The sequence below is a fragment of the Actinocatenispora sera genome, assembly GCF_018324685.1.
GTDB lineage: Bacteria > Actinomycetota > Actinomycetes > Mycobacteriales > Micromonosporaceae > Actinocatenispora > Actinocatenispora sera.
The window spans coordinates 5461846-5519068 of the sequence record NZ_AP023354.1; the positions used below are offsets into that span (position 1 = coordinate 5461846).

At 73.2% G+C, this 57223-nt stretch carries 54 protein-coding genes (2 of these 54 running past the window's edge); 16 read left to right on the forward strand and 38 right to left on the reverse strand.

The genetic code is table 11. From position 1 onward, the window contains the following. From tsf to Asera_RS25755, 4 genes are all read right to left on the reverse strand, one after another. Positions 1–757 carry the 5' portion of a translation elongation factor Ts gene (tsf, locus tag Asera_RS25740; protein WP_030446455.1) on the reverse strand. It extends 62 nt beyond the left edge of the window, so 757 of the gene's 819 nt are visible here — the first part of the coding sequence; the start codon lies at positions 755–757; its stop codon lies beyond the left edge, outside the window. A 162-nt stretch (positions 758–919) separates the two neighbouring features. After that, entirely contained in the window at positions 920–1825 is a 906-nt protein-coding gene (gene rpsB / locus Asera_RS25745) for a 30S ribosomal protein S2 (RefSeq protein ID WP_030446456.1), read from the reverse strand. Between the two features lie 372 nt (positions 1826–2197). Then, positions 2198–3235 carry a hypothetical protein gene (locus Asera_RS25750; RefSeq protein WP_030446457.1) on the reverse strand — a complete coding sequence of 346 codons (1038 nt, stop codon included), beginning with the start codon at positions 3233–3235 and terminating at the stop codon, positions 2198–2200. A gap of 88 nt (positions 3236–3323) precedes the next feature. Then, on the reverse strand, positions 3324–5036 hold the full coding sequence (locus tag Asera_RS25755; protein ID WP_051802267.1) for an MFS transporter: 1713 nt from the start codon (positions 5034–5036) through the stop codon (positions 3324–3326). 24 nt (positions 5037–5060) lie between these two features. On the opposite strand from Asera_RS25755, the gene Asera_RS25760 reads away from it, so the two are divergent. The 3 genes from Asera_RS25760 (at position 5061) to Asera_RS25770 (ending at position 8647) form a co-directional block, all read left to right on the forward strand. Beyond that, positions 5061–5603, forward strand: a complete 543-nt coding sequence (locus tag Asera_RS25760) for a CGNR zinc finger domain-containing protein (protein WP_051802268.1) — start codon at positions 5061–5063, stop codon at positions 5601–5603. A 74-nt stretch (positions 5604–5677) separates the two neighbouring features. Further along, complete coding sequence (locus Asera_RS25765) at positions 5678–6862, forward strand: pyridoxal phosphate-dependent aminotransferase (protein ID WP_030446459.1); 1185 nt, start codon at positions 5678–5680, stop codon at positions 6860–6862. Positions 6863–7957: 1095 nt separating this feature from the next. Continuing rightward, positions 7958–8647 (forward strand): M23 family metallopeptidase, encoded by a 690-nt coding sequence (locus tag Asera_RS25770; RefSeq protein WP_244844021.1) that lies wholly within the window; start codon positions 7958–7960, stop codon positions 8645–8647. A 221-nt stretch (positions 8648–8868) separates the two neighbouring features. Here the strand turns inward: Asera_RS25770 and Asera_RS25775 are convergent, their stop codons facing one another. From Asera_RS25775 to Asera_RS25860, 18 genes are all read right to left on the reverse strand, one after another. After that, positions 8869–10038, reverse strand: a complete 1170-nt coding sequence (locus Asera_RS25775) for an aminotransferase class V-fold PLP-dependent enzyme (RefSeq protein WP_030446461.1) — start codon at positions 10036–10038, stop codon at positions 8869–8871. 19 nt (positions 10039–10057) lie between these two features. Then, complete coding sequence (locus Asera_RS25780) at positions 10058–11098, reverse strand: tyrosine recombinase XerC (RefSeq protein ID WP_030446462.1); 1041 nt, start codon at positions 11096–11098, stop codon at positions 10058–10060. A gap of 386 nt (positions 11099–11484) precedes the next feature. Then, positions 11485–12717, reverse strand: a complete 1233-nt coding sequence (gene dprA / locus Asera_RS25785; RefSeq protein WP_051802269.1) for a DNA-processing protein DprA — start codon at positions 12715–12717, stop codon at positions 11485–11487. A 590-nt stretch (positions 12718–13307) separates the two neighbouring features. Then, the gene (locus tag Asera_RS25790; protein WP_030446465.1) at positions 13308–14825 is read right to left on the reverse strand and encodes a YifB family Mg chelatase-like AAA ATPase; all 1518 of its coding nucleotides are present in this window, start codon (positions 14823–14825) and stop codon (positions 13308–13310) included. Positions 14826–14835: 10 nt separating this feature from the next. Further along, complete coding sequence (locus Asera_RS25795) at positions 14836–15243, reverse strand: YraN family protein (RefSeq protein WP_051802270.1); 408 nt, start codon at positions 15241–15243, stop codon at positions 14836–14838. 233 nt (positions 15244–15476) lie between these two features. Then, positions 15477–15767 (reverse strand): hypothetical protein, encoded by a 291-nt coding sequence (locus tag Asera_RS25800; RefSeq protein WP_030446467.1) that lies wholly within the window; start codon positions 15765–15767, stop codon positions 15477–15479. A 141-nt stretch (positions 15768–15908) separates the two neighbouring features. Further along, entirely contained in the window at positions 15909–16232 is a 324-nt protein-coding gene (locus tag Asera_RS25805; protein ID WP_030446468.1) for a DUF2469 domain-containing protein, read from the reverse strand. Between the two features lie 81 nt (positions 16233–16313). Next, entirely contained in the window at positions 16314–17039 is a 726-nt protein-coding gene (locus tag Asera_RS25810) for a ribonuclease HII (RefSeq protein ID WP_030446469.1), read from the reverse strand. A gap of 128 nt (positions 17040–17167) precedes the next feature. After that, entirely contained in the window at positions 17168–17833 is a 666-nt protein-coding gene (gene lepB, locus Asera_RS25815; RefSeq protein ID WP_030446470.1) for a signal peptidase I, read from the reverse strand. Positions 17834–17945: 112 nt separating this feature from the next. Beyond that, a complete protein-coding gene (gene rplS, locus Asera_RS25820; protein ID WP_030446471.1) occupies positions 17946–18302 on the reverse strand; it encodes a 50S ribosomal protein L19 in 357 nt (118 codons plus the stop codon). A 111-nt stretch (positions 18303–18413) separates the two neighbouring features. Continuing rightward, entirely contained in the window at positions 18414–19187 is a 774-nt protein-coding gene (gene trmD / locus Asera_RS25825) for a tRNA (guanosine(37)-N1)-methyltransferase TrmD (protein ID WP_030446472.1), read from the reverse strand. Between the two features lie 28 nt (positions 19188–19215). Beyond that, positions 19216–19740, reverse strand: coding sequence for a ribosome maturation factor RimM (gene rimM, locus Asera_RS25830; protein ID WP_030446473.1), 525 nt, complete (start codon positions 19738–19740; stop codon positions 19216–19218). Position 19741: 1 nt separating this feature from the next. Then, complete coding sequence (locus tag Asera_RS25835) at positions 19742–19993, reverse strand: RNA-binding protein (protein WP_030446474.1); 252 nt, start codon at positions 19991–19993, stop codon at positions 19742–19744. Then, on the reverse strand, positions 19974–20471 hold the full coding sequence (rpsP, locus tag Asera_RS25840; RefSeq protein WP_030446475.1) for a 30S ribosomal protein S16: 498 nt from the start codon (positions 20469–20471) through the stop codon (positions 19974–19976). Before rpsP ends, Asera_RS25835 begins: the two co-directional genes overlap by 20 nt. 185 nt (positions 20472–20656) lie before the next feature. Continuing rightward, complete coding sequence (locus tag Asera_RS25845) at positions 20657–21385, reverse strand: ribonuclease FAU-1 family protein (protein WP_244844022.1); 729 nt, start codon at positions 21383–21385, stop codon at positions 20657–20659. A 295-nt stretch (positions 21386–21680) separates the two neighbouring features. Further along, on the reverse strand, positions 21681–22361 hold the full coding sequence (locus tag Asera_RS25850; RefSeq protein WP_030448088.1) for a ribonuclease FAU-1 family protein: 681 nt from the start codon (positions 22359–22361) through the stop codon (positions 21681–21683). A 44-nt stretch (positions 22362–22405) separates the two neighbouring features. Further along, positions 22406–23488, reverse strand: coding sequence for an ABC transporter ATP-binding protein (locus Asera_RS25855; protein WP_084132281.1), 1083 nt, complete (start codon positions 23486–23488; stop codon positions 22406–22408). Then, entirely contained in the window at positions 23475–24500 is a 1026-nt protein-coding gene (locus Asera_RS25860) for an ABC transporter ATP-binding protein (RefSeq protein ID WP_425305957.1), read from the reverse strand. Before Asera_RS25860 ends, Asera_RS25855 begins: the two co-directional genes overlap by 14 nt. A 154-nt stretch (positions 24501–24654) precedes the next feature. Between Asera_RS25860 and Asera_RS25865 the strand changes: the two genes are divergently transcribed. The 7 genes from Asera_RS25865 to Asera_RS25895 all read left to right on the forward strand — a co-directional run bounded on the left by Asera_RS25865 (position 24655) and on the right by Asera_RS25895 (position 32462). Beyond that, complete coding sequence (locus Asera_RS25865) at positions 24655–25863, forward strand: dipeptidase (protein WP_030448091.1); 1209 nt, start codon at positions 24655–24657, stop codon at positions 25861–25863. Further along, positions 25863–27467 (forward strand): ABC transporter substrate-binding protein, encoded by a 1605-nt coding sequence (locus tag Asera_RS25870; protein ID WP_030448092.1) that lies wholly within the window; start codon positions 25863–25865, stop codon positions 27465–27467. The genes Asera_RS25865 and Asera_RS25870 overlap by 1 nt, the downstream gene beginning before the upstream one ends. A gap of 13 nt (positions 27468–27480) precedes the next feature. Continuing rightward, positions 27481–28446, forward strand: coding sequence for an ABC transporter permease (locus tag Asera_RS25875; RefSeq protein WP_030448093.1), 966 nt, complete (start codon positions 27481–27483; stop codon positions 28444–28446). Beyond that, positions 28443–29339: an ABC transporter permease gene (locus Asera_RS25880; RefSeq protein WP_030448094.1), complete on the forward strand. Its 897-nt coding sequence runs from the start codon at positions 28443–28445 to the stop codon at positions 29337–29339. Before Asera_RS25875 ends, Asera_RS25880 begins: the two co-directional genes overlap by 4 nt. 24 nt (positions 29340–29363) lie before the next feature. After that, positions 29364–30536 (forward strand): M24 family metallopeptidase, encoded by a 1173-nt coding sequence (locus Asera_RS25885; RefSeq protein ID WP_030448095.1) that lies wholly within the window; start codon positions 29364–29366, stop codon positions 30534–30536. Between the two features lie 21 nt (positions 30537–30557). Next, on the forward strand, positions 30558–31403 hold the full coding sequence (locus Asera_RS25890) for an alpha/beta fold hydrolase (RefSeq protein ID WP_030448096.1): 846 nt from the start codon (positions 30558–30560) through the stop codon (positions 31401–31403). Between the two features lie 78 nt (positions 31404–31481). Continuing rightward, the gene (locus tag Asera_RS25895; protein ID WP_030448097.1) at positions 31482–32462 is read left to right on the forward strand and encodes an Lrp/AsnC family transcriptional regulator; all 981 of its coding nucleotides are present in this window, start codon (positions 31482–31484) and stop codon (positions 32460–32462) included. Between the two features lie 133 nt (positions 32463–32595). Here Asera_RS25895 and proS read toward each other — a convergent pair whose 3' ends face one another. Next, positions 32596–34002: a proline--tRNA ligase gene (gene proS / locus Asera_RS25900; protein ID WP_030448098.1), complete on the reverse strand. Its 1407-nt coding sequence runs from the start codon at positions 34000–34002 to the stop codon at positions 32596–32598. Positions 34003–34161: 159 nt separating this feature from the next. Here proS and Asera_RS25905 point away from each other — a divergent pair, with 159 nt between their 5' ends. Further along, positions 34162–34503 carry a YciI family protein gene (locus tag Asera_RS25905; protein ID WP_030448099.1) on the forward strand — a complete coding sequence of 114 codons (342 nt, stop codon included), beginning with the start codon at positions 34162–34164 and terminating at the stop codon, positions 34501–34503. Between the two features lie 39 nt (positions 34504–34542). Here the strand turns inward: Asera_RS25905 and Asera_RS25910 are convergent, their stop codons facing one another. The 3 genes from Asera_RS25910 to Asera_RS25920 are packed head-to-tail and all read right to left on the reverse strand — an operon-like array spanning position 34543 to position 35860. Further along, positions 34543–34731, reverse strand: coding sequence for a DUF397 domain-containing protein (locus Asera_RS25910; RefSeq protein WP_030448100.1), 189 nt, complete (start codon positions 34729–34731; stop codon positions 34543–34545). Continuing rightward, positions 34728–34922, reverse strand: coding sequence for a DUF397 domain-containing protein (locus tag Asera_RS25915; RefSeq protein WP_030448101.1), 195 nt, complete (start codon positions 34920–34922; stop codon positions 34728–34730). The genes Asera_RS25910 and Asera_RS25915 overlap by 4 nt, the downstream gene beginning before the upstream one ends. Beyond that, the gene (locus tag Asera_RS25920) at positions 34919–35860 is read right to left on the reverse strand and encodes a helix-turn-helix domain-containing protein (RefSeq protein WP_211255688.1); all 942 of its coding nucleotides are present in this window, start codon (positions 35858–35860) and stop codon (positions 34919–34921) included. The genes Asera_RS25915 and Asera_RS25920 overlap by 4 nt, the downstream gene beginning before the upstream one ends. 54 nt (positions 35861–35914) lie before the next feature. On the opposite strand from Asera_RS25920, the gene Asera_RS25925 reads away from it, so the two are divergent. Then, positions 35915–36280, forward strand: a complete 366-nt coding sequence (locus Asera_RS25925; RefSeq protein WP_030448103.1) for a hypothetical protein — start codon at positions 35915–35917, stop codon at positions 36278–36280. 166 nt (positions 36281–36446) lie between these two features. Beyond that, positions 36447–36887: a MarR family winged helix-turn-helix transcriptional regulator gene (locus Asera_RS25930; protein WP_030448104.1), complete on the forward strand. Its 441-nt coding sequence runs from the start codon at positions 36447–36449 to the stop codon at positions 36885–36887. 50 nt (positions 36888–36937) lie between these two features. Here the strand turns inward: Asera_RS25930 and Asera_RS25935 are convergent, their stop codons facing one another. Both Asera_RS25935 and Asera_RS25940 read right to left on the reverse strand, forming a co-directional pair. Beyond that, a complete protein-coding gene (locus Asera_RS25935; protein ID WP_030448105.1) occupies positions 36938–38539 on the reverse strand; it encodes an arylsulfatase in 1602 nt (533 codons plus the stop codon). Between the two features lie 71 nt (positions 38540–38610). Then, positions 38611–39954 (reverse strand): MFS transporter, encoded by a 1344-nt coding sequence (locus Asera_RS25940; RefSeq protein ID WP_030448106.1) that lies wholly within the window; start codon positions 39952–39954, stop codon positions 38611–38613. 199 nt (positions 39955–40153) lie between these two features. Here Asera_RS25940 and Asera_RS25945 point away from each other — a divergent pair, with 199 nt between their 5' ends. Further along, the gene (locus Asera_RS25945) at positions 40154–40906 is read left to right on the forward strand and encodes an IclR family transcriptional regulator (RefSeq protein WP_169745882.1); all 753 of its coding nucleotides are present in this window, start codon (positions 40154–40156) and stop codon (positions 40904–40906) included. Between the two features lie 25 nt (positions 40907–40931). Here the strand turns inward: Asera_RS25945 and Asera_RS25950 are convergent, their stop codons facing one another. Then, the gene (locus Asera_RS25950; protein WP_051802678.1) at positions 40932–41468 is read right to left on the reverse strand and encodes a P-loop nucleotide/nucleoside kinase family protein; all 537 of its coding nucleotides are present in this window, start codon (positions 41466–41468) and stop codon (positions 40932–40934) included. A 114-nt stretch (positions 41469–41582) separates the two neighbouring features. Here Asera_RS25950 and Asera_RS25955 point away from each other — a divergent pair, with 114 nt between their 5' ends. Then, on the forward strand, positions 41583–42656 hold the full coding sequence (locus Asera_RS25955) for a hypothetical protein (protein ID WP_211255689.1): 1074 nt from the start codon (positions 41583–41585) through the stop codon (positions 42654–42656). A gap of 6 nt (positions 42657–42662) precedes the next feature. Here the strand turns inward: Asera_RS25955 and Asera_RS25960 are convergent, their stop codons facing one another. The 9 genes from Asera_RS25960 to ftsY form a co-directional block, all read right to left on the reverse strand. Next, positions 42663–44930, reverse strand: a complete 2268-nt coding sequence (locus Asera_RS25960) for an FdhF/YdeP family oxidoreductase (RefSeq protein ID WP_030448110.1) — start codon at positions 44928–44930, stop codon at positions 42663–42665. An 84-nt stretch (positions 44931–45014) separates the two neighbouring features. Continuing rightward, positions 45015–46094, reverse strand: coding sequence for an amidohydrolase family protein (locus Asera_RS25965; RefSeq protein ID WP_030448111.1), 1080 nt, complete (start codon positions 46092–46094; stop codon positions 45015–45017). Positions 46095–46214: 120 nt separating this feature from the next. After that, a complete protein-coding gene (gene ffh / locus Asera_RS25970; RefSeq protein ID WP_030448112.1) occupies positions 46215–47750 on the reverse strand; it encodes a signal recognition particle protein in 1536 nt (511 codons plus the stop codon). A 162-nt stretch (positions 47751–47912) separates the two neighbouring features. Then, the gene (locus Asera_RS25975) at positions 47913–50399 is read right to left on the reverse strand and encodes a [protein-PII] uridylyltransferase (RefSeq protein WP_084132314.1); all 2487 of its coding nucleotides are present in this window, start codon (positions 50397–50399) and stop codon (positions 47913–47915) included. Further along, a complete protein-coding gene (locus Asera_RS25980; protein WP_030448114.1) occupies positions 50383–50721 on the reverse strand; it encodes a P-II family nitrogen regulator in 339 nt (112 codons plus the stop codon). The genes Asera_RS25975 and Asera_RS25980 overlap by 17 nt, the downstream gene beginning before the upstream one ends. Positions 50722–50723: 2 nt before the next feature. Beyond that, positions 50724–51989, reverse strand: coding sequence for an ammonium transporter (locus tag Asera_RS25985; protein WP_244844230.1), 1266 nt, complete (start codon positions 51987–51989; stop codon positions 50724–50726). Between the two features lie 302 nt (positions 51990–52291). Further along, positions 52292–54625: an accessory Sec system translocase SecA2 gene (gene secA2 / locus Asera_RS25990; protein WP_051802679.1), complete on the reverse strand. Its 2334-nt coding sequence runs from the start codon at positions 54623–54625 to the stop codon at positions 52292–52294. A gap of 13 nt (positions 54626–54638) precedes the next feature. After that, a complete protein-coding gene (locus tag Asera_RS25995; protein WP_425305958.1) occupies positions 54639–55430 on the reverse strand; it encodes a phosphotransferase enzyme family protein in 792 nt (263 codons plus the stop codon). Between the two features lie 16 nt (positions 55431–55446). Further along, entirely contained in the window at positions 55447–56676 is a 1230-nt protein-coding gene (gene ftsY, locus Asera_RS26000; RefSeq protein ID WP_030448118.1) for a signal recognition particle-docking protein FtsY, read from the reverse strand. Positions 56677–56833: 157 nt separating this feature from the next. Between ftsY and Asera_RS26005 the strand changes: the two genes are divergently transcribed. Beyond that, positions 56834–57223: the 5' portion of an alpha-hydroxy acid oxidase gene (locus Asera_RS26005; RefSeq protein ID WP_030448119.1), read on the forward strand. Its footprint extends 654 nt past the window's final position; the window shows 390 of its 1044 coding nt (coding positions 1–390); its start codon is at positions 56834–56836; the stop codon falls past the right edge of the window.

Consider the following 57223-nt stretch of genomic DNA (forward strand, 5'->3'; position numbering starts at 1 on the left):
CCTGGCGCACCGACTTCTTGTGCTCGGTCACCGACGCCTGCTCCAGCAGCACGTAGTCCTTGAAGTACGCGTTGACGCGGCCCTCGACGATCTTCGGCAGCGCCTGCTCCGGCTTGTTCTCCTCGCGGGCGGTCTGCTCGGCGACCCGGCGCTCGTTCTCGACGACGTCGGCCGGCACCTCGTCGCGGGTCAGGTACTGCGGGCGCATCGCGGCGATCTGCATCGCGGCGCCGCGGACCGCGGTGGTGTCCTCGCCGGAGTACGAGACCATGACGCCGACAGCCGGCGGCAGGTCGGGGCTCTTGCGGTGCAGGTACACCGAGATCGGGTCGTCGAGCACGGCGAACCGCTTCACGACGAGCTTCTCGCCGATCTTCGCGGCCTCCTCGTCGACCGCCTTGGCCACGCCGCGGCCATCCGGCAGCGTCGAGGCGAGCAGCGCGTCGAGGTCGGCCGGCCGGGTCGCGTCGACGTGCTCGACCAGCGACTGGGCGAACTCGATGAACGGGCCGGACTTGGCCACGAAGTCGGTCTCGCAGTTGAGCTCGAGCATCGCGTTGCCCGACTGGGCGACCAGGCCCTCGGCCGCGGTACGGCCGGCGCGCTTGCCGACGTCCTTGGCGCCCTTGATGCGCAGCAGCTCGGTGGCCTTCTCGAAGTCGCCCTCCGCCTCGGTGAGGGCCTTCTTGGAGTCCATCATGCCGGCGCCGGTGAGGTCGCGGAGCTTCTTGACGTCCGCGGCGGTGAAGTCAGCCATTGTTCTCTCTCTGGTTCAGCGGAAGTCCGAGTAGGAAAGTGCGGATGCCCGACGCGCGCCGGCGGCACGGCAACGCGCCGGCCGGCCACAACGTACGGGCACCGACACCGCGTTCGGTGCCGGTGCCCGGGTGTCGATCGTGTGCCACGTCGGGCGAGACGATCAGGAGTCGGCGCCGGCCTTGGCCTCGTCGCCGGGCTCGGCCGGCTTCTCGGCCGCGGGCTGCCCAGCGGCGGGCTGCTCAGCGGCGGGCTGCTCGGCGGCGGCCTCCGCGGTCTGCCCGGCAGCCGGGTTCTCCAGCAGCTCGCGCTCCCACTCGGCCAGCGGCTCGGCGGAGGCGCCGGTCGCAGCCGGCTTCTCGGTGTCGCCCAGGGCGGCACCGGCACGGGCGATCTGGCCGTCGGCCGCGGCGGTGGCGATGACCTGGGTCAGCAGCGTGGCGGACCGGATCGCGTCGTCGTTGCCCGGAATCGGGTAGTCGACCTCGTCCGGGTCGCAGTTGGTGTCCAGGATCGCGATGACCGGGATGCCCAGCTTGCGAGCCTCGTCGACGGCGATGTGCTCCTTCTTGGTGTCCACCACCCAGATCGCCGACGGCACCTTCTGCATGTCGCGCAGACCGCCGAGGGTGCGCTCCAGCTTGGTCTTCTCCCGCTCGAGCGAGAGCCGCTCCTTCTTGGTCAGCCCCTGGTCGGCGCCGATCTGCTCGATCGACTCCAGCTCCTTCATCCGCTGCAGGCGCTTGTGCACCGTGTTGAAGTTGGTGAGCATGCCGCCCAGCCAGCGGTGGTTGACGTACGGCATGCCGACGCGGGTCGCCTGCTCGGCGATCGCCTCCTGCGCCTGCTTCTTCGTCCCGACGAACAGGACGTTGCCCCCGTTGGCGACGGTGTTCTTGACGAACTCGTACGCCTTCTCGATGTAGTCGAGGGTCTGCCGCAGGTCGATGATGTAGATGCCGTTGCGGTCGGTGAAGATGTACCGCTTCATCTTCGGGTTCCACCGACGGGTCTGGTGCCCGAAGTGGACACCGCTCTCCAGGAGCTGTCGCATCGTGACGACGGCCACTGAGTTCTCCTCACATCGTGTGCGGGACGGGCCCGCACTCCCTGGTTGTCGCGGCGATCGGTGATCACCGCCCTGGTGCCCGATGTCCGCTCGGTACCCGTGGGAACGGGACCAGGGAGACGGTGTCCACCGCGCATCGCTGCGACGGTGTCGGGCACGCGAGGTCGACCGAGAACCGCACTCGGGAAGATCACCCGGGCACGGCGATACGGTCGCCGAGGGTCAAGTGTACGCAGCCGGTCCGCCGCGCAGCGAGCGGCCGGACGCAGCGGCCCATCACGCAGCGAGCGGGCCGTACGCGGCGGGCCCAGCACGCAGCGAGCGGCGGACGCAGCGGCCCGCCGCGCAGCGAGCGGTCGCTCGGCTCGCCGCTCAGCCGGCCGCCATCGCGCCGGCGAGCACCAGCAGGACGCCGGCGAACAGCAGCGCGACCGGGCGGCGGGACAGCGCCGCGAGCCCCTCCCCCGGCCGTACCCCGAGGCGGCCGGTGAACAGCTGGTAGAACCCGGCGGCGAGCAGCGGCAGCCCGGGCAGCAGCAACAGGCCGGACACCACGCCGCCGACGGCCACACCGTCGCTCATCAGCGAACGCACCAGCACCACGGCGATCGGGATGTCGAACAGGATCGCGAGCGAACCGAACAGCCAGGCCAGCTGCGCGTGCGCGCGGTGCACGGTGCCCCCACCGGTACCGCCACCGGAGTAGACCGGTACCTGCTCGGTGAGCTGCGTCGGCTCGTGCAGCAGGTCCGACAGCGCCGCGCTCGCCTGCGGCTGAGCGGGCTGTTGCGCCTGGTGCTCGCCCGGCGCGGGCTGCGCGCTCTGCTGCTGGACGCCGGAATGCGGCTGTGGCCCGGGCTGCTGTTGGGCCCCGGGCTGCTGGGGGGCCCCGGGCTGCTGGGGGGCCCCGGGCTGCTGGGGGGCCCCGGGCTGCTGGGGTGGGGGCGCCGGCGCCTGCTGCTGGCCGAGTGCCTGCTGGTGCGCGGCCGGCGAGCCGGCCGGGCTGGCCCGGTGCGGCACGGACTGACGGGCAGGCTGGTGCGGCAGTTGCGGGGCCGGCTGCTGCTGACCGGCCGGCTGCTGGGCGGCGACCTGGCGCGAGGCGGCCAGCGGCGCGCCCGGCGACACCGGCTGGTAGGTGGTCGGTGACTCGACCGGTCGGGACGGCACGCCGTCCTCGTCGGTCAGGCGCAGGTCGTCCTGGCCGCCGGGACGGCGGCCGGTCGACTCCGCACCGTCCGGCTGCGGGGTGTCCGGGTAACGCGGGATCCGTTCGGCGTAGCGCCGTTCGCCGTCCCGGCCGCCCGAGTAGCCCGGCGCGGTGCTCGGATAGTCGACGTCGTGGTAGCCCTGGCCCGGGTAGCTCGAGGCGCCCGCCTCGGCGGGGCCGCTGTCTCGGTGTGTAGCCACGACCGGGCACGCTAAGCCACCGACCCCCTGGGCCGAAAGACCGGTCCACCACCGTGAGCGACCCCACAGAGCGGTTGATCCCGACATGTCAGGATATCGATGCGCGTCTATGGGCAGCCACGGCGGCGACGGCGAGCGCGGCAACCTGGGCGAGCCCCGCCAGTACCAGGGCGGGCCGGGCCGAGGAGGCGGCGAGCAACCCGGACAGGGCCGCGCCCACGGCGTAACCCGCCTGCTTGATGCTCACCCCGGCGGCGAAGACCTGGGTACGCAGGTCGGGCGGGGCGGCCCGGTGCCGGAGCTCCAGCAGCGCGGACAGCTGCGGACCGTCGCCCAGCCCGACCAGCGCCGCGCCGGCCAGTGCGACCGGCCACGACGGGGCGCACGCGAGGACCGCCAGGCCAGCGCCCATCACCCCGGTCGCCGCCGCGACCTGGGCCGGCGCACCGATCGGTACCGGCCAGCGGGCGAGCGCGGCGGTCGCCAGCAACGCACCGCCCGCGGTCACCGACAGCAGCAGGGCGCCGGCCCCCGGCCGACCGGTCAGCGTCGCGCCGAGCACCGGCAACGCGACGGTCGCCGACCCGATGCCCAGGTACGACAGGGCCGAGACGAGTGTCGCCGAACGCAACATCCGGTCGGCCAGCACGGCCCGCGCACCCCGCCGCAGCATCGTCGCGAGCGATGCACTCGACGCCGGCGGCTGGATCGGCTCGGCAGGCACGGACGCAGCGTTCGACGCATTCGCCGCGGCAACAGAGCTCGCCTCGGCCGGGGCGGAGGCGGTACCTGACCCGGCCATCGCGGACCGCCGTCGGGGACCAACCGCCGCGGCAACAGAGTTCGGCCCGGCCGGAACGGAGGCGACATCCGACGCAGCCGGCGGGTAGGTGGTACTCGGCTGGGCCGTCGCGGCGGTCGGGCAGGGTTCGGCCGCCCCGGTGTCAGAGTTCGGCTCGCCCGGCAGAAGGGGCGTGCTCGGTTCGGCGGACGGCGCGGCGATGCCCGACGGTGCCGACAGGGACGCGCCGGTCGGTTCGGGCGGCGGGTACCCGGTGGTCGGCTCGGCGGACCGGGAGGCGGCGGTCGGTTCGACGGACCGGGAGGCGGCGGTCGGTTCGACGGACCGGGAGGCGGCGGTCGGTTCGACGGACCGGGAGACGGCGGACCGGGAGACGGACCGGGAGGCGGGGGTCGGCGCAGGCGGCGGAGATGCGGCGGTTGGGTTCGCCGGGTTCGGGCGGCGCGGTGGGAGTGCGAGGGCGAACGGAGCCGCGGCGAGCAGCAGCATCGCGGCGGCCAGTACGGCGTGGGTCGGGTGCAGGGTGGCGGCCAGTACGCCGGCCAGCGCCGGACCCACGAGCGCGGACACCGCGAAGGATGCGGAGTCGGCGGCGTAGCCGCGACGGATCGCCGCCGGCGAGACGACCGTCGCCAGCCGGGAGCTCCATCCCGCGCTGAGCGCCGGGCCGAACGCGCCGGCCGCGACGGCGACGAGTACCGCCGGCCACAGCGCCGCGCGGGCGAGGACGACGGTCAGCAGGGCCAGACCGGCGGCGTACCCGAGCAGGCAGCCGGCAAGGAAGCGGGGCGGGCGGTGGGCCCGGTCGAGTACCGCGCCGAGGAGCGGGCCGCCGACCGCGGTGGCGGCGGTCAGCGCACCGAGCACCAGCCCGGCCGACCGGGTGGAGCCGGTGGCGGCGAGACCGAGCAGGACCAGGGCGGGACCGGATGCCTCGTCGCCGGTGCGGGCGGCGGTGGCTCCGGCGAGGTACCGGGCCAGCCCGTAACGGCCTCTCATGAGAATGACGTTACACTGGAGAGCATGGACGGAGTTCGCTGGACGGCCGGGTCGGCGCCGATCGAGGCCGCACAACGGGCGGCGGACCTGCTGATCGAGCTGCGGTCCGGCGAACCGGATCTCGCCGGGCGGCTCGCCGCGGTGCTCGCCGAACACGGCGAGGCGGGCGTCGAGCTCGCCCCGGTCGAGATCGACGACCTGCGGGCCGCGGCCGAGCCCGTGGACGCCGTGTTCGCCGCGACCGACACCTCCGCCGCAGCCGACGCACTGAATGCCCTCTTCGCCCGGTACGCGGGGCCGCCCCGGCTGACCGCGCACGGCGGTACGGCCTGGCACCTGCACGTCGACGCGGACGATGACGGGCGCTGGGGCGAGTGGTTCGCCACCTCCTCCGGACTGGCGCTCGCGGTACTGCTGGCCGAGCGGCAGGCGCCGCCCGGCGGGGTGTGCGCCGCACCGGGATGCGCTCGCCCGTTCGTCGCGCACGGCGCGGGATCGCCCCGGCGGTACTGCTCCAGCCGGTGCGCCACCCGGGTCCGGGTCGCCCGACACCGCTCCGGCAACTGACCCACCGCCGCCAGCGTGGCCCTGGCTGCGAATCGCACCGACGGAGCCGTCGGGACACGCTCTAGGGTGGCGCCATGACGAGCACTGGGACCGATCCGCTGGTGGCACGGATGCACGAGTTCGGTACGACCGTCTTCGCCGAGATGTCGGCGCTCGCGGTACGCACCGGCGCGATCAACCTGGGGCAGGGGTTCCCGGACACCGACGGTCCGGCGGAGATGCTCGCCGCGGCGACCGCCGCGATCCGGGACGGGCACAACCAGTACCCACCGGGGCCCGGGGTGCCCGAGTTGCGCGCCGCCATCGCCGAGCAACAACGGCGGGACTGGCAGCTCGGGTACGACCCCGATGGCGAGATCGTGGTGACCGCCGGGGCCACCGAGGCGATCGCGGCGGCGATCCTCGGCCTGTGCGAGAGCGGCGACGAGGTGGTCTGCTTCGAGCCGTACTACGACTCGTACGCGGCGTCGATCGCGCTGGCACACGCGGTGCGGCGACCGGTGACGCTGCGGCCGGGGCCGGACGGCTACACGTTCGACCCGGACGAGCTGCGTGCCGCGTTCGGGCCCCGCACGCGGTTGCTGCTGCTCAACTCCCCGCACAACCCCACCGGCAAGGTGTTCACCGCGGCCGAGCTTGCGTTGATCGCGCAGCTGTGCCAGGAGCACGACGTGTACGCAGTGACCGACGAGGTGTACGAACATCTGGTCTTCACCGACTCGGCCGCGCCGCACATCCCGCTCGCCGGGCTGCCCGGCATGCGCGAGCGCACCATCCGCATCTCGTCGGCCGGCAAGAGCTTCTCCTGCACCGGCTGGAAGGTCGGCTGGGCCAGCGGTCCGGCCCGGCTGGTCTCCGCGGTACTGCGGGTCAAGCAGTTCCTGACGTTCGTCAACGCGGGTCCGCTGCAACCCGCGGTCGCGGTCGCGCTGCGGCTGCCGGGCAGCTACCTGACCGGGGTGCGGGATCGGTTGCAGGCCGGCCGGGACCTGCTCACCGCCGGCCTTGCCGAGGCGGGGTTCGGCGTGCACCCGTCGTCCGGGACGTATTTCGTGACCGCCGACATCGGCCCGCTGGGCGGCCGGGACGGAATCGAGTTCTGCCGGGCGCTGCCGGATCGGTGCGGCGTGGTCGCGGTACCGACCCAGGTGTTCTACGACAACCAGGAGGTCGGCCGCCGGGTCGTCAGGTTCGCCTGCTCCAAGCGTCCCGAGGTACTCGCCGAAGCGGCGAACCGGTTGCGCGCGCTCGCCGGCTGAGGCGCCGTGCCCCTGCCGACACCTCCCTAGCACACCGGCGCATGTTTTCCGGTTCGCTGTCCACAGGCATCCTGGTTATCCACAGTTTGCGGTGAGGTGGTGGCGCCTGGTGCTTTTTGGGGCGACGCTGCCCGGGTGGGACGTATCAGCGGATCGACGCACCGAACCCGACACGCCAGCCTGCCCGTCGACGACCGGGAGCCCGCCGGCGATCCGGCCCCGGGGTCGAGCGCCGCTCCGATCGGCGCCGATGGTCCGCGGTCGAGCGAGTCACCCGACCCGACGCCACCAGACTGGGTGGATCTCGGCTGGGCCGCGGGCGACGACTGGATCGCCGCCCCGGACGCTCGGCCCCGCCTGCAGCTGGTCGCGACGCCACCCGACGCACCGGCGGGAAGGATCCGGGCTCGGCTGGTCGGCGTCGGGAGGATCCTGACCGTGGTTCGGGGGACCCGGCTCGGTCGCGGACGCGCGCCGCGGGCTGCGCACGACTCCACCGAGACCGGATCGAGCGCCCAGACCACCGCGCGCCGGCTGCGCCTCGTACCGTCGGCCACGACGTTCCGGCCGTCACCCGATCCGGCGCCGGCGCCGAAGCCAGCCGGTGACGTCGGCACCGCACGGACCGGCGGCGCGGTGACGGGTGCGGGCGGCGTCGTGGTTCCCTTGCTGGCCCGGCGCTCCCGCCCGAGCGCCGACCCCGCTGTCCTGACCGAGGGTCTGCGCACGGCCGGCGACCCGCGGACGAGCAATGCCGCAGACACCAACGGCGGCCTGCCGACGGCCGGCGATATGCACACGGGCGAGGTCCTGGAGACGACCGACCGCACGTGGAATGCGGATGCGGCGCAGACCGCGGGCGGCACGCCGAAGACCGACGCGGCGGAGACCACCGGCGGCCTGCCGAGGGGCGACGGCCCACCGACGACCGATGCCGAGGAGACGACCGGCGCCAGAAGGAGCGTCGGCACAACCGAGCCCGCCGCGACGGTGGTTCGGCTGCCGGAGAGGGCTGGCGCGACCGGACCGGCCGCGACGGTCACCCGACTACCAGCGAGCACTGGCCCGACCGGACCGGCCCGGACGGTGGCTCGGGTGCCGGGACGACCTCGCCAGGTCATCGACGACGGCCGGCTCGACGCCGCCGCCCGGTCCGCGCCCGTGGCGGATGGTTCGGCTCGCCGGACCGCCCGGGTCGCGATCGATCTGTTGCGCCGGCACGCTCGCCGCCCGGGCCGATCGATCCGGGGCCGATGGATCGCCGCCGTGGCGGCGGTGGCGGCGCTGGCGATCTGTGGGGTGCTGGCCGCCCAGCAACCGGCGCGCGGTGGCCCGGCCGGCCCGGCCCCGGCGCCCCGCGCCGGATACCGGTGGCCGCTGCCCGGCACCCCGGCGGTGGTGCGCGCGTTCGACCCACCCCCGAAGCGCTGGCTGCCCGGCCACCGGGGCGTGGATCTGGGCGGTGCCGCGGGCACGCCGGTGCTCGCCGCCGGACCGGGCGTCGTCGCGTACGCCGGCCACATCGCCGGGATCGGCGTGATCAGCATCGAGCACGCCGGCGGGCTCCGGACGACCTACCAACCGGTGCGGCCGCTGGTGCACGCCGGCGAGCACGTGACCGCGGGCGAGCGCATCGGCATCCTCGATGCCGGACATCCGGGGTGTCGCCGGGGCGCGTGCCTGCACTGGGGGTTGCGCCGCGGTGAGCAGTACCTGGACCCGCTGAGCCTGCTCGGCTTCGGCCGGGTCCGACTCCTGCCGCTGGCCCCCGAACGGGCAGCCTGAGCCGCCTCGGCGCAGTCAGCCGACGGCTCCTCGGCTCAACGCTCGCCGCCCCGGCCCGGCGGGCGTGCCGTCCGGCCGGCGAGCGTTCCGGTCGGCAGCCTGCCCTGCCTCCGGCCGATGTCGGACGGCAGCGGCAGCGGCAGCGGCAGCGGCAGCGGCAGCGGCAGCGGCAGCGGCAGCGGCAGCGGCAGCGGCAGCGGCAGCGGCAGCGGCAGCGGAGCCTATCGGGCTCGGAGCAGGGTGGGTAGGGCGCGCGCCAGCCCCTCGAAGTCGTCGGCGCCGTTGTAGACCTGCGCGCAGATACGCAGCAGGCCGATGCGACGCCACGCGGTCACCGCGACGTGGGTACGCAGCTGCTCGGCGATCCGGTTGCGCAGCGCGCTCGCCGCCTCGGCCGTGGTGGCGACGCCGGGTGGCAGCCGGACGACCCGCATGGCCAGCTCCGGTGCCGCGCGGACCGCCGGCGTGCCCAGCGCCTCGGTGATCAGGCGCTGGCCGTACCGGGCGAGCCGGGCGTTGTGGTCTCGCACGACGTCCAGGCCCAGCGCGGTCATCGTGTGCAGGCCGGCCGGGGCCGCAAGCCACCCCGCGAAGTCCTGGGTGCCCTGGAACTCGACGCTGGCGGGGAATCCGTTGTCGTACTCCCACGACGCGGCGAGCGGCCGGATGCTCGCGCGATGCGCCGCAGCGACGTACAGCAGTCCGGCCCCGCGCGGTGCGTACGCCCACTTGTGCAGGTTGCCGAACCAGGCGTCCACGCCCAGCGTCGACACGTCGACATCGATCATTCCGGGCACGTGTGCCGCGTCGACGGCCACGAACACGCCGCGGCGGTGCAGCTCCGCGGCGAGCCTGCGCACCGGGAACAGTTTCGCGGTGGCCGAACTGATCTGGTCGATGACAGCGACCCGGGTCCGGTCCGTGGTGGCCGCGAGGATCGCCGCGACCACTGCATCGTCGTCGTCCTCCAGCCCGACCTTGGCCTCCACGACGGTGGCGCCGGTTTCGGCGCACCGACGCGCCGCCTCGATCCCGACCGCCCCGTACGCGTGGTCGGTGAGCAGGATCTCGTCACCCGACCGCAGCGGTACCGAGCCGAGCACGACGGCGCACGCCGCCGTCACGTTCGGCACCAGCGCGGTGCCGTCGGGGTCGGCGCCGACGAACCGGGCGAGGTGCCGGCGGGTGTGCCGGAGCCGCTCCATGATCCCGGGCGGCTTCAGAAACCGCATCGGGTCCGCTTCCTGTTCCTCCCGCAGCCGGGCCGCGGCCCGCTGGGTCGGGATCGGCGCAGCGCCGAACGAGCCGTGGTTCAGATGCACGTAGCTCGGGTCCAGGGTGAACAACAGCCGGGCGCCCGGCAGCGGCTCGGGTGGCTTGTCGTTGGGCATGGCCACGGCGGTCGGCCTTTCACGCGCGAGGGTGTGCCTGACGGTACGCGCGGCGGAGCCGTTCGACCGAGACATGGGTGTAGAGCTGTGTCGTCGCCAATGATGCATGACCCAGCAGCTCCTGCACCGAGCGCAGATCCGCTCCCCCGTCGAGCAGGTGGGTGGCGGCCGAGTGTCGCAACGCGTGCGGCGCCACCGACGGCACCCGTGCTTCCGCTGCGCGGGCGGCGACGATGCGGCGCACCGTACGGGGGTCGAGGCGGCCGCCGCGCACCCCGAGCAGCAGCGCCGACCCGCCCCGGGGGGTCAGCAGCCGCGGCCGGCCCTGCTGCAGGTAGGCCCGGATCGCCTGTTCGGCGGGCACGCCGTACGGCACGGAGCGTTGCTTGTCGCCCTTGCCCGTGACACGGATCAAGCGGCGCTCATCGTCCACGTCGCGGAGGTCGAGGCCGCAGAGTTCGGCGACCCGTACGGCCGTCGCGTACAGCAGCTCCAGCACCGCCGCGTCGCGCAGTGTCACCGGATCGCTCGCGTGCGGTTCGTCGCCCGGCGGCGCCGTACCTGCGTCCGAGGCGGCGGTGACACTCGACACATCGACGGGCGAGACGTCGGTGGCGGCCGCCCGGCCCGCGCCGGGCGCCTCGACGAGCGCCGCGGCCTGGTCCACGGCGAGGACCGTCGGCAGCGTGCGATCGGCCCGGGGCACGCCGAGCTGGCGTGCCTGATCGACCCGAACCAGGCCAGCGCGCTGCGCCCACCCCGAGAACGTCCGGGCGGCCGCCGCACGGCGGGCGAGGGTGCTGCGGGCCGCGCCGGTACCGCGCTGGCGGGCAAGCCAGCTGCGCAGCACCGGCAGTGCCAGCGCGGCGTCGAGGGTCTCGGCATGCATCCGCCCGGCATGGTCGAGCAGCTGGACGACGTCGGTCAGGTATGCCCGGATCGTGTGCGCCGAGCGTGCCCGCTCACTCGACAGGTGTCGGGCGAACTGGTCGATCGCGTCCCGGAAGTTCTCCGGCAGCGCCTCGTAGCGTGCCTCGGTGGAACTCCCCTTGCCGGCCATGCCTCGTACGGTCGGCGCGGCGCGGACCATGGTCAAGCCGACTCGCCGTCGGCGCGAACCAGGCCCGACCGGCTTTGCCGCCCCCAACCGGGCCCACCGCCCTCACCGCCCTCACCGCCCTCAGCGCCCTCAGCGCCCTCAGCGCCCTCAGCGCCCTCAGCGCCCTCAGCGCCCTCAGCGCCCTCAGCGCCCTCAGCGCCCTCAGCGCCCTCAGCCGGGCCTACCGCCCCCGACCGGGTCTGTCACCCCCGACTGGCTCGCCGCGCCCAACCCGGTCTGCCGCGCCCAACCGGGCCCGCCGCCACCTGGCCCGCCGCCCCCGACCGGGTCTGCCACGCCCAGGCGGCCTGCTGCGGCCATCCGGCCTGGCGCGCCCGGGCGGATGGTCAGCCGCGGATGTTCGGCTGCTCGCCCGCCGACCCGCTCGGTTTCTGCTCGGGCCGCAGGCGGTAGCCGACGCCGGTGTCCTCGATGAAGCCGAGCATCGACAGCAGCGGCACCGTGCGCCGCACCTGCTGGGCCGAGACACCGGCGGCAACGGCGATCTCCTCCACGGTGGCGGCGCGGCGCAGCGGCACCGCGTCCAGCACCGTGGTGGACACCGCATCGAGGTCGTCGCGGGCGGTACGGACACCCTGCGGGATCGGTGCGAGGTCATCGCCGATGCGGCCGACCTCCTCGATCACCTCCGCCGCCGTCGAAACGAGTCTCGCCTCGTCCTGCCGGATCATCAGGTTGGTGCCGACGCTCATCCCGGACGTGATCGGACCGGGCACGGCCAGCACGATGCGCCCCAACTCGCGGGCGCGGCGAGCGGTGTTCCTGGTGCCGCTGCGGGCCGAGGCCTCGACCACGACGGTGCCCCTGGACAAGGCGGCAATGACCCGGTTGCGGATCAGGAACCTGTGCCGCTGGGCGCCGGCACCCGGCGGCCACTCGCTCAGCAGCAGTCCGTCCTGGCCGATGCGCTCCAGCAGGCCGGCATTGGCCATCGGGTAGCTGATGTCGAGCCCGCATGCCTGAACCGCAACGGTGGGCCCGCTCGCGGCGAGCGCGCCGCGATGGGCCGCCGCGTCCACGCCGTACGCCCCGCCGGAGATCACGGTCCAGCCACGGTCGGCGAGCCCGAACGCGAGCTCCGCGGTGACGTGCGTGCCGTAGTCGGTCGCCGCACGGGCACCGACCACGGCCACCGCACGGTGCGCGGCCTCGTCGATGCGGCGCCCGCCACGGGCCCAGAACAGGATCGGCGGATCGGTGTGCGGGTCGGCCCGTGGATCGGCGTCGCGGCCGATGCGGACCAGATCCTCGACCTGGACCGGCCACTCGTCGTCCTCGGGCACGACCACCCGGCAGCCGAGTCGTTCTCCCTCGCGGGCCAGCTGCAGGGCGCGCTGCACCGGGTCCCCGGCGGCAAGGCGCGCGGCCGCGGCCGAGCTGACCCGGCCCGGCACCGCTCCGGTGTAGAGCCGGCGGAGCACCTCGACCGGCCCGAGCTCGCGAACCATCCCACCGAGCGGCCGGTGCCCGGGCTCGACCAGCCAGCACAGGGCGACCCTGGCCAGGCGATGCTGTTGCCAGCCGATGGTCTCCGCGGCGCGGGCCAATCGGGCACCCACCGGGTCGAGCCACGGCGTACGCGTACCGGTTGCCGGGAGGTGCAGCTGGACGGAGCGCTCGACCGCGGCGGGTCGGACTGTGGCTGGGCCCGGGCCGACACCCGAGGCACCGGCAGTGCCGGCGTCCCAGCCGACGGTGGCATCACCAGCAGCACCAGAGCCAGCGGCGCCCGGGGAAACCGAGTCCGCACCACCAGAGCCTCGGGCAACAGAGCCTCGGGCAACGGAGTCCGGGCCAAGATGGCCAGGCGCCGCGGAGTCCGGGCCAAGAAGGCCAGGCGCCGCAGAATCCGGGGCAGCAGGGCCAGGGGCACGCGGATCAGGGGCAACCGGACCGCCGAGCGGATCAGGGGCAAGCGGCTCAGGACCGAGGCGATCCGGACCGAGGCGATCCGGACCGAGGCGATCCGGACCGAGGCGATCCGGACCGAGGCGATCTGAGCCAGTGGGATCACGGTCGCCGGAGACGCGGTCGAGAGCCTGGTCGGCGGGCCGGTCGGATCGTTCGGTCATGTCTCCCACCTCGGGTAGCCAGCTGGGTCTGGTCAGGTTGGACCGGCGACGCCGGCCCCGGACGATCGTGTGCCGCGTCACGGCGTGGTCCTGGTGCGCAGCTCGATCGCCTCCGCCACGTCACCGGCATCGGGCCGGGACCGGCCGGCCAGGTCGGCCACCGTCCACGCGATCCGCAGGACCCGGTCGTAGCCGCGCGCCGACAGGGCACCGCTGTCCACCAACCGTTCGGCGAGCACGCTCACCGTGCGCGGCAGTCGCCACCGGCCGGAACGCAGCATCCTTCCGGGGATGGTGGCGTTGAGCGGTCCGGCGCCGCCGGACCAGCGGACCGCAGCGCTGTCGCGTGCCTGGCGCACGCGTGCCGCCACCGTGGCGGAGTCTTCCGGCGCCTGGCCCTCGACCAGCAGGTGCGCGGAGCGGACCGGAAGCAGATCGAGCTGCAGATCGACCCGGTCCAGCAGCGGACCCGACAGCCGGCCCAGATAGCGGCGGCGCACCAGCGGGCTGCACAGGCAGTCGCCGCCGCGTTCTCCGCAGGGACAGGGGTTCGCGGCCAGCACGAGCTGGAATCGGGCCGGGAAGCAGACGCTGCCGGACGCGCGAGCCAGCCGGATCTCGCCGTTCTCCAGCGGCTCGCGCAGGGCGTTGAGCACCCCGGGCCGGTACTCCGGCGCCTCGTCCAGGAACAGCACGCCGTGATGCGCGAGGGAGATCGCACCGGGTCGGGGCAGCCCGCTGCCACCGCCGACGATGGCGGCCGGCGTCGAGGTGTGGTGCGGGGCCTGGTAGGGCGGCTGGCGCAGCAGGCCGGCGGACCCGGGCAGCGCGCCGACCACGGAGTGCACCGCGGTGACCTCCAGCGCCTGCTCGTCGGACAGCGATGGCAGGACACCCGGTAACCGTTCGGCGAGCATCGTCTTGCCGGCGCCGGGTGGCCCGAACAGCGCGACGTTGTGCCCACCGGCCGCCGCGATCTCGATCGCCCGGCGACCCCGTTCCTGGCCGACGACGTCGACCAGGTCTGCGCTCGCAGCGCTCGCGGTGGCATCGTCGTCGGCCGCCGGGCCGGGCAGCTCCGTCTCCCCGCGCAGGTGGGCGAGCAGCATCGCGAGCGTGTCGACGGTCTGCACGACGGTGTCCGGCACGAGCGCCGCCTCCCGACCGTTGCCGGCGGGAACCAGCACCCGGTGCACCCCGGACCGGCCGGCGGCGAGCACGGCCGGCAGCACGCCGCGGACCTGCCGGACCCGTCCGTCCAGGCCCAGCTCGCCGATCAGTGCGACGTCGTGGAGGCGATCGACCGGCACCGCGCCGGCGGCACACAGCACGGCCGCGGCAACACCGAGATCGAACAGCGAGCCGTGTTTGGGCACCGACGCGGGGAGCAGGTTCACGGTGATGCGCCGGTTGGGCCACGGGAGGCCGGAGTTGATGACCGCGGCGCGGATGCGCTCCCGCGACTCGTTCACCGCGGCGTCCGGCAGCCCGGAGACGATCATGCCGGGCAACCCGGCGGACAGGTCGGCCTCGATCTCGATCAGCCGGCCGGTCAACCCGAGCAGGCCGACCGACAGCACTCGCGCGTAGCCCATTGCCGGCGCCTCAGAACGCCGCGGTCAGGTGTTCGAGGTGGACCGCACCACCGGGTGGGACGAGCACGCTGATCACGTCGAAGCGCAGCGGGCCGCGGCGGGTGCCGGTGCAGGCCAGCCAGTCGAGCGCGAGGCGGCGGATGCGGCGTGCCTTCACCGGGCCCACGGCCGCGGCCGGCGGCCCGAACTGCTCCGACCGGCGCGTCTTCACCTCGCAGAACACCAACGTCCCGGTACCGGGGTCGAAGGCGACGAGGTCGAGCTCGCCGCGTGCGCAGCGCCAGTTGCGCGCGAGCACGGTCAGGCCGTGCGCGCCGAGGTGCGCGGCAGCCAGCCGTTCGCCGAACCGGCCGAGCGCCGTGCGCCGCTGGTACGTGCTGGGCTGATCGCCGCGCAGCCCCGAACCTGATGTGTTCATCGAGCACCTCCCGGATCACGGCAACGGTGCCGCGAACCGGGCGTCCGATCGGGTGCTCAGGGCAGATCTGTGGACACCGAACATCCCTGTGGACAGAGGTGACGAACACCGGAAACCGTGCTACGCGGGACAGGACGCACGGACGCACGGACGCACGGACGCACGGACGCACGGACGCACAGCCCCACCGGCGCACAGGCGTGCGCGCTGGCACCGGCGCCGGTGCGTAGGGTTCAGGCCTGGGAGTCCGGGTCGGTACCTTCGTGCGGCGGCGCCGGCTGCCGGGGTCCGGGCGCGCCGCTGGCGTCGCCGCCGCGAGAGATGCGGCCGCGGCCCGGCAGCGGACGCTCACCGGTGTCGATGTCGCGGCCGCCAGGCCCGACGTCGGGGCGGTAGATGCCCTGGACCGGCCGCTGCCCCTCCGAGGTGCCGGGCATCGCCGGCGGGTTCGGACCGGTGTCGGGCGGCATGTCCGCCTCACCCGGCGGGTCGCTGTCGTACGGCGTCTCGCGTGGTTCGTCCATGCCGTGGGCATACCCGACGGCGAGCGGATCATCCCTTCCGATCGCGCCGGGTCGCCGACGGTCCGCCGGGCGCCGGGAAAGACCGGATCGGCCGGCGGGCCGGAACCGACATGAGGCAGGTCAGCGGGTTCGGGTCGCCGATCAGGTCCCGAAGCTCGCGTCGTCCGGCAGCGAAATGTCCGGCTTGTCGAGCTCTTCGATGTTGACGTCCTTGAACGTCATCACCCGCACGTGCTTGACGAACCGCGCCGGCCGGTACATGTCCCAGACCCAGGCGTCGGTCATCTCGACCTCGAAGTAAACCTCGCCGTCGGTGTTGCGCACCGCCAGGTCGACCGCGTTGGCCAGGTAGAACCGGCGCTCGGTCTCCACGACATAGGAGAACTGGCGGACGATGTCGCGGTACTCGCGATAGAGCTGCAGCTCCATCTCCGTCTCGTACTTCTCGAGATCCTCGGCGCTCATCTCGTCGCGTCCTCCATGCCGATATTGTCGCCTACGCCGGCGAGCCGGTCGCCGCGGGGACGCGCCGACGCCCCGAGCAGATCATGCCTCGCCGGCATCTGCCAGCAAAAGCGTCGACGCCGGTAGGGCGGGTCGCAGCCGCCGGACCGCGGGGTCGGCCCGATCCGCCACGGCCGCGACGTTCACGTACGAGAAGCGGTGCTCGGGGCAGGGGCCGTGCTGTTCGAGTGCCGCCGAGTGCACCGGCGTGACGTAGCCCTTGTGCTCGGCGAAGCCGTACTGCGGCCACCGCTGCGCCAGCTCGGTCATCATCCGGTCCCTGGTCACCTTGGCCAGCACGCTCGCCGCCGCGACGCAAGCGGCGACCCGGTCGCCCTTCCAGACCGCGAGGCCCGGCACCCCGACCCCGTCGACCGGGAACCCGTCGGTGAGCACGTAGTCCGGCGCCGGCGCCAGCCGGGCGAACGCGCGACGCATCCCGGCCACGTTGCACACGTGCAGGCCGCGGACGTCGACCTCGGTCGGGCCGATCACGACGATCTCGTACGCCTCGGCCCGCGCGACGACCTCGTCGTACACCCGTTCACGGGCGGCGGCGGTGAGCAGCTTCGAGTCGGCGAGCCCCGGAATCTCGCCACGCTTGCCGGCCGGCAGCACCGCCGCGGCGACCACGAGCGGACCCGCGCAGGCGCCCCGGCCCGCCTCGTCGGCGCCGGCGATGCGGCGGAAACCACGGCGGCGCAGCGCCTGTTCCAGCCCGTACATGCCGGATCCGCGACGGATCACGGTGCGCTGTGGCGCGAGCATCTGCCGGCTACCTCCGTGGAGCGACGCGGACGAGCGCGCCACGCTACGCCACTCGTGGCCGTCGGCTCGTACCGGCCTCCCAGCCTACGGCGCGGCGCCGGAACGGCGGCAGCCGCCACCGGGCCGCCTCACGGGTCCGGCACCCTGTCGAAGGTGCGCGGTACGCCGAGGAAGCGCATCCGGCTGGGCGGCCAGTAGATCGCGAACGCGTCGCCGATCACCGAACTGGCCGGGATGGTGGCCTCGTTCGGATCACGGGTCTGCAGGTAGTGCTCCCGCGAGTCGCCGGACTCCAGCCGGTGGTCGCCCATCACCCAGATCCGGCCGTCGGGTACCCGGACGTCGAACCTGCCGTCGGACGGCGGCTCCTGCTCCCCGTCCGCGCCGCGGTACAGGTACGACGTCTCGTCAAGGGCGTGGCCGTTGACGCTGATCCGTCCGGCCCGGTCGCAGCAGGTGATGTGGTCGCCGCCGAGGGCGATGACCCGCTTGATGAAGTCCTTCTCGGCCGGGTCGGTGCGCCACGACACCGGTGAGCGGAAGACGATCACCTCGCCGCGGTGCGGCGAGCGGAAGTCCAGGCTGATCTTGTTGACGAGCACCCGGTCGTTGATGTCGAGGGTGTGCTCCATCGACCCGGACGGGATCCAGAACGTCTGCAGGACGAACACCCGGATCGTCACCGCGACCAGCACCGCGATCACGATCAGCACCGGCAGTTCGCGCCAGAGCGAGCCGTGCTGCCGGGGCCGTGGTGCGGGCGCGGTCCGGTGCCGTTCATGGGTTCCGGTCACTGCCGCAGCCTACGACGCCACGATCATCGTCGATGCCGAGACGGCTCAGGCGGCGGGTACGACGACGCCGGGCGGCGGCCTGTTGGCTGCTGCCCGGCGTCCGAACGCGGCGTCAGCTGGCGCTGGGCTCGCGCTTCTCCTTGATCTTCGCGGCCTTGCCGCGCAGGTTGCGCAGGTAGTAGAGCTTCGCGCGACGCACGGCGCCGCGGCTGACCAGCTCGATCTTGTCGATCACCGGCGTGTTCACCGGGAAGGTGCGCTCGACCCCGACGCCGAAGCTGACCTTGCGGACGGTGAAGGTCTCGCGCAGCCCGGCGCCCTGCCGGCGGATCACCACGCCCTGGAAGACCTGGACGCGGGACCGGGTGCCCTCAACGACCCGGACCGAGACCTTGACGGTGTCACCGGGGCGGAAGTCCGGAACGTCTACCCGCTGAGACTGGGCATCGAGAGTGTCCAGCGTGTTCATCGCGACTGCTTCCTCAAACTCAAGGGCGCGCGTGAGCGCCGGGTGGAAACTTCTTTGGGTTGCGGGCCGTACCAGAGTCGAAGAGGCGATCTGGCGCCTGCGGCAACCCCACTACTCTGCCACACTCTCCGACTCGGGTGGATATCCACCCTCGGCGAGCGCAAGCTGGTCCGTCGCGTCCAGCGTACCGGGTGGCAATGCGGCGAGCAGATCGGGGCGGCGCCTCGCGGTACGGACGAGGGCCTGATCACGCCGCCACCGGGCGATCCGGCCGTGATCACCGGAGCGCAACACGTCCGGCACCGGGCGATCCCGCCAGACCGGCGGTTTGGTGTACATCGGGGCTTCCAGCAGGCCGCCGGTGTGCGACTCCTCGGTGAGCGACTCGGCGTTGCCAAGCACGCCGGGCAGCAGCCGGGCGACCGCCTCGACCACGGCGAGCACCGCCACCTCGCCGCCGAACAGCACCACGTCGCCGAGCGAGACCTCGGTCACCGGCATCCGGTCCGCGGCGTCGTCGAGTACCCGCTGGTCGATCCCCTCGTACCGGCCGCAGCCGAACAGCAGCCACGACTCGGCGGCGAGCTCGGCGGCCAGCGCCTGGGTCAGCGGTACCCCGGCCGGGCTCGGGACTACCAGCCGCGGTGGCGCGGCGTCGGCCGGTACCAGCTCGTCGAACGCGAGGCCCCACGGTTCGGGCCGCATCACCATGCCCGGCCCACCGCCGTACGGGGTGTCGTCCACGGTGCGGTGCACGTCGGACGTCCAGCGCCGCAGGTCGTGCACCGACACGTCGAGCAGCCCGCGCTCGCGGGCCCGGCCGATCAGCGACAGGGACAGCGGCGCGAGGTAGTCGGGAAAGATCGTCAGGACGTCGATACGCACGATTCAGCCTCATCCGACCGGGCGGCCGTCACAGGTCGAGCAGGCCGTCGGGTGGGGTCAGCACCACCTGGCCGGCGGCCAACCGCACCTCCGGGACCAGCGCGGTGACGAACGGCACCAGCGCCTCGTGCCCGTCCGGCCGACGCACCGCGAGCAGATCGGAGGCGGGCAGATGGTCGACGCGCACCACCTCGCCGAGCGTCGCACCGTCGGCGTCCACGGCGGTCAGCCCGACCAGCTGCTGGTCGTGGAACTCGTCCGGGTCCTCCGGGTCGACCAGCTCGGCGGCGTCGACGGACAGCTCGGTACCGCGCATGTCCTCGGCCTGGTTGCGGTCGGCGATCTCGGCGAACGCCACGATCAACCGGACCCGGCCGGCCGCCACCGTGCGCCCCCGCGCGTACTCCACGGTCAGCCGTCCGACGCCGACCGGCGCGGTGGACAGCACCGCGCCGGTGGCGAAACGGATCTCCGGGTCGTCGGTCCGCACGTCGACCAGGACCTCGCCCCGGACGCCGTGCGGACGGACGATGCGTCCCACGGTCAGCTGCACGTCAGTAACTGTCGATGATCTCGACTCGAATACCGCGACCGCCCACCGACCCGACCACCTGGCGCAGCGCCTTGGCCGTACGGCCACCCCGGCCGATCACGGTGCCCAGGTCGTCCGGGTGGACCCGGACCTCGAGCCGCTTGCCGCGGCGCGAGTTGACCATGCGGACCCGCACGTCGTCGGGGTGTTCCACGATCCCGCGAACCAGATGGTCGAGGGCCGGGCGGAGCACCTCAGGATTCCGCGCCGGCATCGGCACCGGCCGCCTTCCCGTCGGTCGCCGCCGGCGCACTGTCGGCCGTCGCGTCGGCCTTCTTGGCCGGCTCCTCGGCCTTCTTGGCCGGCTTCTTCTTCTCGGTCTTGGCCTCGGGCTTGCCCGGCGTGTCGACGCCGGCGGCCGCCTTGGCCTCCGCCTCGTACCGCGCCTGCCGGTCCTGCTTCGGCGCCGGCATCTTCAGCGGCTCCGGGGCCGGCTGGCCCTTGAACTTCTGCCAGTCACCGGTGCGGGACAGGATCGCCTGCACGGGCTCGCTCGGCTGCGCACCGACGGACAGCCAGTACTGCACCCGGTCGGAGTTGACCTCGATGTACGAGGGGTCCTCCTTCGGGTGGTACTTGCCGACCTCCTCGATGACGCGGCCGTCGCGCTTGGTGCGGGCGTCGGCCACCACGATGCGGTACTGCGGGTTGCGGATCTTCCCCAGCCGCTTGAGCCGGATGCGTACTGCCACGGTTGTGTTCGCTCCTGTGTCGAAATGCCGCGCGGGCCGCGACGCGACGACCACGTGGGGCATGGTCGACGACGACGGATCCGTGCTGGCGTGTTGACTGGCGACGCACCGGGTAGAGGGCGCCGGTCGCGCGCCGGTTCAGCGGTCCATTCTGCCAGACCCGCCGTGGCCTCGACGACACGCCCTCAATCGGGCACCGGTACCCCGTCCTGCCGCTCCCCCGCGTCGTCCGCCGGCGCCCCCTCGGCGCCGACGCGCAGGGCGGGTGGTCGCCCGGCCGTCGCGGTACCCGGCCGCGGGGGCAGCGGCCAGGACGGATCGGGACGGAAGTCGCACCAGGTACCGTCGAACGGGAATTCGGCCCGCTCGGCGACCGGCCGCACCCGCTCCCCCTCGGCGCGCACGAGGGCTGCCTCCGCCGCGTCGAAGAAGCCGGGGTCGCCGATCTTGGCGGCGAACGACTCCTCGTCCTTCCAGTGCCAGGCGTGGTCCGGCGTCACCCAGCCGTCGAGTTCCTGGTCCACCACGTCGATGCCGGCCCCGGTACCGTCCGACCACAGCCGGTGCCGCTCCAGGTTGACGTACCAGCCCTCGAAGCTGTCCGGGCCGCTCGGCCCGGCATCGGCGAAGAACCACCACACCGAATGGTCGACGCCGGGCAGGTAGCGGCGGACCACGCCGGAACCGGTCCACTCCGCCGGCGTCAGCTCGCTCGGCCACTCGGCCCTCGGCACGTCGCGCAGGGCACGCCCGGACCGGCCCCGCCGGCGCAGCACCGGGGTGCCACCGGCCACCCAGACCACCAGTTCGTCGGCGTCGTGCCGCAGTACCCGAGCCGGGACCACCTGGCACAGCGCACCGCCGAAGTAGATCCGCTCGACCAGCACGTCCCCGCGGTTCAGCATCGTCGTCATCCCCGCAGCCTGCCCGCCCCGCCCCACCCCCGGGCCCGCACCCCCACCCCCGGGCCCCGGCCCCCGGCACCCGGCACCCGGCACCCGGCACCCAGATCGTTGATCAAGGGAACGGGTCACGTTTGTCCAGGAGCCGGCGTCACGATCCCTTGATCGACACCACCGGGCCTTGATCGACACCCGCGGCCCTTGATCGACACCGCCGGCTCTTGATCGACACCCGCGGCCCTTGATCGACACCGCCGGGCCTTGATCGACAGCGGCGGGACATGGTTGGCGGCGGCAGGGCCGAGGGTCAGAGTTCGGTGAGCGCGGGCGGGCGGCGCCAGCCCGCCGGTACCGGGCGGGACGGCTGCGGCCACGACGGGTCCGGGAGGAAGTCGCGGCCGGTGCCGTCGAACGGGAACGCCCCGGCGGCGGCGAGCGCGCGGGCCGACTCCCCCGCCGCCCGGATCGCCACCGCGTCGGCGGCCGACCAGTACCGCGGCTGCCCGGTCTTGGCGGCGAACGAGTCCTCGTCCTTCCAGTGCCAGCGGCGGTCCGGGTCGACCAGTCCGTCGAGTTCCTGGTCGAGGGAGTCGACGCCGGCGTGCTCGCCGTCGTCCCAGAGCGCGTGCCGCTCCAGGTTGACGTACCAGCCGGCGAACCGGTCGGGGCGGATCGGCCCGTCCGGCCGCCACAGCCACCACACCGCGTACCCGGCGTCCGGCGGAACCAGGATCAGGGTCGACTGCGGTAAGGGCAGCGGCACCGGTACCAGCGGCCAGCCGCCGGCGGGCCACTCGTCCGGCGGCACGTCGCGCGGGTGCCCGTGGCCCGGCAGCACCGCGAGCCAGCTCGGTGCGGCGTGGTCGAGCCAGAGCAGCAGGCCGGCGTCGTCGTGCCGCACCACCCGCGCCGGCGCGACGAGCTGCAGCTCACGCCCGAAGTACGAGCGGTAGTGCACGATCCGTCCCGCCGAGAACCCGTCCGCCACCCCACCATCCTGCCAGCAGCGACGCCGGGCCGGGTCGCGGCGGTTCAGCCGGCGGGAGCGGCGAGCGCCTGCTCGGCGTGGTGGCAGGCGACCCGATGGCGAGCTTCATCCGGGCCGGCGGCGTCTGTGCCGGCGGGGTCGGAGCGGGCGGGGTCGGAGCGGGCGGGCAGGTGCGAGCCGGCGGTCGACCGCGGGGGTGTCAGCTCGACCGGGACGGTACGCAGGTCGGGCCGGTCGGTGTCGCAGGGGCCGGCGGCGAGCGGACAGCGGGGGTGGAAGCGGCAGCCGGGCGGCGGCGCGATCGGGCTGGGTGGCTCGCCGGCGGGCGGCCGGGCGGTACGCCGCCGGCCGATCACCGGCGCGGCTGCGAGCAGCGCCTGGGTGTACGGGTGGGCCGGCGCGTCGTACACCGCGTCGGTGTCGCCGGACTCGGCAAGCCGGCCGAGGTACATCACCGCGACCCGGTCGCAGACATGCCGGACCACCGACAGGTCGTGCGCGATGAACACGAGCGCGACGCCGGTGCGCTGTTGCAGGTCCCGGAGCAGGTTGACCACCTGTGCCTGGACGGACATGTCGAGGGCGGACACCGGTTCGTCGCAGACCAGTACGGAGGGTTCGAGGGCGAGCGCGCGGGCGATGCCGATGCGTTGCCGCTGCCCGCCGGAGAACTGGTGCGGGTAGCGGGACACCACGTCGGCCGGCAGCCCGACCAGCTCCAGCAGTTCGACCACCCGGTCGGCCCGGCCGGCGCGGTCGACGGTACGGTGCACGGTCAGCGGCTCGGCCACGATGTCGCCGACGGTCAGCCGCGGATCCAGCGAGGTGTACGGGTCCTGGAACACCATCTGGATCTTCCGGCGCAGGTCCCGGCGGTGCCGGCCGCGCGCGGTGGCCAGGTCGCGGCCGGCCACGGTTATGCTGCCGGAGTCGGGGTGTTCCAGGCCGACGAGCATCCGGGCCAGGGTCGACTTGCCACAGCCGGACTCGCCGACGATGCCGAGCGACTCGCCGGCGGCGACGGACAGGCTGACCCCGTCGACGGCGCTGACCCGGCCGCGGCCGAGCCCGGCGCGGAAGGTACGCCGCAGCTCGGTGGCGACGAGGATCGTGTCATCCGGCGGCATGCAGCACCTCCGTCGCGCGGTGGCAGGCGACCTGCCGACCGGCATCCACAGTGGACAGTTCGGGTCGCTGCGTGGTACAGGCGTCGACGGCCCAGGCGCAGCGCGGGTGAAACGGGCAGCCGGGTGGCCGCCGGGCCGGCCCCGGCGGGGTGCCGGGGATGGCGTAGAGGCGGCCGCCCGCGGCATCCGGCCGGGGTACCGAGCGAAGCAGCGCCTCGGTGTAGGGGTGCGCGGGGTGGCCGAGCAGCTCCTTGGTCGGGCCGGTCTCGACGATCCGGCCCGCGTACATCACCGCGATGTGGTCGGCGACCTCGCTGACCACGGCGAGGTCGTGGGTGATCAGCAGTACCGCCATGTCGCGTTCGGCCCGCAGCCGGTCGAGCAGGTCGAGGATCTGCGCCTGCACGGTGACGTCGAGCGCGGTGGTCGGTTCGTCGGCGATGAGCAGGTCGGGTTCCAGCGCGATCGCCATCGCGATCAGGATCCGCTGCCGCATCCCGCCGGAGAACTGGTGCGGGTAGGCGCGTACCCGCTGCTCCGGGCCGGGGATGCCGACCGTGCGCAGCAGCTCGACCGCCTTGGCCCGGGCGGCGCGCCGGGACAGGCCGCGGTGCCGGCGAAACAGCTCGCCCAGCTGGTCGCCGATGGTCAGTACCGGGTTGAGTGCGGAGAGTGCGTCCTGGAACACCAGGCTGATCCGGCTGCCGCGCACGTCGCGGCGCTGCGCCTCGGTGAGTGCGGTGAGGTCGAGGTCGCCCAGCCGCAGTTCGCCGGCGCTGACCTGGGCGTCGGAGAGGCCGAGGATCGCCCGGGCGGTGACCGACTTGCCGGAGCCGGACTCGCCGAGCAGGGCGACGAGTTGCCCGCGGTGCACGTCCAGGTCGACGCCGCGGACGGCCGGGATCTCGCCGTCGTGGCCGAAGCTGACGGACAGGTCCCGGACCCGCAGGGTGGGTGCAGCCGCCACGGCCACCTCCGTTCGATCCGTCGGCGCGATCGCCGACATCGGCATCGTGCCCGACAATGACTTCGATCAATGATCTGTTGCCTGATTCTTGCCGCCATCTTGACTTCTGCGCCGCAGATTGGCAACCCTTGAGTCGTCCGGGTCGCCGACGACAACCGCGGCGGTACCGGCACGCACCGACCGCGAAGAAGGGAACGCCATGCTCGAACCGGCCGCCCGCTACACCGGCTACACCGCCTGGGACTACCTGGAGCCGGACGTCGACTACCGCGCGTTCCGGTACGCGAAGCAGATCGGCCGGGTACCGGAGTACGCCGGGCTGTCGCTGTCCGACGACCAGGCGAAGCGGGCCGAACGGCTGCTGCGCGACGAGATCGTCATCTCGCTGCACGACCACGTCCAGGTCTTCCCGGAGGACATGGGCGAGCTGCGCGAGCACATCCGGCAGGGCCGCGAACCCACCGGGTACGAGGGCCTCGCCCGCTCCGGCATGACCGCCGTGTTCGACAACGGCATGGACGGCACCTGCTGCATCTCCTCCGACGCCGGCTGGAAGTACTCCGACGTGCTGTTCGACCTCGGGGTGCGGATGGCCGACCTGGCGCACCAGGACTTCGTGGTGAAGGCCGAGACCGTGGCCGACATCCGCCACGCGCACGCCACCGGCCGGCTCGCGCACGTGTTCGGGCTGGAAGCCGCCACCATGATCGAGAACGAGGTGGACCGCCTCGACGTGCTCTACGGCTTCGGCGTGCGGCAGATCGGCATCGCGTACTCGGAGGCCAACACGCTGGGGTCCGGGCTCAAGGAGCGCGGCGACGGTGGCCTGACGTACTTCGGTGAGCGCGCCGTGAAGCGGATGAACAAGCTGGGCGTGGCGATCGACATCTCGCACTCCGGCGACCGCACCGCGCTGGAGGTCATCCAGACCTCGACCAAGCCGGTGTTCATCACGCACTGCGGCTCGCGCGAGGTGTGGCCGACCAACCGGATGAAGCCGGACGCGCTGATCGCCGCCTGCGCCGAGCGCGGCGGCGTGCTCGGGCTGGAGGCCGCGCCGCACACCAGCCTGTCCGAGGCGCACCCGAAGCACTCGCTGGAGTCGGTGATGGACCACTTCACCCACCTGGTGGACGTGGTCGGCATCGACCACGTGGCGTTCGGGCCGGACACGCTGTTCGGCGACCACGTCGGGCTGCACGACGCGTTCGCGAAGAACCTGTCGATCGCGCAGGCGCACGGGCACGTCGACTACCCGAAGGTCGAGTACGTGGACGGGTTGGAGAACCCGGCCGAGTGCTTCACCAACATCATCGGCTGGCTGGTCGCGCACGAGTACTCCGACGACGAGATCCGCAAGGTCGTCGGCGGCAACATCCTGCGTGTGCTCGACGAGGTCTGGGTCTGATGCGCCGCCGGTCGTTCGCGGCGCTCGCCGCCACCGCGGTCGGTGCGCCGGCGGTCGGTGGGGTACTGGCCGGCTGCGCGCCGAGCCCGCGCCCGGGCTCGCGGGCGGCCGGCGCCACCCTGACCGTCGCGACCACCACCGACGTGGTCAACTTCAACCCGCTGGTCGGCAACAGCCGCACCGACTACTGGATCACCGACCTGATGTACCCGCGGCTGCTGACCATCGACGAGGCCGGCAACAAGCAGCCGTGGCTCGCCGTCAGGTACGGCTACCACGACCCGAAGACCGGGTACTACCGGATCCGCGACGACGTGCGCTGGAGCGACGGGAAGCCGGTGACCGCCGCCGACGTCGCGTTCACCATCAACGCGATCAAGCGCGACAAGCCCGCCGGCAACACCACCTTCGGGCAGCTGACCAACGTGGCGAGGGCGAGCGCGGCGTCGGCCACCGAGGTCCTGCTGCACCTGTCCAAGCCGGACCAGACGGTCCTGCGCGAGGTCGGGTTCTGGATGAACGTGGTACCGGCGCACGTGTTCGGCAAGGTCTCCAACGTGGCGACGTTCGCCAACACCGGCGACTGGGTCGGCTGCGGGCCGTACACGCTGGTGTCGGCGGCGAAGGGCCAGGCGTACACGCTGGAGCGCACCGAGCCGTACCCCTGGGCGCCGGGCGGGAAGCCGAGCCTGGCCCGGGTGGTGTTCCGGGTGTACCCGGACATCAACACCGAGATCCTGGCGCTGCGCAGCGGTGAGGTCGACCTGATCGCGAACACGCTGCCACCGGCGCAGGTGGACGTGCTGCGGCACACCACCGGCATCACCGTGCGCAAGGTGCCGGGGCTGGGTTACGCGCACCTGGCGTACAACATGAAGCACAAGCCGCTGGACAAGCTCGCGGTACGGCAGGCGCTCGCGCACGCGGTCGACTACGCGGCGATCCGCCGGGTCGTCCTGCAGGGCCAGGCGGTGTCCACGCACTCCAGCCCGATCGCGCCGGTGTTGACCGCCTACGCCGATCCGAGCATGACCGAGTACCGGCACGACCCGGCGCACGCGCGGCGGCTGCTGCGGCAGGCCGGGTACCACGCGGACGCGCGGGGCCGGTTCGGCCTGTCGCTGCGGATGATCTACTCGCTGCAGGACGCGGTCACCGCGCAGTGGGCCAGCATGGTCGCCTCCGACGCGGCGAAGGCCGGCATCACCATCACGTTGCAGGGCATGGACCGCAACACCTACCTGGCCAAGACCGACGCCGGCGACTACGACATCTACGCCGGCAACTTCGCCATCATGGACGACCCGGTCACCAACATGGCGCTGACCTACCTGCCCGGCGGCGCGATCAACTACAGCAAGGTCGACGACCCGGCGCTGTCGAAGCTGATCACCGACGCGCAGGTCGCCACCCCCGACGAGCAGCGCGAGCTGGTCGCGAAGGCGGCGCACCTGGTCCGGGACAACGTGTACGACAACGTCGTCTACATGCAGAACTTCTACGTCGCGCACCGCACCGAGTGGACCGGGTTCGTCGCGAAGCCCAGCGAGCTGCTCACCGTGGTCGATCCGGCGTCGCTCGCCCGGGTCCGGACCCGCAGTTGATGAGGACGTGGCCATGAGCACCGCACTGAGATTCGCCGGCCGCCGCGTGGCGCGCGGCCTGCTCACCCTCTGGTTCGCCGTCACCGCAACGTTTCTGCTGCTGCGGCTACTGCCCGGCAACCCCGCGCTGGCGGTGGCGAACCCCAACATGACCAAGCACGACCAGGCGCTGCTGCTGCACCAGTACGGGCTGGACCAGCCGTTGATCGTGCAGTACGGCAAGTACCTGTGGCAGCTGCTGCACGGCAACCTCGGCATCTCGTTCACCCAGCAGGTACCGGTGTCGTCGGTGCTGCTCGCGCGGCTGCCGTGGACGCTGCTGCTGACCGGCTCGGCGCTGGCGGTGACGATCGCGGTCGGGGTACCGCTGGGCGTGCTCGCCGCGACCCGCCGCGGCACCGTGGTGGATCGCCTGGTGCAGCTGGGCGGCGTCGTCGGCCAGTCGCTGTTCGTGCCCAGCGTCGGCATCTTCCTGCTGTTCTTCTTCGGGCTGTGGTTGCGGTGGCTGCCGATCGGCGGCGCGTACTCCCCCGACGCGGCCGGCGCCGGCTGGTACGGCAACGTGCTCGCGCACCTGGTGCTGCCGTGCCTGTCGCTGATGCTGCTGCAGATCGGCTCGTACGTGCTGACGCTGCGGGCCAGCCTGATCGACGCGCTCGGCGAGGACTACTGCGAGCTGGCCCGGGCCAAGGGCCTGCCGAACCGCGCGGTGGTGTGGAAGCACGCGCTGCGCAACGCGCTGCTGCCGACGACCACGCTGGTCGGGTTGCAGCTCGGCTTCCTGGTCGGCGGCGCCGTGCTGACCGAGACGATCTTCGCCTACCCGGGCATCGGCCGCGGCATCTACGAGGCCGTCACCCAGCTGGACTACCCGGTGTTGCAGGGCGCGTTCGTGCTGCTCGCCGCGACCGTGGTGGTGGCGAGCATGCTCACCGACCTGCTGTACGGGGTGCTGGATCCGAGAGTGAGGACCCGATGACTGCACAGGCGCGTACCGACGCCCCGGCCGCGGTGCTGGAGCCGGTGGCCGTCGCGGAGAGTTCGGCCCGGCGCACCTGGCGGGCGTTTCGCCGCAACCCCTTGGGGCTGCCGGCGGTGGTCGTCGTCGCGGTCCTGATCCTCGTCGGGCTGTGCGCGCCGCTGATCACCGCCGAACCCAGCGGGTACGGGCCGGACGTGTTGCAGGCGCCGTCGGCGGCGCACTGGTTCGGCACCGACAACCTGGGCCGGGACATCTTCGCCGAGGTCGTCTGGGGCACCCGGGCCAGCATGCTGGTGGCCGTCTGCTCGTCGGCGCTGGCGATCGCGCTCGGCGTGCTGGTGGCGGTGGTCGGGGCGTACTTCCGGCGGCTGGACACCGCGGTCGGCACGCTGGTCGACCTGATGCTGTCGCTGCCGGTGTTGCCGCTGATGATCCTGATCGCGGCGCTGGCCGGGCCGAGCCTGCCGGTGACCGTGGCGGTGATCGCCGCGTTCAGCTGGCCGGAGGTGACCCGGGTGGTGCGCTCGGCGGCGCTGTCGGTGGTGGGGTTGCCGTACATGGACGCGGCGCGGGTGATCGGCGGTAGCCACCGCTGGATCATCCGCAAGCACCTGCTGCCGGCGACCGCACCGGTGATCGTCGTGTCGGTCGTACTGACGGCCTCCCGGGCGGTGCTGTCCGCCGCCGGGCTGGCGTTCCTCGGCTTGTCCGACGCGCAGTCCTGGTCCTGGGGCCGGATCCTGTACGAGGCGCAGCAGTCCGGTGCGATGTCCAGCGCCTGGTGGACGACGCTGTTCCCGTCGCTGGCGATCCTCGCCCTGGTGGTGTCGGCGACGCTGATGTCGATCGCCTACAACGACGCCCGCAACCCGCGCAACCAAGGCCGCTGAATGTCCACTGTGGAGGAATCTGGGATGGCTTCGCTGAGCCAACGGCTGCCGGCCGAGCACTACCGCACCGTGCAGTCCGCGGTACGCGACCGGCTGGCCGGCGCCGGCCTCGACGCGCTGTGCACCGACGACCCGGACGACGTCGCCTACCTGACCGGGTTCTTCCACCACCCGGGCGAGCGGCCGGTCGCGGTCCTGCTCGACGCCGACCGCACCGTACTGGTACTGCCGGAGCTGGAACGAGAGCACGCGCAGGCCCAGCGCGCGGCGGCGGAGCTCGTCGCGTTCCCCGAGTACCCGGGGCTGCGGCCGCCGCTGTCGTACCTGCCGGGCACGAACCGGCGCGCCCGCATCGGCGTACCGGGCAGCATGACGCTGGCCCGCCGGGACGCGCTGGCCGCCGCGTTCCCCGCGGCGACGCTGTCGGTCACGCCGCTGGTCGACACGATGCGGCAGATCAAGTACCCGGCCGAGATCGCGCTGCACGCCGACGCGGCCCGGATCACCGACCGGATGCTGGTCGCCGGCCGCGAGCTGATCGAGCAGGCGCTTCGCGCCGGCACCGACCTGCCCAGCGAGGCCGAACTCGCCGCGCACGTCGGCGGCGTCGGCACCGGCATCATGTACGCCGAGCACACCGACGTGGTGGTGGTCGGGCTGCTCGCCGGCGGCCTGGTGTACGCCGGCGCCAACTCGGCCCACCCGCACGCACTGCCGTCCGGGTACCGGTTGCGCGCCGGCGACACGTTCATGCTGTCGCTGGGCTGCGCCGTCGGCGGCCGGTACGTGGAGGGCGAGCGCACGTTCGTGCTCGGCGAGCCGTCGGCGCAGCAGCGCCGGTACCACGACGCGGTACGCGAGGCGCAGCAGGTCGGCGCCGACGCGATCCGCCCCGGCGCGGTGTGCAGCGAGGTCAACCGGCAGTGCCTGCAGGTGATCGTCGACGCCGGGTTCGGCGGGTACCTGCGGCACCGGCAGGGCCACGGGATCGGCCTGGGCATGCACGAGCCACCGTGGCTCGCCGACGGCGACGACACCGTACTGGCCGCGAACATGATCGTGTCCAACGAGCCGGGCCTCTACGTCCCCGAGCACGCCGGCTACCGGATCTCCGACTCGATGCTCGTCACCGAGACCGGTTCGCGCCGGCTGACGAGCTACCCGCGCGGACTCGACGACCTCGTCATCTCCCTGTAGCGCAACGGAAAGGTGCTGCCCATGCGGCTGACGATCAACGACAACGAGCTCGCCGTCGAGGTGTTCGGCGACGACGACGCCCCGGTACTGATCGCCCACCACGGCGCGCCGGGCCTCGGGTCGCGGGCCGAACCGCGGGCCACGTTCGGGCCGTTCGCCGACACGTTCCGGGTGATCGTGTTCGACGCCCGCGGATCCGGCGAGTCCGGCGGCAACGAGCCGTACACGCACGAGCAGTGGGCCGCCGACGTCGAGGGGCTGCGGCAGTGGGCCGGGGTGGAGCGGTTCGTGATGGCCGGCGGCTCCTACGGCGGGTTCATCTCGATGGAGTACGCGATCCGGCACCCCGACCGGGTGTCCGCGCTGGTGCTGCGCGACACCTCACCCGACCACTCCAACGACGACGCGGCGCGGCGCAACGCCGCCGCGTCCACCCGGGTGACCATCGACATGGCGAAGCTGGACCGGATCAACACCGGCCAGGTGCGCGACGACGACGACCTGCGCGACTGCTGGCGCGAGATCCTCCCGCTGTACGACCACGTGTACGACCCGGCCGCGGTCGAGGCGAAGGTGGCGGCGACACCGTACCGCTACGCCACCCACAACTACGCCTTCGCGCACAACCAGCCGCACTACGACATCAAGGCGCAGCTGCCGGCGATCACCTGCCCGACCCTGGTCACGGTGGGGCGCGACGACTGGATCACCCCGGTGGAGTGCAGTGAGACGATAGTGTCGCTGATTCCGGACTCCCGGCTCGTGGTGTTCGAGAAGTCCGGTCATTCACCGCAGATCGAGGAGGCCGACGAGTGGCGGCGGGTGGTGCGTGAGTTCCTGCACGAGGTCGGCGCCGATGCGCGCTGACCGGTACGAGCGCCGCCGGCGGCAGCCCCGCCCCGGCCGGCGACAGCCGCGCCCCGGCCGCGTCGAGACGGGCCGCGGATGAACGCTCCGGCGCTGGACGAGCTGAGCCGGCAGATCGTCGTCGCGTTGCAGGACGACGGCCGGGCCAGCTGGACCGACATCGCCGCGGCCTGCGGCAGCTCGCTGTCGGCGGTGTCCCGGCGCGGCCAGCAGCTGCTGCGCGACGGCATCGTCCGGGTCGCCGCCGTCCCGGACACCCAGCATGCCGGGCCGGCCGACCTGTTCGTGCTACGCATCACCTGCTCCCCCGGCCGGCAGGCGCGGGTCTGCGCGCAGCTCGCCGACCGTGCCGACGTGCGGTTCCTCGCGCTGGTCAGCGGCGCGTACGACATCATCGCCGAGATCAACGTGCCGCGCGCCGACTCGGTCGCCGCCCGGGTGGTCGAGGAGATCCAGACCATCGACGGCATCGCCCGGTGCGAGACCGACCTGCGGCTGCACACCTACAAGGTGGCGCACGACTGGTACCGCGGCGGGGATGTCGACGCCGGCCCGGAGCCGCACGAGTGCGCGCCGGAGCACTTCGACGCCACCGACCGCGCCATCATCGCCGAGCTGCGCGCGCACGCCCGGGACAGCTTCCGTACCGTCGCCGGGCGGTTGTCGATCAACGAGTCCACCGTGCGGCGGCGGTTCGAGGCGATGCGCGACCGGGGCTGCCTGACCGTTACCACCCTCGTACCGTCGGCCGCGCTCGGCTTCGAGTCCGAGGTGCTGCTCGACGTCACCGTCGCGCCGTCCCGGCTGGACGAGGTGGCCAGGGAGCTCGCCACCCACCGCGGAGTGCGCTACGTGGCGGCGATGCTGTCGGCGAACTGCCTGATGTGCGAGCTGATCCTGCCCTCGGAACGCGACCTGTTCCGGTTCACCACCGACACCCTCGGCGCGCTGTCCGGTGTGGAGGGTTGGCGGGCCAGCATGGAGCTGCTCACCATCCGCCGCGGCTTCGTGGAGACCCCGTGGTGGCGCACCCAGCTCCCCTGCCACCCGCAGACCTGACACCGCCGGCCGGCAACCCGGCGCCGCCCGCGGTCCGGGCGCGCCACGGCGTTGATCAAGGGGTGCGGTCACCTCGACCGAGGAGGATGCTCCGCGCTCCCTTGATCAACTCCGCGATGCCTTGATCGACCGGTCAGTACGAGCGGGCCACGTAGGCGGTGAGGTCGGGCTCGTCCTCGCTGTCGGGCACCGAGCCGTCGGCCCGGACCAGGCAGCGCACCGTGACCGCCTGCTTGTTCAGCTCCGCCTCGCCGGCGGTGCCCAGCGTCGACCACGGGATCCGGGCGAAGCCGGTCGCCGCGGCCTCCACCGCGTCGGCGGCGGTGGTCACGTCGACGGTGCGCGCCTCCCGGAACGCGAGCGCCTGGTCGTACAGCGCCTGCTGGTCGGCGGCGAGCGCGGCCTGGATCTCGTCCACCGCCTTGTCCACCGGTACCGGCGTCTTGCCACCGGTCGAGCGCCGGGCGAGGACCACGTTGCCGGCCGCGAGGTCCCGCGGGCCGACCTCGACCCGGATCGGGTACCCCTTCAGCTCGGCGTCGACGGCGCGCCGGCCGAACGGCGTGTCGGTACGGTCGTCGAACCCGACCCGCACCCCGGCGTCGCGTAGCGCGTCCCGCAGCTTCGCCGCGGTCTCCGGCACCGCATCCCCGGACTTGACCACCATCACGTGCGCCTGGATCGGCGCCAGCCGCGGCGGCACGCGCAGCCCGTTGTCGTCGCCGTGGCACATGATCATGCCGCCGATCATCCTCGTGGTGCTACCCCACGACGTCGTCCAGGCGTGCTCGCGGCCGCCGGTGTCCGAGGTGTACTCGATCCCGAACGCCTTGGCGAAGTTCTGGCCCAACTCGTGCGACGTGCCCATCTGCAGGGCCTTGCCGTCGCGCATCATCGCTTCCAGCGTGTACGTGTTGGTCGCGCCGGCGAACCGCTCCGCGGTCGTCTTGCGACCGACGACCAGCGGCATGGCCAGCACGTTGACCATCAAGTCCTGGTACGCCTCGTGCAGGATGCGGCGCGCGTACGCCCGGGCGTCGGCCTCGCTGGCGTGCGCGGTGTGCCCCTCCTGCCACAGGAACTCGCTGGTACGCAGGAAGATGCGCGGGCGCAGCTCCCAGCGCACCACGTTCGCCCACTGGTTGAGCAGCAGCGGCAGGTCGCGGTAGGACTGCACCCACTTGGCCATGAACTCGCCGATGATCGTCTCGGACGTCGGCCGCACGATGATCGGCTCGTCCAGGTCCTTGCCGCCGGCGTGGGTGACCACCGCGAGCTCCGGCGAGAACCCCTCGACGTGCTGCGCCTCGCGCTTGAGGTAGCTCTCCGGGATGAACAGCGGGAAGTACGCGTTCTGGGCGCCGGCCAGCTTGATCCGGTCGTCCATCTCCGACTGGATCCGCTCCCAGATCGCGTACCCGGTCGGTCGGATCACCATGGTGCCGCGCACCGGGCCGTTGTCGGCCAGCTCGGCCTTGTTGATCACGTCCTGGTACCAGCGGGGAAAGTCCTCCGCCTGCGGGGTCAGCACTCGCGCCATGGTCCGACATCCTATTCGCCCAGCAAGACCGCCTTACCAGCGGCGTGCCCCTGGCGTACCGCGGTCCGGGAACCTCTCGGCCGTCGGTGTCGGATCGGGCGTGGCTCGTTCGTGGAGTATGTGGGCGCGGGCAGTGGGCTCGCGGCGGAAGGAGTCGACGTGGCGCAGTACATCATCTACTTCAACCAGCAGTGGGTGGGCGACCACCCCGAGGAGTGGTTCGCGGCCCGGGGACCGCTCGCGAAGGCGGTGGTGGAGGAGATCAAGGCCGCCGGTGCGTACGTCTTCGCCGGCGGGCTGGAGGAGGACCACGGCAAGGCGTTCAGCGCGGACGCGACCAGCGGCACGCTGACCTTCACCGACGGCCCCTACACCGAGACCAAGGAGTTCCTCGGCGGGCTCACCGTGGTCGACGTGGCCGACGAGGCGGCCGCCCGGCTGTGGGCCGGCAAGATCGCGGAGGCGTGCGGCTGGCCGCAGGAGGTCCGCCGGGTCGGCTGAGGTCGCGAGGTCCGCCGGGCCGGTCGAGGCCCGGCGGGTTCAGAGCGTGCGACGCCGGACGGCCCCGACGAAGGACCGCCACGCGACCTGGTCGACGACGAGGCGGCCGGCGTCGGGGCTCTTGCTGTCCCGGACGTACCAGGTCTCGCCGCTCGCGGCGACCTCGACGCAGTTGCCGCCCTGGTTGCCGCTGCGGCTACTCTTCCACCAGCGCAGCTCGTCGCTCACCGGGCGTCGTCCTTGACCATCGCCACGAACGACCGCCACGAGGCGACGTCGACCGTGAGGTGACCGGCCGCGGGGTCCTTGCTGTCACGGACGTACCAGGCGTCACCGCTCGCAGCGACCTCGACGCACGCCCCGCCTTGGTTGCCGCTGCGGCTACTCTTCCACCAGAGCAGACCATCGATGTCGGTCACAGGTCTCCCAACGTTGCCGCGATCATGTCCGCCGAGTCGGCGGGCGACAGCGCCAAACCACGCAGCGCGTCGAATCTCAGGCGCAATTGTGTCACCACATCGGGTGCGATCAATAGTCGACCGGCGCCCGGCCCTTCCACGTAGACGACATGCTCACGGTTCGGCAGATCGAGCACGAAGAACGAGCCGTCCATCGCGGCGTGGACGCCGGCATTGAACGGCATGATCTGGAGGCGGATGTGTTGGCGTTGAGCCATGTCCAGCAGGTGGTCGAGCTGGGTGCGCATCACGTCGGGGGTGCCGACGGGACGGCGGAGTACGCCCTCGTCCAGCACGGCCCAGAGCAGCGGCGGGGACTCGCGGTCCAGGATCTCCTGGCGTTCCAGGCGGGCGGCGAGCTGGCGGTCGGTCTCGTCGGGGCTGTTGGGCGGCCAGCTCGCGCCGATCACGGTACGGGCGTAGTCGGCGGTCTGCAGCAGCCCCGGCACCGCCTGCACCTCGAACTCGTGGATCGCCGTCGCGGTCGCCTCCATCTCCACGAACGGCCGGAACCACGACGGGTACGCCTCGCGGGTGAGCAGCGGCCACAGCCGCATCAGCGCCCCACCGGTCCCCAACACCTCGTCACAACGCCGGGTGAAGTCCTTGTTGGGTGAGCGGCGGCCGGTCTCGATCATGCTGACCAGGCCGGACGAGCAGTACACCCGCTGCGCCAGCTCGTCCTGGGTCAGCCGCGCCTCGATCCGGTACCGGCGCAGCTCGGCGGCGAACAGCGCCGGCACCGAGGGCGCGTCCGGGCCGGTCAACAGCGCGCGCACGCCCGGCGGTACGTCCGCACCGGGATCGTTGGGCGGCCGGCCGGGTTCGGGTCGAGCCGCACCCGGCTCGTGCGGATCCGCACCTGGTTCACCGGGAACCTGCCCGTTCGTACCGTTCACACGTTGAGCCTAGATGCCTACCGTCCGTACCGAAAGACCGGCAGGCTCCTCGGCATGACCACCACACCCCGCGGCCTCGACGCCGCGCTCCGCGATCACCTGACCAGCCTCGTGCCCGGCCTGGACCTCACCGCGCTGCCGCGCCGGTTCCTGCTGGTCGACTACACCGACGACAGCGACACCGGCTCGCCCGAGATCGCCGGCTGGGGACTGCGGGTCGCCGATTCGGCGCTCGTGGTCCACCGCGACCACACGGTCAGCCAGTTCCGGCCCGCCCGGCGCGCCTTCGAGCGGCTGGTCGACTGCCACGACGAACTCCTCTGGCTGGACGAGCCGATCGACGGCGGCACGGTACCGAGCGCCAACGGCTCCTCCGCCGAACCGGAGGGGAAGGACGGCCGGGCCCCGGATCCGGGCTGAGACCGGCACGAATCACGCCGCCGTCGGCACGTCGCCGCCTCGTCTCGGCCGACCATGACCCCGATCACGACCCGCTTGCGTTAGTCGTACTAACGATATAGGTTCACTCCCGTCAGAAACGTTAGCCAGACGAACGTTAGAGGAACATACGGATTGAGAGGTCACGATGACGATCGCGAGCAACACCTTCGGTACCGCGCTGATCGGCCAGACCGAGAAGGCGCTCAACGCGATCCTGGAGCGGCAGCTTGCCGGTACCGGTGTCACCGAGCCGCAGTGGGTGACCCTGACGCTGGCCGTCGTCGGCGGCGGGGACCTCGACCGGGACGAACTCGTCGGCCGGGTCGGCGCCGCCACCCGGTTCAGCCCGGCGGCGGTACGCGAGCGGATCGGCGAGCTGAGTGCCGCGGGCCTGCTGCGCGACGGCGGCGACGGCCGCATCCAGGTCACCGACGAGGGGCGGGCGCGCTTCACGCAGGTTCGCGCCGCGATCGGCCCGATCACCGAGCGGCTCTGGGGCGACCTGCCCGTCGAGGACCTGGCCGCCGCCGGCCGCGTCCTGGCCGTCGTGTTGGACCGCGCGCACGGTGAGCTGGCCGACGCCTGAGTCTCCCGCCGGGGCCGGCTGCCGGGCCCCCACGGGCCCGGCAGCCCCGGTCACTGCGGCAGGGCGCGGCCGCGACGCTCGTACAGCGCCAGGACCTGCTCGCGCGGGAGCACACCACAGCGGTCCGCCCAGCGCTGGTAGTCCGCCGCGAGGTCGGCGACCACGTCGGGATACTCGGCGGCGCGGTCGTGCAGCTCGGTGCGGTCCGCGTCGATGTCGTACAGCTCCCACTCCCCCGGGTACTTGCGGACCAGCTTCCAGCGGCCCCGGCGCACCGCGGCGTTGCCCTCGTGCTCCCAGTACAGGGATCTCTCCGGCGGCTGCCCCCCGCGCCAGGTGGGCAGCATGCTGATGCCCTCCGGCGGCAGCACGTCCCGCCCCTCGTACCGGTCGGGGTAGCTCGCACCGGTCAGCTCCAGCACCGTGGCCAGCACGTCCGGCAACTGGTGCGGTGCGTGCACGATCCGTGGCTCGGTACCCAGGCCGGCCGGCCAGTGCGCGATCAACGGCGTCGAGATGCCACCCTCGTGCACCCAGTGCTTGTACTCGCGGAACGGCGTGTTGGACAGGTTCGCCCACTCCCGGCCGTAGGTGGCGTAGGTGTCCTCGCCGCCGGGAGTGATCGCCGGCGTGTTGCCGGGGCGTACCGGCTCACCGGCGCGGGTCGTCTCGTCGAACGCCACGAACCCGGTGATGAACTCGTGCACGGTCTCGACCGGCATCTCCTCGGCGCAGCCGCCGTTGTCGGACAGGAACACGAACAGCGTGTTCGCCAGCCGCCCGGACTCCTCCAGCGCGTCGAGCACCCGGCCGATGCCCTGGTCCATCCGGTCGATCTGGGCCGCGTACACCGCCATCCGGGCCGCCTGCCAGTCGTGGTCGGCGGTGGCCTCCCACGCCGGTACGGCCGGATCACGGTCGCTGAGCGCCCAGCCGCGGTCCAGCACGCCGGACTCGGTGAGCCGTCGCATCCGCTGGCCGCGCAGCACGTCCCAGCCCTCGTCGAACCGGCCCGCGTAGCGCGCCACGTCCTCCGCGCGGGCGTGCAGCGGCCAGTGCGGCGCGGTGTAGGCGAGGTAGAGGAACAGCGGGTCGTCGGCCCGCTCGGCGTGGTGCCCCCGGACGAACCGCACGGCGTTGTCGCTGATCGCGTCGGTGTAGTAGAAATCCGGATCGGCGGTCTCGGCCTCGATGTTGGTCTCGTTGCGGGTCAGCGTTCGGGTCGAGTAGTAGCTCCCGGCGCCCTCCAGCGTCCCGTAGAACTCGTCGAAGCCGCGCCGGGTCGGCCACGCGTCGTTGGGTGTGTGCAGGTCCGAGGACATGTGCCACTTGCCGCTGAGGTACGTGCCGTAGCCCGCCGCCCCGAGCACCTCGGCGATCGTCACGCACCGGTCGTTCAGCGTGCCCGGGTAGCCGTCGGGGGCGTCGTCGTAGTTGAGGATGCCGATCCCGGTCTGGTGCGGGTGCAGCCCCGTCATCAGCGACGCCCGGGACGGGCTGCACCGCGCCGTGTTGTAGAACTGCGACATCCGGACCCCGTACGCGGCCAGCCGGTCCAGGTTCGGCGTGGCGACCTCGCCGCCGTAGCAACCGATGTCGGAGAAGCCCATGTCATCGGCGAGCACCAGGACGACGTCGGGTTGTGCGGGCATGTGGTGCCTTTCTTCGTACTCGTTCGGCAGTGTCGCTGTGCACCCGGAACCGGTCCCGGGGTGGTGCCTGTTCAGGAGGCCGGGGTGGCGTCCGGGACCGGTGCCGCGGACGGCTCGGCGGCGTGCAGGTCGCGCCGGTGCGTCTCCGGCAGGAACACCAGCGACACGACGCTGATCACCCCGACGATCAGGACGTAGGCCGCGACCGGCCAGGACCGGTGGCTGTAGTGCGCGACCAGCGCGGTGGCCACCGCCGGCGCGATCGCACCGGACGGCAGGACGCCGATCTGGTAGACGATGGAGATGCCGCTGTAGCGCACCCGGGTCGGGTAGAGCTCGGCGAACAGCGCGCCCTCCGCGCCGAACATCGTGCACGCCGCGACGCCCCAGCCGATGACGAGCGCGAGCCAGATCAGGCCGGTACGGCCGGTGTCGATCAGGCCGAACAACGGGAACGCGGTCACCGCGGCGATCGCCGCGCCGGCGATGAACACCGGCCGCCGGCCGATCCGGTCCGACATCCGGCCGGCGACGAGGATCGCGAAGAACCCGACCACCGCGGCGATCAGCAACCCGTTCAGCGCCACCGACTTGTCCAGCCCGAGTACCACGGTGAGGTAGGTGATGATGAACGCGTTGTAGATGTTGAACGTCAGGCTCTCCGAGAAGCGGGCGCCGACCGCGAGCAGCGTCGTCTTCGGGTGCCGGCGGAACACGTCCGCCAGCGGCAGTCGCACCTGCCGTTTCGCCCGGACGATCTCGGCGAACGCGGGCGGTTCGCTGACCCGCAGCCGGATGAACATCCCGATCCCCACCAGCAGCGCGCTGAGCAGGAACCCGATCCGCCAGCCCCACGACGCGAACGCGGCCGGGCCGAACCGGCCCAGTACGTCGACGACGAGCGTCGAGGCGAGCAGCCCGATCGGTACGCCGAGCTGCGGCCAGCTGGTGTACCAGCCGCGCCGGCCCGTCGGGGCGTGCTCGGCGGTCATCAGCATCGCGCCGCCCCACTCGCCGCCCAGGCCGATGCCCTGCAGCATCCGCAGCACCAGCAACAGGATCGGGGCCGCGACGCCGATCTGCCCGTACGTGGGGAGCAGGCCCATCAGGAAGGTCGCGCCGCCCATGATCATCATCGTGATCACGAGCATCTGCTTGCGGCCCAGGCGATCTCCGAAGTGGCCGAAGATCAGCCCGCCGATCGGCCGGGTGACGAAACCGGCGGCGAACGTGGTGAACGCGATCAGCGTGCTCAGCAGCTCGTTGCCGGTCGGGAAGAACGACTTGTTGAACACCAGCGTGGCCATCGTCGCGTACAGGAAGAAGTCGTACCACTCGACGACGGTGCCGATCAGGCTGGCGACGGCGATCTGCCGGATCGAGGTCGAACCCGTGCCGGCTGCACGTCCACGCATCGTGGATCTCCCTTCGAGGGCGCGGCACCGGGCTGGCGCTACCGCGTTCGGATGCGGTACTGTCCCGTTGAGCGGGACACTGACTCTTGAAACGGGACAGTGGCTCGGCACAGAGTCGCGCGTGCGTCGACCCACGTCAACCCCCGCCGAGAGATCGGTCCGGTTCGGTCCGCGCCCCACCACCGCGAAAGGATGTCGGGTGAGCGAGTCGTTACGCCGGGGTGTGGAACTGCTGGAGGCGCTGCGCGCCGCCGACGCCGGCCTCGGCGTCCGGGAACTGGCTGCCCAGGTCGGGCTGCCGAAGAGCACGGTTGCCCGGCTGCTGAAGACCCTCGACGACTGCCGCCTCGCCAGCCAGGACCCGACCACCCGGCGGTACCGGCTGGGCCCGCGCACCCTCGCCCTCGGCGCGGCGTACCAGGCGCGGCTCGACCTGCGGCTGATCGCGGTGGGCCCGATGCGCCGGCTGCGCGACCTGACCGGTGAGACCGTCGGGCTCAGCGTCTCCCTCGGTACCGAACGGATGTTCATCGAGGAGGTGCAGAGCGTCTCCGAACTGCGCACCACCTCCGAACTGGGACACCCGTACCCGATCTGGGCCGGGGCACCCGGCCGGGTGCTGCTCGCCGGGATGGACGCCGGCGGGCGCGCGAACGCGCTCGCCGACGCCGGCGACGACGCCTGGCGGATCGCCACCCCAGCCGACCGCGACGGCTTTGACGCGCTGCTCGACCGGATCCACGCCGACGGCTACGCCACCGCGAGCAACGAGTCGGTACCGGGCGTCAGCGCGGTCGCCGCCCCGGTGCACGACTTCTCCGGTACGGTCGTCGCCGCCCTGTCGATCTCCGGCCCGAGCGGCCGCTTCACCGACGCGGCGCGGCACCACGCGCTCGCCGAGCTGTCCAGCACCGCCCGTACGATCACCGCCGCCCTCGGCGGCTCGCACTGACCCGAACGCCCCCGGCGCCGGTGCGTCATCCGTTGGTGCGGACCCAGGCGAGGACGGGAGCCAGGTCGGGCGGTCGGGCGGTGTCGACGCGCAGCACGGGGCCGAGCGCGAGCGGCCGGGCGGTACGCGCCCAGTACGCCCAGCGCTCGTCGTCGTGCGGCTCGCCGACGTGCACCGGGTGCCGCGGCGACCGGTCGAGCACCCGGCGCCGGGCCAGCTCGACCGGGACGTCACACCAGATCTCCAGCGGGCGGGTCACACCGGCGCGGGCCAGGCCGGCGGCGGCCAGGTCCCGTACGCCCAGCCAGACGCTCTCCACCACCGCGCCACCGTACGCGTCCGCGAGCAGCGCCCACATCGCCTCGGATGCAGCGGCGCCGAGCCGGCGCGCGGCCGGGCCGTCGGTGACGTACGCCGGATCGCCGAGGTGGTCGGCGAGCGTCTCCTTCAGCACGTCCTTGCCGTACAGCGGGAGGCGCAGGGCCTCGGCCAGCCGGCGGGCCAGCGTGGACTTGCCGGCCCCGGACAGCCCGTTGACCAGTACGACCGTGCGCTCGAGCATCCCGATCCTCTCGACGATCGTGCGGCCTCGCGATCACGCGGTACCCCCTGGCGGGTGAGCGGTCCCACCGGCGTGCGGGAGGACCGGACCGGCGGCCGCTGCGACGGTGATCGCATGATCGACACCAGCCACGCGAGGCATCCCGGCCGCGACACCGCGACCGCTCGCGGCACCAGCCGCGGACCCGGGCCGCAGTCCGGCCGCGGTCCGTCGACCACGATAGGGCGCCCGCGCTGGCCGCGGCGGGCGGTGCTCGGCTGGGCGGTCCTGTCCGGCGGACTGGGCGCGGTCGGGCTGGCCACCGGTACCGCGCTGTTCGCGCGGGCCGCCGATCCGCTGCCGGTCGCGCTGAACTGGTACCCGGTCGCGATCGCCACAGCGGCCGCGGTGACCGCGCTGCTCGACCGCGGCCCGGCCGCCACCCGCACGCTCCGCCGCTGCTACGCGGTGCTGTGCGGGCTGTCCGTGGTCACCGCGTTCGGGCTGCTGATGGACCTGATCACGCTCGCGGTCTCGCAGCACGTGGACCGCGTGCCCGCGATGATCCTGCACGCGGTCGGCATGGTCGGGGTGGTGTCGCTCGGCGCCGCGGCGCGCTCCGGCGCCGCCTCGGCCGCACCGGTACCGGCGGAGCCGTCGCTGCCGGTCCGCCTCGCCGCGTACGCCGGCGCGGCGGCGTTCCTGCCGTACGCGGCGATGAAGACGGTGTGGGCGCTCGGCGGTACGTTCGCCGGGGTCAGCGGGGCGCGGATGCTCGCGATCTCGGCCCGCAACGGCGCCTCCGGCCTGTGGCTCACCCTGGAGTCGTACGGGCTGGACGCCACCGCACTGCTCGCCGCGCTCGGCGTGCTGCTGCTGTTCGCGCTGGTCCGGCCGTGGGGCCGGGTGTTTCCCCGCTGGGTACCGCTGCTGCGCGGCCGGCGGGTACCCCGGCTGGTACTGCTGGTACCGGCGCTACTCGGCACGGCCACCCTCGCGCCGTACGGCGTGGTCGGGGTGGTCGACCTTGCCCTCGCCACCGCCGGCGCGGTGCCGGTCGTCCGCGGCGACCTGCCCACCGACGCGGACGCCCTGCTGGTCAGCTGGATCGGTATCGGCGCCTTCGCCGGGTACGGCGTGAGCCTCGCCGTCTCCGCCTACTCCTACTGGCGCCGCACCCGCCCGGCCCGACGGTCCGGCGGCCACTGACCGGAGTCAGGCGGTGGGTTCCAGGCGGACCACGATCGCCTTGGAGGTGGGGGTGTTCGAGCCCTTCGCGGTGGAGTCCAGCGGCACCAGCACGTTGGTCTCCGGGAAGTACGCCGCCGCGCAGCCGCGCGCGGTCGGGTACGCCACCACGCGGAACCCCGGCGCGCGCCGGCCCACCCCGTCGGTCCACTCGCTCACGATGTCCACGGTGGACGCGTCCGTGACGCCCAGCTCGGTCAGGTCGTCGGGGTGCACGAACACGACCCGGCGCCCGTCGTGGATGCCGCGGTACCGGTCGTCCCGGCCGTAGATCGTGGTGTTGTACTGGTCGTGGCTGCGCACCGTCTGCAGCAGCAACCGGCCCGCCGGTACGGTCGGGGCGCTGATCTCGTTGACCGTGAACCGGGCCTTCCCGCTCGGCGTGTTGAACGTGCGCGAGTCGCGCGGCGGGTGCGGCAGCACGAACCCGCCCGGCTGGTCCAGCCGGTCCTCGAAGTCCTCGAAGCCCGGCACGATCGCCGCGATCCGGGCCCGGATGATCCGGTAGTCGTCGGTGAAGTCACGCCACGGCAGGTCGTCGCCGAGCACCGCGCGGGCCAGCTGGCAGATGATCGCCACCTCGCTACGCAGCTGGTCGGAGGCCGGGGTGAGCCGTCCGGTCGAGGCGTGCACGCAGCTCATCGAGTCCTCCACGCTGACCCGCTGCCGGCCGCCGATCTGGATGTCCGAGTCGGTGCGCCCCAGCGTCGGCAGGATCAGCGAGATCGCGCCGGGCACCAGGTGCGAGCGGTTCAGCTTGGTCGACACGTGCACGGTCAGCGCACAGCTGCGCAGCGCCTGCTCGGTCACCTCGGTGTCCGGGGTGGCCGAGGCGAAGTTGCCGCCCAGCGCCATGAACACGCTCGCCTTGCCGTCCCGCATCGCGCGGATCGCCTCGACCGTGTCGTACCCGACCCGCTGCGGCACCTCGATGCCGAACTGGTCGGCGAGCTTCGGCGCCCAGGCCGGCAGCTTCTCCCAGATGCCCATGGTGCGGTCGCCCTGGACGTTGGAGTGGCCACGCACCGGGCACAACCCGGCGCCCGGCTTGCCGATCATGCCGCGCAGCAGCTGCACGTTCACGATCTCGCGAATGGTGGCGACCGCCTCGGTGTGCTGGGTGATGCCCATCGCCCAGCACACGATGCTGCGCTTCGCGGTGGCCAGCGACTCCGCGGCGCGCTCGATCTCGTCCCGGGACAGTCCGGTCGCCGCGGCCACCTGCGCCCAGTCGACCTCGCGCCGGGCCGCACGGTAGTCGTCGAACCCCTCGGTGTACCGGTCGACGAAGTCGCGGTCCACCACCTCGTCGCGGCCCGCGAGCAGGGTGCCGAACGCGGCGAACAGTGCCAGGTCGCCGCCCAGCTTGACCTGCAGGAACTGGTCGGCCAGCGGGGTACCCGAGCCGACGATGCCGCTGGGCCGCTGCGGGTTGCGGAAGGTGATCAGGCCCGCCTCGGGCAGCGGGTTGATCGCGATGATCCGCGCGCCGTTGTGCTTCGCGTGCTCCAGCGCGGTCAGCATCCGTGGATGGTTGGTCCCCGGGTTCTGGCCGACGATCACCAGCAGGTCGGCGTGCTCGACGTCGTCGATGCTCACCGACCCCTTGCCGACGCCGATCGTCTCGGTCAGCGCGGTACCGGACGACTCGTGGCACATGTTCGAGCAGTCCGGCATGTTGTTGGTGCCGAACGCGCGGGCGAACAGCTGGTAGCAGAACGCCGCCTCGTTGCTGGTGCGCCCGGAGGTGTAGAAGATCGCCTCGTCCGGGCTGGCCAGCCCGCGCAGCTGTTCGGCGATCAGCGCGTAGGCGGCGTCCCACTCGATCGGCTCGTAGGAGTCCGAACCCGGCCGGCGCACCATCGGATGGGTGAGCCGGCCCTGCTGGCCGAGCCAGTGGTCGGAGCGGGTGGCGAGCTGCGAGATCGGGTGCGCGGCGAAGAACTCCGGCCCGACCCGGCGCAGCGTCGCCTCCTCGGCGACCGCCTTCGCGCCGTTCTCGCAGAACTCGGCGGTGTGCTTGTGCCCCGGCTCCGGCCAGGCGCAACCCGGACAGTCGAACCCGCCGTCCTGGTTGACCGCGAGCAGCGTGCGGGTGCTGCGGGCCACGCCCATCTGGCGCAGCGCCGCGGACAGCCCGTGCGCGATGCCGCCGACGCCGGCGGCCGCCCGTTTCGGCGGCGAGACGACCAGTTGCTCGTCACCGCGATCCGACCGTGGCGCCCTGCTCGCCATCGCAACCGCCTCCCTGCCGAACGTGTCCCCGTCCGTGCCACCGACCCTAGTCCTGGGATCGGCTGCCGTCAGGTAGGCGGTGCGTCAGCGGAGGATGCGGCCGCGCAGGACGATCCGGGACGGTTCGCGGACCACGGTCAGATCGGTGCGCGGATCCCGGTCGTACACCACGACGTCGGCGAGGCCGCCCTCGACCAGGCCGGGCACGCCCAGCCACTCGCGGGCCCGCCAGGAGGCGGCGGCCAGCACGTCGGTCGGCGCCATCCCGGCCTGCTCGTGCAGCAGCAGCATCTCCTCGGCGGCGAGGCCGTGGTCGATGCCGCCGCCGGCGTCGGTACCGACGTAGACCGGCACGCCGGCGTCCACCGCGGCGCCGACCAGCCGCGGGAAGTTCTGCTTGAGCCGCCGCATGTGCTCGGCGTAGCTCGGGAACTTCGGCTCGGCCTGCGCCGCGATGTCGTCGAAGGTGGCGACGTTGACCATCGTGGGTACCAGCGCGGTGCCGCGACGAGCCATCTCGTCCAGCAACCCCTCCGACAGGCCGGTACCGTGCTCGACCGAGTCGACGCCGCAGCGCACCAGGAACTCGACCGCCTGCTCGCTGAAGGTGTGCACGGCGACCCGGGCACCGGCCGCGTGCGCCGCGTCGACCGCCGCCGCCACGCTCGCCTCGTCGAAGGTCGGGCCCAGATCGCCGGCGCCGCGGTCGATCCAGTCGCCGACCAGCTTGATCCAGCCACCGCCGAGCCGGGCCTGCTCGGCCGCCGCCGCGGGCAACTCGGCCGCGGACACCTCCTGCGCGACGCCCCGCAGGTACCGCTTCGGTGGTGCGAGGTGCCGGCCGGCCCGGACCAGCCGGGGCAGGTCGGGCTCGTCCTCCAGCTGCGGGTAGTGCAACGGTGAACCGGCGTCGCGCATCGCGAGCACCCCGGCGTCGCGGTCGATCCGAGCCAGCGCGCGGGCGGTGTCCAGGTCGGTCACCGGGACGGCGCCGCGGGCGATGCCGAGGTGGCAGTGCGCGTCCACCAGGCCCGGAATCAGGTAGCCGCCGGCCACCACCGTCTGCGCGTCTCGTACCGGCTGGAAGGTGACCCGGTCACCGACCAGCCAGACGTCGCGGACCTGGTCGTCGGGCAGCAGCACACCCCGCAGATGAAGCGCCATGACCGAACCGTAGCGGCCCGCCCGGGCGGCGCCGAACCGGACCCGGCACCGTCACCCGCACCGGCCGCGCGCCCAGCGCGACCCGCGGCTCGTACCGGCCCGGCGGCCGTCGCCGGTCGGCTACTTCTTGCCGAACTTGGACAGGTCGATCTTGGGCATCTGGAAGCCCGGCGGCAGGCCGTTGTCCTTGCCGTCGCCCGACCCGCCGGCGCCGGCACCGGGCAGGCCGCCGAGCCCGGGCGGCAGCGCCGGCATGCCACCCGACCGCGGCTGCCGGTTCTGCTGCTTGCCCTTCTTGCCCTTGCGCTTGTTCTTCGGCGACTTCGTCGCCTTGCGCCGGCCGGGCAGCCCCATCATGCCGCCCATCTGCTTCATCATCTTCTGTGCCTCGGTGAACCGCTCCAGCAGCTGGTTCACGTCGGTGACGGTGGTGCCGGAGCCGGTCGCGATGCGCACCCGGCGGGACCCGTTGATGATCTTCGGGGTACCGCGCTCGGCCGGGGTCATCGACCGGATGATCGCGGTGACCCGGTCGAGGTGCTTGTCGTCGATGTCGGCGATCTGGTCCTTGAGCTGACCGGCGCCGGGCATCATCGACAGCAGGTTGCCGATCGGACCCATCCGGCGGATGGCGATCAGCTGCTCCAGGAAGTCGTCCAGGGTGAACTGCTCGCCGCCCACCAGCTTCGCGGTCATCCGCTCCTGCTGGTCGGCCTCGAAGACCTTCTCCGCCTGCTCGATGAGGGTGAGCACGTCACCCATGCCGAGGATGCGGGAGGCCATCCGCTCCGGGTAGAAGACGTCGAAGTCTTCCAGCTTCTCCCCGGTGGAGGCGAACATGATCGGCTGGCCGGTGACCTGCCGGACCGACAGCGCCGCACCACCGCGGGCGTCACCATCCAACTTGGACAGTACGACGCCGGTGATGCCGACGCCGTCGCGGAACGCCTCGGCGGTGGCCACCGCGTCCTGACCGATCATCGCGTCGATGACGAACAGGACCTCGTCGGGGCTCGTCACGTCGCGGATCGAGGCGGCCTGCGCCATCATCTCCGCGTCCACGCCGAGCCGGCCGGCGGTGTCGATGACGACCACGTCGCGCTGCACCCGCTTGGCGTGGTCGATCGAGTCGGCCGCCACCTGGATCGGGTCGCCGACGCCGTTGCCGGGCTGCGGTGCGTACACCTCGACGCCGGCGCGCTCGCCGACGATCTGCAGCTGGTTGACCGCGTTCGGCCGCTGCAGGTCGGCCGCCACCAGCAGCGGGGTGTGCCCCTGCTCGCGCAGCCACCGGCCGAGCTTGCCGGCGAGCGTGGTCTTACCGGCGCCCTGCAGGCCGGCGAGCATGATCACCGTCGGCGGCTGCTTGGCGAAGCTGAGCCGGCGCTCCTCGCCGCCGAGGACGCCGACCAGCTCCTCGTGCACGATCTTGATGACCTGCTGGGCCGGGTTGAGCGCCTGGGACACCTCGGCGCCGCGGGCCCGCTCCTTGACCCGGGCGATGAACTCCTTGACGACCGGCAGCGCGACGTCGGCCTCCAGCAGCGCCAGCCGGATCTCGCGTGCGGTGGCGTCGATGTCGGCCTCGGACAGCCGACCCTTGCCGCGCAGCTGGGTGAAGATGCCGGAGAGTCGCTCGGTCAGCGAATCGAACACGTCGAAGGTCCTCTAACTGTGGTCGGCGGGCAGGTCCACCGGCAGGCGGGCCGCAAGCATCGGTCTTCGAGCGTACCGGGCGGACCGGGCGAGCTGCTGGCGTGTGGTCGGCGCACCGGACCACGAACCACAATCGGTGCATTACGCCCGCCACCGCGGCGGTCAGCTGGCCGCCGCGGTGGCCACGGCGGCGCCGATCCGCGCCCGGTCCACCGTACCGACCAGGTAGAAGGTGTCCACCGCGACCGCGCCGAGGGTACCGATCCGGGCGGCGCGGATCCGGCCACCGGCCGCGGCGATGCTCCGGGCCAGCCGGTACAGCAGGCCGATCCGGTCGGCGGCCCGTACCTCCAGCACCACCGCGTCGGTGGCGGCCCCGTCGTGCCACAGCACCGTCGGCGCCACCGCGAGGCCGCTCCGGGCGTACCCGCGTTCCCGCGCGGCGAGCCGTTCGGCCACCGGCAGGTCGCCGCGCAGCGCCCGCCGCAGTTCCGCGGCGAGCCGCGCCGGATCGGGCGCGGTGCCGAAATCTGGGTGTACCAGACATTCCACCGCCGCTACCGGCTCCGGCGCCGGGCCGCTCGGCACGGCGGTGACGTCGGCGGACAGGACGGTGAGCCGGTGCGCGGCGAGGCAGCCCGCGACCGCCGCGAGCAGGTCGGTACCGGCCGCCGCGGCCACCCGCACCCGGTCGGGCTCGACCTCGATGGCCGGCAGCGGCCCCCCGGCGAGCGCACGGACCCGGGCGGACGGCTGCCCCGGGGTCGGCAGCGCACCGGTGTCGAGCGCCGCGCGTACCCGCCGGGCCAGGGTGTCGATCAGCCCGAGCCGCCAGACCGACGCGGCGACCGGGCCGGCCGCGGTGGCGTCGGCGACGGTGAGCGCGGTGAGCAGGTCCAGCAGCCCGGCCTCGCCGACCGTGTCCGCCACCGCCGCGATCGTCACCGGGTCGGCCAGGTCACGCCGGGTCGCCACCTCGGGCAGCAGCAGGTGCCACCGGACCAACCGCACCAACGTCGCCACGTCGCCGGCCGGAAAGCCCATCCGGACGGCGATGCGTTCGGCCCGCGCCGCCCCGGCCGCCGCGTGGTCGCGACCGCTGCCCTTGCCGACATCGTGCAGCAGCGCGGCGGTCAGCAGCAGGTCCGGCCGGGCCACCGTGTGCGCCGCGGCCGTCGCGCACACCACGGTCTGGACGAGGTGCCGGTCGACCGTGTGCCGGTGCACCGGCCCGGGCTGCGGCAGGCTGCGCACCGCCGACCACTCCGGGATCCACCGCTCGACCAGCCCGTACCGGTCGGCCGCCTCCCAGGCCGGCACCAGCCCGGAGCCGGCACCGAGCAGCCGCAGGAACGCCCGCCGGACCGGTTCGGGCCACGGTTGCGGCGGCGCCGGGCACGCCGCGCCGAGCCATTCCAGCGTCGCGGCGGCGATCGGCAGGCCGGCCCGGGCGGCCGCGCCGACCGCCCGCAGCGGCAGCGCCGGGTCCGGCCGGTCCGGTGCCAGCGCCGCCCGGGCCAGGACCACCTCACCGTCCTGCTCGACCACGCCGTCGTCCAGCGGCCGGCGGCCGGCCCCGCCGGCTCCCCCGCCACGTCGCCGACCCGCGTACGGCCGGGATCCGGACCGGCGCACCGAACGCCAGGCGTCGTCCAGCGCGTACGCAATGGTCCGCGCGTCGTCCGCCACCCGTACCGCGAGCGCCGTTGCCATGCACTGCCGGTCACCCGGCGCGCATCCGGCGAGCGGCGACGGGTCGTCGGGCGTCTCGTCGCCGTGGGGCGGCAGCGGTCGATCGTCCGGGGCGAGGTCGGCGGCCACGTCGACCAGCCGCGCCGCGACCGGCGCGGCAAGGTCGGCGACCAGCCGGTCCAGCGGCCGGCCGGCGACCTGGTGCAGCGCCTCCCGGACGGTCAGCAGCCGCCGCTGCGCGGCCAGCGCGGCCCCGCGGGAGCCCGGTACCAGCTGAGCGAACGCGATCCCGCGCAGCACCACCGCGTCGCGCAACCCGCCGCGGGCCTGCTTCAGGTCGCTCTCCGGCTGGTTCGCGAGCTCCCCGTACCGCTCCCAGCGGGCCAGATCGAGCGCGCGCAGCGCGGCCAGCCGGGTGGCCGCGCCGCGCCGCCAGGACACCTGGATGGCGGCGCGGACCCGTTCGGCGAGCGCCCGGTCGCCGGCCACGTACCGGGCGTCGAGCAGGCCGAGCGCCGCCTTGGCGTCCTCGGCGCCGACGGCGAGCAGCTCGGGCACCGTGCGTACCGCGTGGTCCAGGCGCAGTCCCGCGTCCCAGACCGGGTACCACACGGCGTCGGCGACCGCACCGATCCCGTCGTGTCCACTGTGGACGATGAGCAGGTCGAGGTCGGTGCGCTCCAGGCACTCGCGGCGACCGAGACCGCCCAGCGCCAGCAGCGCCACCCCGGGCACCCTCGGCAGCAGCCCGGCCAGCCAGCCGTCCAGCCGGGCCGCCCGGGCCGCCCGCGCGGCCGGCCCGATCCCGGCCGTTCGGGGCGGTGCCCCGGCGCCGCCCGGCCGCGCCGGAGCACCGACCGCCCGCGCACCGGCGGGTCCGGCGAACGGCGGCGCGACGGCGCCACCGCCGCGGCCCCCCGGCCGGGTGACGCCGGGTGGGTCAGAGGGCGTCGACACCGCGTTCACCGGTGCGGACCCGAATCACCTCGCGGACCTCGGTGACCCACACCTTGCCGTCGCCGATGCGCCCGGTACGGGCCGCGGCGACGACCGCGTCAACCACCTTGTCCACGTCGAAGTCGTCCACGACGACCTCGACACGGGCCTTCGGAACGAACTCCACCGAGTACTCGGCGCCGCGGTAGAGCTCCACGTGGCCCTTCTGCCGGCCGTACCCGGAGACCTCGGTGACGGTCATCCCGGCCACCCCCAGCGCCTGCACCGCGTCCTTGACCGCGTCCAGTTGGAACGGCTTGACGACCGCCGTGATCAGCTGCACGGCTACTCCTTCCCCGCCGGCACCGCGGCCGGAGTGTCCGATGTGGACGCCGCCGGTACGCCGCGCCGGCCGGACAGCAGGCCGCCCCAGTCGTACCCGCTCTCGGCGTGCTCGGCGCCGTCGATTCCGGCGGCCTCGTCGGCCGGCGCCAGCCGGAACCCGATGGTCTTGTCGACCGCCTTGCCGATCAGCCAGCTCAGCCCGAACGAGTAGACCCCGACCGCGAGCACCGCGACCACCTGCTTGCCCAGCAACGCGAGCCCGCCGCCGAACAGCAGCCCGGCCGGCCCGCCGGTCACGGTCGCGGTGGCAAGCAGCCCGATCAGCAGGGAGCCCAGCGCGCCACCGACCAGGTGCACGCCCACCACGTCCAGCGAGTCGTCGAACCCCAGCTTGTACTTCAGGCCCACCGCCATCGCGCACACCGCACCGCAGACGACACCGAGTACCACCGACATCAGCGGGTTGAGCGCCGCGCAGGCCGGGGTGATACCGACCAGGCCCGCCACCGCACCGGACGCGGCGCCCAGCGTGGTCGCCTTGCCGTCCCGGATCCGCTCCACCAGCAGCCAGCCGAGCATCGCCGCGCCGGTCGCGACCTGGGTGTTGATGAACGCGGTACCGGCGGTGCCGTTCGCGGCGAGCGCCGAGCCGGCGTTGAACCCGAACCAGCCGAACCACAGCAGACCGGCACCGAGCAGCACCAGCGGCAGGTTGTGCGGCTTGAACCGCTCCTTCGGCCAGCCGTGCCGCTTGCCCAGCACCAGCGCGAGCGCGAGGCCCGCCGCGCCCGCGTTGACGTGCACCGCGGTACCGCCGGCGAAGTCCAGGGCGCCCAGCCGGTCGCCGATCCACCCACCGTTCCCGCCGTCGAAGTCGAACACCCAGTGCGCGACCGGGAAGTACACCACCGTCACCCAGACACCGGCGAACAGCAGCCAGGCGCCGAACCGGGCCCGGTCCGCGATCGCGCCGGTGATCAGCGCGGGCGTGATGATCGCGAACATCAGCTGGAACGCGCCGAACACCAGCACCGGGATCTGGTGGTGCGCCGGCCCGGTCACCGCGTCCAGGGTGCCGGCCAGACCGACGTGGTCGAGGTTGCCGATCAGCCCGGCGAACGAGTCCGGCCCGAACGCCAGCGAGTACCCGTAGAGCACCCACAGCACGCTGACCAGGCCGATCGTCGCGAAGCTCATCATGAGCATGTTCAGCACGCTGCGCGCCCGCACCATGCCGCCGTAGAAGAACGCCAGCCCCGGTGTCATGAGCAGCACCAGCGCGCCGCTCGCGAGCACCCAGGCGGTGTCGCCCGAGTTGATCACCCGAGTCCCCTCCCAGCCCGAAGACGTCCCGGCTCTCGGGGGCGGCGCTGCCCGGCCGGTCGAGACCAGGGTCGCGGGCGGCTGTTCCACAGCCGGGACCGCGCCGTTACGGCCGCGTACCGCACCGTTACGGCGGCGTACCGCCTTGTTTCGGCGGCGTAACATCCCCGGCGCGGCCGCCGGCCCTCCCGGGATCGGCGGTCCTCGTCCCGCCGGCTGGCCGAGGTCGGCCCCGGCCGTACCGGTCAGCGCGGAGGTCGCCGATCGTGCCCGTGCCGGCGAAGGATGCGTTCCAGCTCGCTGCCGAACGGGTCGTCGCTGGTCAGGTACGTCCAGGTCGCCGCCGGCCGGTTCAGCCCGGCGGCCGCCGGCGTCCAGTCGCCGCCGGTGATGTCGGCGTCGGCGAACATCGCCACGCCGCGCTCGACGATGCGCTCCCGCAGCGTCCCGAACGCCCGTACCGCGAGGCGGTGGAACTCGTCCAGCGGCACCTCGCGGCCCAGCGCACGCAGGTGGATGCCCTCCCGTACCTCGCCCAGGTAGCCCAGGTGCGCCGCCCAGCAGTCGTCGGCGTGCTGCAACACGATCAGCCGGCTGATCCGCGCCACCGCCGGCTCGCCCAGCAGCTCCCGCAGCTGGGCGTACCTCTCCGGCCGGGCCTCGCGCAGCAGCTCGGCGGCCGCGTCGGTCGTCAGCCACCGGTCCCGGTCGGCGGCCAGCTCCTGCCGCTGCAGCTCGATCACCTGGTGGTACTTCCAGGTCTCCCGGTGCACGGCGTAGTTGACGCCCTCGGCGACGCGCTGCGCGTGGTCGACGACCCGGCGGATGCCCGCCTCGAAGATCAGGCCGCTGGGGTCCGAGCGCGGATCCGCCGGCACCACATCGGGCGCGTTCTCGACGACCAGGTCGTCCTCCAGGCTCACGAAGAACACCGACTCGCCGGGGTCGCCCTGCCGGCCGGCCCGGCCCCGCAGCTGGTCGTCGACGCGACCGCTCTCGTGCCGCCCACACCCCAGTACGAGCAGGCCGCCCAGCTCGGCGACCCGCGCGGCGGCGTCTCCCGCATCGCTGCCGCCCAGCCGGATGTCGGTACCGCGGCCCGCCATCTGCGTCGACACGGTCACCGCACCCGGCGCCCCGGCCTCGCCGACGATGGCGGCCTCGGCCCGGTCGTTGCGGGCGTTGAGGACGGCGCTGTCGATGCCGCGGTCGCGCAGCGCCGCGGCGATGCGTTCCGACTCGGCCACGTCCTGGGTACCCAGCAGGACCGGCCGGCCGAGCGCGTGCGCGTCGCCGACCGCCTCGATCAGCGCCGCCTCCTTGTCGCGCCGGGTCACGTACACCCGGTCGGGCAGGTCGTCGCGCACGCACGGCCGGTGCGGATCGATCACCGCCACCTCCAGGCCGTAGAACGTGCGCAGGTTCTCCCCGACGCCCACGGCGGTGGCGGTCATCCCGGCGCGTACCTGGTAGAGCCGGACGAACGCCTGCACCGTCAGGGTGTTGAGGACCTCGCCCGACTCCGTTCCCGCGAGTCCCTCCTTGACCTCGACCGCCGCGTGCAGCCCGTCCGGCCACCGGCGCCGCCGCGCCACCCGGCCCCGGAACTCGTCGACCAGCTCGACCCGCCCGTCCCGCACGAGGTACTCGACGTCGCGGCGCAGCAGCACCGCGGCCGACAGCGCCAGGTTCACCGCGGTCAGCAGCTCGACCCGGTCGGCCGCGTACAGGTCGGCGTCGAGCTCGCGTTCGACGCGCCGCAGCCCGCCGTCGGTCAGGTGCACGGTGCGGTGATCGGTGGCGAGCGTGTAGTCACGACCGTCGACGAGGCCCGCCACCGCCCGGGTGGCGGCCCGCAGGCCGGGGTTGCCCGCCGGCGCTCCCCCCGCCAGCACCATCGGGATCCGCGCCTCGTCGACCAGGATCGAGTCCGCCTCGTCGACGAGCACCGCGGCCAGTTCCCGCTGCACCCGGTCCGCCGGGTCGGTCACCAGCTGGTCGCGGAGGAAGTCGAAGCCCACCTCGCTGATCGAGCCGTAGGTCACCGCGCAGCCGTACGCGTCCCGGCGCTGCACCGGCTCGCTGGACTCGGCGACCCAGCCGGCGCGCAACCCCAGGAGCTCGTACGCCGGGGCCATCCACTCGGCGTCGCGCCGGGCCAGGTAGTCGTTGACGGTCAGCACGTGGACGGGCAGGCCACGCGCGGCGAGCCCGAGCACCGCCGGGACCGCGGCGAGCGTCTTGCCCTCGCCGGTGGCGAGCTGGGCGACCTGGCCGGACATCATGGCCGCGGCGGCGAGGATCTGGCTGTCGTACAGCCGCTGGCCGAGCGCGCGCACCGCCGCCTCCCGGGCCAGTGCGGACGCCTCCACCACCGCCGCCGCGTCGACCCGCTCGATCCCGGCGTCGCGGAACCGCACCGCGGCCGCGCGCAGCGCGGCGTCGGTCATTTCGGTCAGGGCCGCGCCGCGCTGCTCGATCTCCGGCAGCAGCCGCCGCACCCAACCCAGGTCGACCGTCGCACCGGGCCGTTCCAGGAACCTGCGGGCCCGGGACCGCACGGCATCGAACACACCGATGACAGCTCACCACCTAGCGCATCGCGTACTCCAGGAGCTGGCGTTCGTGGTCGATCAGCCGCAGGTCGCGCATCGGCCGGCGCAGGTGACCCTTGTGCACGATCCGGACGAAGGCCGGCTCGCCGGCCGCCGCCATCCGCCGGATGCCCTCCACGTGGTCGACGATGCGCTTGCGGATCACCCGGACCAGGCGGTGCCGGTCGCGCTCGGTCAGCCCGTACGCGTCGGCGAACATCCGCAGCCGGCGCGGCCGGTTCGGCCGCTTCCACCCCAGCTGGTAGGAGTCACGGTCGCTGAACAGCGGCACCCAGGTCCACGCCGCGTACGCCACGTCGTAGATGCGGGAGCCGGGGCTGGACAGGTCGAAGTCGATCAGCGCCAGGGTGCCGTCGGGCCGCCACACCACGTTGTGCGGTGCGGCGTCGTGATGGCAGATCACCTCGGTGTCCGGCGGCGGCGGGCCGAACGAGCGCCACACCGCGTTCGCCGGCGGCCGGAAGCCACGCTGCGCGTCGTGGAACATCCGCAGCATCTGGGCCACCGTCACCAACGCCTCGTCGGTGGCCCAGTGCTCGGCGATCGGGTACTCCCCGCACTCGCCGTCCAGGTACGACAGGACTTCCCGGCCCTGCTCGTCGATGCCCAGCGCCCGCGGCGCGCCGGTGAACCCTACCGCCTCCAGGTGGCGCAGCAGGGCGTGCACGGCCGGCGTCCAGGGACCGGCATTGCGACGGACGGTGTCACCGACACGAACCACCGTGCTGGTGTTTCCACCGTGCAGCTGGACCTCACGTTGCGTCACCAACCACCTCGGGTCGACGTCAACTCGTCCCGGCCGGCTCGCCGAGCAACGCGTCGACGAACTGCCGCGGATCGAACGGCGCCATGTCGTCCGGGCCCTCGCCCAGACCGACCAGCTTGACCGGGATGCCCAGCTTACGCTGGACGGAGATCACGATGCCCCCCTTGGCGGTGCCGTCGAGTTTCGTCAGCACCACCCCGGACACGTTGACCACCTGGGTGAACACCTCCGCCTGGGCGAGCCCGTTCTGGCCGGTGGTGGCGTCCAGCACCAGCAGCGCCTCGTCGACCGGGCCGTGCCGTTCGACCACGCGCTTCACCTTGCCCAGCTCGTCCATCAGGCCGACCTTGTTCTGCAGCCGACCGGCGGTGTCGATCAGGACCGTGTCGACCTTGGTCTCGATACCCCGCTGGACCGAGTCGTACGCCACCGAGGCCGGGTCGCGCCCCTCCGGCGCCCGGACCGTCTCCGCACCGACCCGCTCGCCCCAGGTGGCGAGCTGGTCCACCGCGGCGGCCCGGAACGTGTCGGCCGCGCCGAGCAGCACGCTGCGCCCGTCGGCGACCAGCACCCGGGCGATCTTGCCGCAGGTGGTGGTCTTGCCGGAGCCGTTGACGCCGACCACCAGCATCACCGCCGGACGGTCATCGTGCGGCGCGGTGTGCAGCGACCGGTCCAGGGTGGGGTCCAGCGCGGTGACCAGCTCCTCGGCAAGCAGCGAGCGCAGTTCACCGGCGGACCGGGTGCCCAGCACCTTGGTCCGCTCCCGCAGCCGCTCCACGATCTGCGTGGTCGCCTCCACCCCCACATCCGCGGTGAGCAGGGAGTCCTCGATCTCCTCCCAGGTGTCGGCGTCCAGTTTGTCCGAGGAGAGCAAGGCCAGCAGGCCGCGACCGAGCAGGTTCTGCGACTTGGCCAGCCGGCCGCGCAGCCGGGCCAGCCGGCCGGCGGTCGGTTCCGGCGTCTCGATCGCCGGCGGCGCCACCGCCTCCTCGGCGCTCGGCTCCTCGACCGTCGGCGCCGCGGTGTCCTCGGCCGGCCCCGCCGAAGGGGGCGCCTGCGGTTGGGCCGCGCCTCGTTCGGCGCTCGGCGCGGTGGCGGTGGTGGTACCGCCGGCGGGTCGGTCGGCCTGCTCGGCCGGCTCGGCATTCTCCCGCCGGGTGCGCCTGTTGTGCGGTAGGACCAGGCCGAACACACCGATCAGCGCCAGGATCACCACGACGCCGACGGCGATGAGCACGTACTCCATGCCCAAATCCTGTCAGACGCGCGCCGCGGCTCGTCGGGATGGCCCGAAACCGGCGACGGTCGACACGCTCCGCAACCCTTTCGGGCGCCGGGTAAATGCCCCGTTGCCCGGCGAACCGGCAGGTAGCATCGCCGCGCGGTGCGACGAGGGGAGCACGATGCTGCGGGTCCTGGCCGAGCAGGCGGAGAAGGCGGCGGCGCGGCTGCCGCGCGAGGTGTACGACTACTACGCCACCGGCTCCGGTGACGAGATCGCGCTGGACGAGGCCGCCGCCGCGTGGCGCCGGTACCGGTTCCGGCCACGGATCGGCCTGGACACGACCACCATCGACACCGCGGTCCGGCTGTTCGGCAGCGACCTGGCACTGCCGGCACTCGCCGCGCCGACCGCGTTCCACCGGCTCGCGCACCCGGACGGCGAGGTCGCCACGATTCGCGGCGTGCACGGGGCCGGTTCGCTGCTGGTGCTCTCGTCGCGCTGCTCACGCCGGATCGAGGACGTCGCCGCGGCCGCGAACGGTCCGTGGTGGTTCCAGGTGTACCTGCTC

What these genes read in the sequence shown, in the direction of transcription:
- Asera_RS25755 (WP_051802267.1), bottom strand. Translation starts at nt 5,036, where the DNA reads ATGAGAGGCCGTTACGGGCTGGCCCGGTACCTCGCCGGAGCCACCGCC.
- Asera_RS25760 (WP_051802268.1), top strand. Translation starts at nt 5,061, where the DNA reads ATGGACGGAGTTCGCTGGACGGCCGGGTCGGCGCCGATCGAGGCCGCA.
- Asera_RS25765 (WP_030446459.1), top strand. Translation starts at nt 5,678, where the DNA reads ATGACGAGCACTGGGACCGATCCGCTGGTGGCACGGATGCACGAGTTC.
- Asera_RS25775 (WP_030446461.1), bottom strand. Translation starts at nt 10,038, where the DNA reads ATGCCCAACGACAAGCCACCCGAGCCGCTGCCGGGCGCCCGGCTGTTG.
- Asera_RS25780 (WP_030446462.1), bottom strand. Translation starts at nt 11,098, where the DNA reads ATGGCCGGCAAGGGGAGTTCCACCGAGGCACGCTACGAGGCGCTGCCG.
- Asera_RS25790 (WP_030446465.1), bottom strand. Translation starts at nt 14,825, where the DNA reads ATGGGCTACGCGCGAGTGCTGTCGGTCGGCCTGCTCGGGTTGACCGGC.
- Asera_RS25795 (WP_051802270.1), bottom strand. Translation starts at nt 15,243, where the DNA reads ATGAACACATCAGGTTCGGGGCTGCGCGGCGATCAGCCCAGCACGTAC.
- Asera_RS25800 (WP_030446467.1), bottom strand. Translation starts at nt 15,767, where the DNA reads ATGGACGAACCACGCGAGACGCCGTACGACAGCGACCCGCCGGGTGAG.
- Asera_RS25805 (WP_030446468.1), bottom strand. Translation starts at nt 16,232, where the DNA reads ATGAGCGCCGAGGATCTCGAGAAGTACGAGACGGAGATGGAGCTGCAG.
- Asera_RS25810 (WP_030446469.1), bottom strand. Translation starts at nt 17,039, where the DNA reads ATGCTCGCGCCACAGCGCACCGTGATCCGTCGCGGATCCGGCATGTAC.
- rplS (WP_030446471.1), bottom strand. Translation starts at nt 18,302, where the DNA reads ATGAACACGCTGGACACTCTCGATGCCCAGTCTCAGCGGGTAGACGTT.
- Asera_RS25835 (WP_030446474.1), bottom strand. Translation starts at nt 19,993, where the DNA reads ATGCCGGCGCGGAATCCTGAGGTGCTCCGCCCGGCCCTCGACCATCTG.
- Asera_RS25845 (WP_244844022.1), bottom strand. Translation starts at nt 21,385, where the DNA reads ATGACGACGATGCTGAACCGCGGGGACGTGCTGGTCGAGCGGATCTAC.
- Asera_RS25855 (WP_084132281.1), bottom strand. Translation starts at nt 23,488, where the DNA reads ATGCCGCCGGATGACACGATCCTCGTCGCCACCGAGCTGCGGCGTACC.
- Asera_RS25860 (WP_425305957.1), bottom strand. Translation starts at nt 24,500, where the DNA reads ATGCCGATGTCGGCGATCGCGCCGACGGATCGAACGGAGGTGGCCGTG.
- Asera_RS25865 (WP_030448091.1), top strand. Translation starts at nt 24,655, where the DNA reads ATGCTCGAACCGGCCGCCCGCTACACCGGCTACACCGCCTGGGACTAC.
- Asera_RS25870 (WP_030448092.1), top strand. Translation starts at nt 25,863, where the DNA reads ATGCGCCGCCGGTCGTTCGCGGCGCTCGCCGCCACCGCGGTCGGTGCG.
- Asera_RS25875 (WP_030448093.1), top strand. Translation starts at nt 27,481, where the DNA reads ATGAGCACCGCACTGAGATTCGCCGGCCGCCGCGTGGCGCGCGGCCTG.
- Asera_RS25880 (WP_030448094.1), top strand. Translation starts at nt 28,443, where the DNA reads ATGACTGCACAGGCGCGTACCGACGCCCCGGCCGCGGTGCTGGAGCCG.
- Asera_RS25885 (WP_030448095.1), top strand. Translation starts at nt 29,364, where the DNA reads ATGGCTTCGCTGAGCCAACGGCTGCCGGCCGAGCACTACCGCACCGTG.
- Asera_RS25890 (WP_030448096.1), top strand. Translation starts at nt 30,558, where the DNA reads ATGCGGCTGACGATCAACGACAACGAGCTCGCCGTCGAGGTGTTCGGC.
- Asera_RS25895 (WP_030448097.1), top strand. Translation starts at nt 31,482, where the DNA reads ATGAACGCTCCGGCGCTGGACGAGCTGAGCCGGCAGATCGTCGTCGCG.
- proS (WP_030448098.1), bottom strand. Translation starts at nt 34,002, where the DNA reads ATGGCGCGAGTGCTGACCCCGCAGGCGGAGGACTTTCCCCGCTGGTAC.
- Asera_RS25925 (WP_030448103.1), top strand. Translation starts at nt 35,915, where the DNA reads ATGACCACCACACCCCGCGGCCTCGACGCCGCGCTCCGCGATCACCTG.
- Asera_RS25930 (WP_030448104.1), top strand. Translation starts at nt 36,447, where the DNA reads ATGACGATCGCGAGCAACACCTTCGGTACCGCGCTGATCGGCCAGACC.
- Asera_RS25935 (WP_030448105.1), bottom strand. Translation starts at nt 38,539, where the DNA reads ATGCCCGCACAACCCGACGTCGTCCTGGTGCTCGCCGATGACATGGGC.
- Asera_RS25940 (WP_030448106.1), bottom strand. Translation starts at nt 39,954, where the DNA reads ATGCGTGGACGTGCAGCCGGCACGGGTTCGACCTCGATCCGGCAGATC.
- Asera_RS25950 (WP_051802678.1), bottom strand. Translation starts at nt 41,468, where the DNA reads ATGCTCGAGCGCACGGTCGTACTGGTCAACGGGCTGTCCGGGGCCGGC.
- Asera_RS25955 (WP_211255689.1), top strand. Translation starts at nt 41,583, where the DNA reads ATGATCGACACCAGCCACGCGAGGCATCCCGGCCGCGACACCGCGACC.
- Asera_RS25960 (WP_030448110.1), bottom strand. Translation starts at nt 44,930, where the DNA reads ATGGCGAGCAGGGCGCCACGGTCGGATCGCGGTGACGAGCAACTGGTC.
- Asera_RS25965 (WP_030448111.1), bottom strand. Translation starts at nt 46,094, where the DNA reads ATGGCGCTTCATCTGCGGGGTGTGCTGCTGCCCGACGACCAGGTCCGC.
- Asera_RS25985 (WP_244844230.1), bottom strand. Translation starts at nt 51,989, where the DNA reads ATGACACCGGGGCTGGCGTTCTTCTACGGCGGCATGGTGCGGGCGCGC.
- ftsY (WP_030448118.1), bottom strand. Translation starts at nt 56,676, where the DNA reads ATGGAGTACGTGCTCATCGCCGTCGGCGTCGTGGTGATCCTGGCGCTG.